The organism is Occallatibacter sp. (genome assembly GCF_049582745.1).
GTDB lineage: Bacteria > Acidobacteriota > Terriglobia > Terriglobales > Acidobacteriaceae > Telmatobacter.
The window spans coordinates 1-57,671 of record NZ_JBAUUO010000014.1; the positions used below are offsets into that span (position 1 = coordinate 1).

Here is a 57,671-nt window from a genome sequence, read left to right on the forward strand (position 1 = left end):
TGGTCCAAGCTGAAACAACTCCTGCGAGCTGTGAAGGCCCGCGCGCTCGATCAGCTGGAACCAGCCATCGCGCGGGCCATCGACGCCATCACTCCCCAAAACGCGCAGGCTTTCTTCCGGCACTGCGATTACGGAGTACAGTAATTATGAAAATGCTCTAATACAACGAGGCTTCGCCCGGAGGGCGGGTCTTCCAGCGGCGATGAATCCAAAGCCACTGCTCGGGGTAGCGGCGAATCCATGACTCGAGCACGTCGTTGCACTTCTGAGTCGCAGCAAGAACGTCGGCCTCGGAGAGCCCGCGTTCGGAGAAATGTATCTGTGGGCCAAAGTGGAGAACGTATTTCCTTTCGGCAGGCTCCCAAAGCATAAAGCCGGGCAGGACGGCGGCGCCGGTTTTGAGCGCGATCCGCGCGAGGCCCGAGGCAGTACACGCGGTGATCCCGAAGAATTCTACGAACTCCCCTTGCGGCGGCGTTATGTTGGTGTCCATGAGGATGCCGACCGCGCCGCCTTCGTGCATCGCAGTGAGCAGGCCTCGCGCGAAGTCGTCCTTGTGGAGAACCCGGTTGCCGTGCAGGCAACGGATGCCGTTCACGAATTCATCGAGACGGCGGTTATCGAGACGGCGAATGACCATGCCCATCGGTTGGCCCATCAGCGAGTGGTAAAAGCTGGAGAGTTCCCACGCACCCAGGTGCCCGGTCAGCACCAGCACTCCTCGCCCGAGTGCCTCCGCCGCAAGATAGTGCTCAAGGCCCTCAGTTCGAATCCAGTGCTGCGTATTCTCGCGTGTGTAGCGAGGCATGCGGCAGAATTCGACCAGTTGCCAACCGAGGTGACGGTAGACCGAGCGCAAAATTCTGCTCTGCTGATTCGTCGGCAGATTGGGCAACGCGAGAGAAAGGTTGCGTTCACCCACGCGTCGCAGGCGGCCCAGGGAGTGAAAGACGACCCAGGCCAGGCCCTCGGCAAGCCTACGCGCCAGCCAGCGCGGCATCGATCCGAGGACGCGCGCCACCGCGACTACCAGCCAATATTCGAGAATCTTCTGCATCGTTTGAGACAAACTCAAGTTTAGGACATTCGATCAGGGCCGTGCGAGCCGGAGAGACTTGAATGCGCCTGCAAAAGAAGAGGGCGGCCTGCGCTGAGGCCGCCCCATTCTTGTCATGTGTTGCGCTAATTAGTTGTGCTTCGCTTGTATGAAGTAGTGCGCCACTGCGCGAACAAACGAGACAGCTCCCGGCGGCACGCCCACGTTGCCCTTCAGCACGTTCTGAAAATCCTGCGGAGTGCCATAGTAGGTTTCGGTATCGTCCCTGTTTTGCGAGACGCTGGTACCGTCGAGGCTGATTCCCGCAAACAGTCCCTTGTTGCGCGAGTAGCTCAGCAATTCGGCATTCATCTTCCAGTCGGTAGCAGCCTGTCCGGCGCGTCCAACGGGACCTGCGGCGGCCGAGGCATCGGCGCCGATCTTGAATTTGCTCTTGAGCAGATCCTGAAATCCGCGATTGTTCACCGCCACGAGGATCAGGTCAGTGGACTGGCCGCCAATCTGCAAGCCCCATGAGCCTCCCGCCATGCGGATGAATACCGGCGCACTCCAGCCATGGCCCGTGCGGCAGGTAACCACGCCCTGACCGTATTGTGCGCCGAACACGAATGCGCCCTTGATCATGCCGGGTACCACACCCACGCAGGTTGCCTGCTCCAGGATGTTTAGCGGGATCGTGCTGTCCTGTGCCTGCATGATTTGATCGAGAACGGTTTTTGCAGCTTCGATGCGGTCATTCAAGTCGGATTTCGACGACGCCGCATTGGCTGCTCCTGTAGCCAGGAAACAAAGACAGAGGGAAGCAATCAGTTTCTTCATTCGGGGAGTCCTTTCAATTTTTCCGCACACATGGATAGCGCGGCTTGCTGGCTGCTGACCCTTAGGACAGCGCCGAGAGCCGGAAGTCGCGCCGCGCGCCGAAAATTTCGCATAGAGGGACATCGGCGAGCAACAACATCCGGCTTCAGCCTACAGCATCGCCACACTGACATAATGCACAGAGCGAAAGGAATTCGATGTTGCTGCATCAAGCGGATTACGCTCAGCTATTTAGACTCTGCCAGGGAAGAACCGGTGGAGGATGAGAGGGCTTGCGGGAGAGGTTTGCCGTTGGAATAGCGCGCACAACGAAATTCGCGGCAAAGAAAAAAGAGGAGTTCACAGGCCTCATGGTCACATGGAGCCTGGGAACTCCTTTCCCCAGATCTGCGTTGTTTCTGGAATGATTATTAGTAATGTATCGAAATAGCACAAGAGTACTTAGGTTTTACACTTTTAGTAATTATAGTGTGGGTATTTTTCTGTTTTATTAGCGAGATTCCGAGCGAGATTCCGATGAGTTGTCAGGCGGTGACAGCCTCGACAACATGCATCTGGTGCGGCGCCGGCTTGTACGACCCGTGGAGCGCACGCATCGAGAGCTCAATCCGGTTTTCCGCGCCGACTTTCCTCATGAGCTTGCCGACGTGCGCCTTGACCGTGCGTTCTTCAATGCCGAGTTCTTCCGCAATCTCGCGGTTCGAGCGGGCAAGCAGAAGAAGTTGCAGCACCTGCTCTTCGCGCGCGGTCAGATGCGGCCGCGGGCTTGTGACGCTTGCGTCGTCCCCGGAAAGAAGACGGTCGATGAGCTTGGAGAGCAGCTTGCGCGGAGCCCAGATGGAGCCGGAAATCACAACGTCGAGAGCTTCACGGACGAGACGAGGTCCGGCGCCCGTGTCAAGATAGGCGCGGGCGCCAGCGATAATCGTGTCCATCATGACCTGCTCGTTGCTGTCGGGACCGATGACGACCATGCGGAGGTTGGGACGCTTCCGGCGAATGCCTTCCAGCACGCCGAGCTTTTTGGAGGAACTGCTCCAGTCAATCAGCACATATTCAATCGATTCATTATCCAGATGCTCTTCGAGCGTACCTACGACGGGGAGCAGCGGTGTCTCTCCCGGCTTGGCGTGATTCTCAAAGATGCTGGTGAGGCCTTCGAGCCGCATCGGTTCGTTTGCGACGACGCCGATTCGGATTGGTTCTAAGCTGTACATCACGGACATCGAGCCTCTCTCCTTGCCTGGCTTCAACGAGCGACGGGAGCGATTGGCTCTCGCCGGATCTCTGAAGCTCTCCGCCTTCACCGCCGGAAGCTTCTTGGATATATCCCCTGTCTTTTGTTGCACTTCGCCAGACAGTTGTTACCGATGGCATCTTGGCACTGATTACCTTGAAACAACAGTATCCGGCAAAGTCACTCTTTCGTATAGACCTTAGCGCCAAGGAAAGCAGTTCGCCCTATCTCTAAAGTCACAAAGGTCTGTTTTTCCACCGGTCAATCGGGCCGAATCCGCTGCAAACTGTGAGCCAGAACACATGCAGTGCATGAGTCGTCCCCTGCCTTCCTCGTCACCCTGTGCAAAAATCCTCGGCGCTAGTGTTCCACAAATGAGGCAAAGGCTGTACCATCAGTCCGGTAGGGCGTGGTACAGTCGAGAACAGTCGCGCTAGAGAGGTGACCGCTTTGATTAAACAAGACATCGTGCACCATGTGATCGAGCGCACAGGCCTGCCCCGAACCAAGGCAGAAGCGGCGGTCGATACCGTCTTTGAAGGCTTGAAAGAAGCCCTTGCTGCGGGAGAGCGCATTGAGTTGCGCGGCTTCGGTGTGTTCAGTGTTCGCGCCCGCAAGACCGGGATCGGACGCAATCCCCGCACTGGGACTGAAGTTAGCATCACGCCCGGAAAGGCCGTGCGTTTCAAGCCCGGTAAAGAACTGCATACTTTGGAAACGGGAACGCCCACTCCGAGCGCCTGATCGTGCCATCGGCCGAGAATGACGCATGGCCGGCAAGCCCGACATGGAATCGAGAGATCCAAAGCAAGCGCCTTCAATTTGTTGACGCTTCTGCTTGCTTCATGCGTGACATTTGTGGCCGCAGCCGCTTAAGCCTTCGGACAGGAAGACGACAGATCGTGCTCACTGTAGCGTGGCTCGCGACCCGCACTTGAAGTCTGACTGTGACAGAAAAATTGAAATATCTGCTCAGTTGCCTAGCTTGATCGCGACAATTTTCCGTATTGCGGGCAGATCGGCAGCGCGGTGCACAATGAGACGCAGCCCATTTCCTTCAGGATAGTGCGGGGCCGCTGCCAGCGCTTCAACAACGGCTTGGGGCAGATGCGCCTCCTTCGCCGCTTGCAACGCCTTGTCGCTCAGTACAAACGAGACCATGAAGCAGCCCTCGCCGGGGCCGAGATAAGCGATGTTGCGGCTCTTTTGTTTGAGGCGCAGGCTCCAGCCGTATTTTTTGACAACAATTCCCTTCCATTCCTGACCGGCAACTCCCTCTTCATCCGCCATCCACTTGATAAATTCATTCCAGAGTTTCGCGCTGGGGCCAAGCGCGGTAATGAGTTCGGCTTCGCTGGGTTGGTTCGCTTTGCCACGAAAGGCGTTGCTGTATTCCATTTGTCCACCTCGACGCGCGGCGAAATTCTACCTCGGTCGAGCAAGAATGGCTGTGACAAGAGAATTGGGGAAGAATCCGCGAACGATCACGACAATTTCTTACTTGCGATGTCGCCAGAACAGCACTTCGATCTATATTGTTTTTTTCGATAGTTTTGCTCTCTTTTGTGGGTTGTTGGCGGCAGAGGAGGCACTCCGTTGAAGGTACGCCTGGTTCTGGCTCTCTTTTTCGCGTTGTTCGAATTGACTTGCTCGCCGGTGGTGGCGCTGCGCGGTCAGGACGTTGGCGATAACGCGACTTCCGGCCAATCCAGGCAGCTCACAGATCGCGAAAAGAATGACCTGCGCGGGCCGGTGCGATCCGTTATTGAAGAGAGAGCGTACCTGGCGTGGACCGACGCGGATGGCAAGGTGTTCCAGGAATTCAGGTCGTGGAACAAGACAGAGTACGACCGAGACGGCCGAATCGCTGAAACGCGTTTTCGCGGATCATCACGCGAACACGGCTTCGATGGAACAGAATCCGCAACCCGCTACATCTACAGTGAGAGTGGCCAGTTGTTGCGTAAGACGACTCAAAGCAGCAGCGGTGAGCCGCAGGAACAAGTCGTCTACCAGTACGACAATCAGGGCCGGCTGCAAAGCATCACTGATTCAAGAGATCCCAACAATCCCATCGCTTTCCGCTACGACGCGAACGGGAAAAAGACAAAGATTGCGATCGCTCACCCTTTCGATTTGCCGCAAGGGCCTGACGCAATTTCACGAAATGTAGAGGCTTCATTTGAGTCGGCCGGGAGCGCGGCAACTCTCCCTGAAGGTGGAAGCGCCGTAACCCTCTACGACGAACACGACCGGCCTACCGAAATTCAGACCTGCAACGCCAGCGGTAAAATTGTATCCCGCACGCTGCGCGTTTATGACGACCGGGGACGCATCGTGGAAGAGAAGCAGACCATGGACGACCCGCTGAAAATGATCCCGGCGGGAGACCAGAAGAAGATCTTCGCATCCGGCGGCATCGCGCCCCAGGAGCTGCGTGATCAACTCGCGCAGTTTCTTGGCGGTTCGGAGATGTGGTCAATGAAGTACTCATATGATGCGCAGGGCCGCAGGTCAAAGATGACTCGCACGGTGTTCAACCACATGGAGGAAGAGGTTGAGTCGGCCTACGACGAACACGGCGATGTTGCAAAGGAGTTTTCGCAAAACACGGTGAGTGGCACCGGCAAAGCGGAAGCCGATGGAACACGGTCGACCGAGAGGAATTATTCCTACGAGTACGACAGTTATGGAAACTGGACGGTGAAGAAGAGTTCATCGCGTTCGCTTCCAGATGGGACATTCATGGACGCAGGAGACGAAATGCGACGCACATTAGAGTATTTCTAGCGCTCCATGCGCTGTACGTCACATCAATCGCTGTGCATCAACATCGACGACGATGTTGCGACGTGGAATGCCGGCTTCCTCAGCATGCGCCAGCGCACCACGCAACGCTGCGTTCAGAGCCTTGCGCGACGACGCCTTCAAGATCAGGTGAAAGCGATACACATTCTTGATGCGCGCAATCGGCGCGGTGCAGGGGCCGAGGACACGAATCCCTTCGGGCGTAGTCTTCTGAAACCACTTACCGATCTCGGCGGACCATCCTGCCGCTTCTTCCAGCTTTTCCGATTGAATAAGTACATTCGCCAGCACGCCGAATGGCGGATAGTGCATCCAGCGGCGATACTTCAGTTCGCGCTCCGCAAAGCCAGCGTAATCATGCGTGCTCGCCGCGACGATGGCGTAGTGATCGGGATAGTAAGTCTGTACCACAACGCGGCCCGGCAATTCGCCCCGGCCGGCGCGGCCCGAAACCTGCGTCATCAACTGAAAGACTCGCTCGGCGGCGCGAAAATCCGGCATCGACAATGAAAGATCGCAGCCCACGACGCCTACCAGTGTGACGCCATGAATGTCGTGCCCTTTGGCGATCATCTGCGTGCCGATGAGCAGGTTAATCTCGCCGGAGTGGAGGCGTGCCAGCAGATGCTCCAAATCAAGCCGCCCCCGCACCGTGTCGCGATCCATCCGCCCAATTCGTGCGCCGGGAAAGATTTCGGTAAGACGCTCCTCCCCCTGTTGCGAGCCCGCGCCAAGATAGTACAAGTGCTCGCTCTCGCATTTTGGACACTTCGACGGCACCGTGCGCTTGAACCCGCAGTAATGACACTCGAGCCGCTGGCCGGCGCGTGCCAAGCCGTCATCGTCAGGAGATTTGTGGTGTGTGAGCGCGATGGCGCAATTCTGGCACTCGAGCTTTTGCCCGCATGCCCGGCAGATAACCGCAAAGGAATAGCCGCGGCGATTGAGCAGAATGATGACCTGCTCGCCGCGTTCGATCGCAAGCCTCGTCTGTTCGACCAGCGAGCGTGAGAAGAGCTGCTCCTGCCCAGTCTCCTGAAACTCCTGCCGCATGTCGATAAGCTCAACCTCGGGCAGCGGGCGGTTCTTGACACGGTCATTCATCTCGATGCGCGTGTACTTGCCCTGCACCGTGTTCTGCCAGCTTTCAAGCGAGGGCGTCGCCGATCCCAGAACCACGGCCGCATTGGCGAGCTTGGCGCGCATCACGGCGACATCGCGGGCGTTGTAGCGCGGAGTCTCCTCCTGCTTGTAGCTCTGATCGTGCTCTTCATCGACAAGAACCAGTCCGAGATTCGGCACGGGAGCGAATATTGCGGACCGGGTGCCGACAACTATGGGTGCGTCGCCGCGATGAATGCGGCGCCACTGCTCGGTGCGCTCTTCGGGCGTGAGTGCCGAGTGGAGCAGCGCTACGCGCTCGCCGAAGGCCGCGTCAAGCAGGCCAACCATCTGCGGAGTCAGCCCGATCTCCGGCACGAGCAGGATGGCGGACTGGCCGCGATCGAGCGTACGCTGCATGGCTTTGAGATACACCGCTGTCTTCCCCGACCCCGTCACTCCATGGAGCAAAAATGTATGGAATCCCCCGAGCTGCGAAACGATGCTCGCAAGAGCATCGAGCTGCGATTCGTTGAGAATGAGCGGGCCGGCTGGAGCCTCAATGCCACCGAGCCGGAAAGCAGCCGGCCGTTCCTCGATGCGCACGAGTTCGCGGCGGACCAGGGTCTGAAGCGTTGAGGACGGCAGTTCGCTGCGGCGCAGTGCTGCCAGCGGAAGTTCGCCCCCGTTTGCAGCAAGCTCGGCAAGAATAGCCTGCTGTAGTTTTGTGAGCGCAGGCAGGCGCGTGTCCGGGATGAGCACAGCGAAGCGCTCGGTGCGGCGCGCATCCCGCTCGCTGGCAGCAGTCTCGCGGGCGATCCACTTTTTGCGGAGCATTCCCGCCAGTACTGGCAGGCTGGCGGCCGTGGCCGTGCGCAGCGTCGACACTTTGAGCGATTCACCCGAAGCGAGACGCTCAAGCACTCGCCGCTCTAAATTCTGCTTGTCGACTCGCGCTTCTTTGTTCTTACTCCGCGAAGAATTGGCGTTGAGGATTTCTCCATCTCCGTCGAGACTGCCGGCCAGTACATCGCGGCCCAAATCCGTGATCCGGTAGTAGACCACCCGCCTCACTTCGGCCATTAGCGGCAGCATGCCTCGCAGCACCTCGCCGAGCGGCGCAAGATAGTAGCCGGCAATCCACTCGGCTAGCGTGAGCAGATGTTCGCTGAGCAGCGGCTCGTCGTCGAGCACGGCTTCCAGGTACTTGGCCTCGAACTCCGTAGGTGCGGCGACGTCGGTCGCTGTAATCACCCCGATAAGCTTTTCATTGCGAAAAGGCGCAATTACGCGCGCCCCGCGCGACGCCTGGTCGTCATCGCGCAAGGCGTACGTAAAAGTGCGATCGAGCGGCACCGGCAATGCGACTTCGCAGAACGCTGGCATCGGGAGCAACCTCAAGTGTAGCGGTCACCCCGACGCATCCTCTGTGCGTAACTGGAATCACGGAGTTTGTACCTGCCGGCGCCTTTTTGCTCCCTATTCTCTGTTCCCTGTTCCCTGCTTTTCAGTACAATTCCTGCTGATGACCACCAAGACCCTGAAAGCCGCTTCACCTGCGCGCAGCGCATCGACCAAAACCTCCAACCCCATCACCCTCTGCATCGATATTGGCGGCTCCGGCCTCAAAGCGATGCTGGTCGACGCCAAGGGCCATCCCGTGTGCGAGCGCCAGCGCGTGGCGACGCCCTCCATCCCCACGCCGAGAGCCGTGCTCAAGGGTCTGGACGCGCTGCACGCCGTGATACCCGCCGATTTCGATCGCGTCTCGGTTGGATTTCCCGGCGTAGTCAAGAAAGGCGTCACCTACACCGCGGCAAATCTTCACCCCCTGTGGTACGGGTTTCCGTTGGAAAAAGAACTCGCAAAGCGCTGGAAGAAGCCGGTCCGTCTGGCCAACGACGCAGCCGTGCAGGGCTACGGCGCCATCAAGGGAGACGGCGTGGAGTTGGCGATCACGCTCGGCACCGGCCTCGGCTCTTCGCTGTTTACCGACGGACTCTTGTGCCCTGGTTTGGAACTCGGCCATCACCCCTGGAAGAAAGACCGCGAGTACGAGGACTATCTCGGCCGGCGTGGCCTCGACAAGTACGGCAAAAAGCACTGGAACAAGCTGCTGCAGGAAGCGATCGAACAGACCGCCAAGCTCTTCAACTGGGATCACCTGTACCTGGGTGGCGGCAACACTAAGAAAATCGACTTCAAGCCCGGGAAGAACATTGAAATCGTCTCAAACGAGGCCGGCCTCCTCGGCGGAGTAGCGCTTTGGCGTGAGTGGAAGTAGAGCCGTCGTGCGCTAATCAATCCGATTTCTGAGCTGGCTCAACCGTTGCTGGGCATCGCTTGAGGAAGCAGGACCCACGGCTCATCACCGTGGGTCTCTAGTTGCCGCCGATCGTTATCGCCTTATTCGTGGCGGATGTTCCATCGGATTCCACCCGCGTAGGTCGGATGGTAATACTCGCGCTGCACCACGTATTGCGGGCTCCCATTGAAGAACCCGAAGACCTCGTTATTCAGATTCAAACCGTACGCATATACCTGCAACCCTCCGGGCAGGTTGTAGCTGGCTTGCGTGTCAAGCTGGTAATGCGCGTATAGGTAGTTGTCTCCCGAAGGTCCCTTTACGCCGACCGAGTCCGCGCCATCCTGCCACTGGTATTGGTAGATCATCGCGTCGTCGTAGGTCATGCCGATCCGCATCGAGAACCGCTTCGTGTCATACGTCGGGCTGAGGTTCCAGGTGTTGGGAGCATCGCGCAGCAGCGCAGGCTCATCGCTGCGACCCGGCAAGTCGCGCGCCGTCGAAGACGTGTGGCTATAATTCGCCGAGATGCCCAACCCGCCAATCACGCTCGGCAGATATGCCATGCGCTGCTCGAACCCGATCTCGAAACCCTGCACGTAGGCGCTGCCCGCGTTGATGGGTTGCGTCACTAGCACGCTGGTTCCGGCGGGAACGTGCGGAAATGTCGCCGTGGAGTAGAACTGCTCATAGGCAATCGGATTGGTGAGGTCCTTGTAGAAGTAACCAGCCTGCAGCAGGCCCGTATGGCTGAAGGTCCGCTCGTAAAGCAGATCGTAGTTGTTGGCCTGCTCTGCTTTCAGGCTGGGATTCCCGATGCTGATCGTGACTGGAGTCTGATCTAATGTTGGCTGGCTGACCGCTGCAGAGATGTCCTGCGGATCGGGTCGTGACACTCCGCGCCCGTATACCAGCCGAAGATCCGAATCCTTGTCGAGCGCAAAGCGCAGCGACGCGCTGGGCAGGATGTTGGTGTAGTCCCCACCTGCTTTATACGTGAGCGTATTGGCAGTCTCGTCAAAACTAGTCGTATCTACGTGAGTGGCCTCAATGCGCAGTCCCGCAACCAAGCGCACGCGGCTCGCCAGTTCAATTGTGTTCATCACGTAACCAGCGGGAATCCGCTCGATCAGGTCGTAGTTGTTTGAATTCGGCAACGAGTCTTCGTTGAAATCGAGCTGGCTCTTATTCGATTCCACCCAACCCTTCAGCTTGCCCCAATCTGTTACGGCCGGATATTTTCCGCCGTACGTTCCGTCGTAATACACGGGATCGCTGAACGTGCTGTTCCACTCTAGATGCGCTGCGTTTGGTACAGGAATGGGGTTGCCGCTGTCGTCATTCGGCACGGTATACCAGATGTTGTATGAGTTATCGAACTTGTGCGCGTTGCGAATCTTTGCGCCGAACTCGATAGTGCCGTAGCGCGATCCGAGATGATATTGCCGCCCATAGGAGCCCGACGCCTCCAGGTTCAGCTGCGCGCTCAATCCATAGGTGGGGTAATCAAATTCAACAAAGCCGTAGTTATTCGTATCGAAGGCATTGTCGGCAGCGGCAACTCCACTCCCGATACACCCCGTCCACCCTGGCCGATTTACGCTCACTCCAGGCACGTTCACGCACTGTGCATCGGGGTCGCCCATCCACTGATAGCTAGCTCCACCACCGCCGCCCAATGAGCGCGAGCGCGCAACCGACGCATTCCAGACAATCGTGTTGGAGCCGAAAAGATGCTTGCCTTCAAGATTCAGACTGCCGATGGCCATGTTAGGGCGGCGCCAGTCTTGGCTATATTGAGGAGCCGCCCCATCGTTCATCGTGAATGCCCACTTGTTGCCCCAATTGCGGAAGTTGGAGTAGAGACCGCGTAAAGAGATGCTGGAACCCTCGGCAAGCTTATAGTCGATGCTGCCCGTGCCTCCCCAGCGGGTGCGGTTGTAAAGGTAGTCGCGGAAGTCCATGCTGTCATAGTGAGGCGACGCGGCTCCAGGCGTTGGCACAGGCTCGATATCGTTAATGCCGCGCCCGTTGTAATCGTACGTGCCTCCCACCAGCACGCCGAGCTTCTTGCTTGCCCCGAAACGCTTTCCCATTGTCCCGCCAAATTGATCGACCGTGCGGCCTCCGATGATGTGGGTGTATCCCCCCACCCCGTAGAGAACAATAGTCGGCGTGTCGCTCGCCGTCTTGGTCACCAGGTTCACTGATCCGCCGATGCCGTCCGCATCCATGTTCGCTTGCAGAGTTTTGTTGATTTCGACGGAGTCCACGAGGTCAGAGGCGATGGTGTCGAGCTTGATCTGGCGCACGCCTGATTCCGGCGACGGAATCGACACGCCATCGACCATCGTGTTGCTCAGGCGTGGTTCGGTTCCGCGAATCTGCACGTATTTGCCTTCGCCTTCGTCGCGCTCGATCGAGACGGATGGCATACGGCCCAGAGCGTCCGCAATATTCGCGTTCGGCAGCGAAGTAATGACATCGGCAGGCAGCACTTGCAGAATGTTTTCCGCGGCAAGCGTGCGGTTAATGGCCTCCGCCTCGCCTCGCGGACGGTCTGCCGTTACCTCGACTTGATCGGCTGCAGACGCAACCTGGAGTTTCGCGTCAAAACGAGCCGCCTGTCCCGGAGCAACCGTAAGAGTGCCCGTGTAAGGAGCAAACCCAACATATGTAACCGTCACGGCATACGTGCCCGCGGGAACATCGGTTACCGTGAACTCTCCCTGGCCGTTGGTCGTGATCGGCCTGAGTTGTGGCTTCATTTCGATCTTGGCGCCCTGCAGAACTGCGCCCGCTGGATCCTTGACCACACCCTCTATTACTCCCTTTCCGGACTGACTGAAAGCTGCTGTCGCGGTCAGAAAGCAGAACAAAAAGACAGAACTCAAACAAAGTTTACGCATGGCTCTCCTTGCCCTGTAAACACCCTTGTATGTACGGGCCTCCAAGCAGACTAATTTCGAGATTGTGAACAGGAGTTAAAGTGTGGGGCGTATTTACCTTCGTTTCATCAACCATTGACCTCGGATTCACAACCGGCACCCTCGGCAAGAACCCGTCCGTTTTCGGACACTTCCCTTCGTTTTGGAACGGTCGGAGAAGCCCGTGCGTATCCATGTGTTCGCAAAGTCCAGTAATTGCCCGCATCGACTTGGCGGCAATTTGGCAGCGTACGTGCTTCCCTTGCTATTGGATGGACCCCGGATCTCGAGGATTTTTATGCAGAAACTTGTCATGGATCTTAAGTTTGCCCTGCGTCAACTGCGCAAGTCGCTAGGCTTCACCATCACCGCCATCCTCATGCTCGCGTTCGCCATCGGCGCCACCACCGCGATCTTCTCCATCGTCGAAGGCGTCCTGCTGCGGCCACTGCCGTTCCCCGATTCCAATCGCCTGATGGTGCTGTCCGATCACTTGCAAGGGGTCGACGTTGGCGGTGGCGACGAGGTCGGCGTCACCGTACCCGATATCAAGGCCTACACCCGCGACACGCACGCCTTCACCGCGCTTGGCGGATATCAGGGCGCATCCTACGAGCTTTCCGGCACTGGCGATCCAGCGCAGGTGAACGCCTCGCGACTTACCGCGGGCGTATTCAGCGCGCTCGAGGTCGCTCCGGAACTTGGCCGCGTCTTTACAACGGACGAAGACGAGCATCATCAGCAGGTGGTTGTCCTCAGCGATGCGACATGGCGCAACCGTTTCCATGCCGACGCGAAGATCATCGGAAGCAAAATTCTGCTCGATCGCAAGCCCTATATCGTCATCGGCGTCATGCCCCGCGGTTTTGAGTTCCCACTTATACCCGGACAACTGAATCGTTCTGAACTTTGGACGCCCATGAGCTTCAGAACTGATGAGCTGGTGCCGGCCGCAGCAGCGAACTGGAGCTATCAGATGATTGGACGGCTCAAGCCAGGCATCACTCCCACGCAGGCGCAAAGCGATGCCGAGCGCGTGGCGCAGGAAATCATGCGCGGATATCCCGCCATGATGGCTAATCTCCACATCAATGCCTTGGTACGCCCGCTGCAAAACGACACCGTGCAGCAATCGCGTTCCCTGCTGCGCACGTTGTTTCTTGCCGTTGCAGTCGTGCTCTTGATCGCCTGCTTCAACCTTGCCGGATTAATGCTGGTCCGCGCCATTCGCCGTCAGCGCGAAGTTGCAGTTCGTCTCGCGCTGGGAGCGCGTGCATCCACCCTGGTCCGCCAGGCTGTACTTGAGAGCCTTTTACTCAGCGTCGGCGGCGGTGTCCTCGGATTGATCCTCGCCGCCGTCGCACTTCGCATGGGCAAAAGCATGCTGCCCGAATCCCTGCCGCGCGTAAATGAGATTTCGCTGAGCTGGCAGGTGATCGCCTTTGCGCTTGGGCTGGCGGTCGTCACGGGAATCGTCTGCGCCCTCGCGCCTGCCTTCGCCGCGATTCGCACCAATGTCAACAGCAACCTGAAGGAAGGAGGTCGCACCGGCAGCGCCGGCGGTGGCCATGCTCGCCTGCGCTCCACTCTTGTCGTAGCCGAAATCGCCATCGCCCTTGTGTTGCTCACCGCTTCCGGCCTTTTGCTGCGCAGCTTCGACAAGATGCGTGCCGTCGACCTCGGCTTCACTCCCCAGCATGTCACCACCGCCGCCTACTCCCTGCCCCAGTTGCAATATTCCAAACAGCCGCAGATCGACGCCTTCAATCGCGAACTGCTGCTGAAACTCAGCCAGCTTCCCGGCGTTCAGTCCGTCGGCCTCACAAGCATGTTGCCATCCCAGGGTGTACATAATAACCAGACGTTCGTCGTCGATGGATACGTGCCCCCGCCAGGAGCGAACATGAATCTCGCGACGGTGACCCAGGTCATCGGCAATTTCTTCTCGGCCATGGGCATCCGCCTTGAGCGAGGGAGATTCTTTACCGAAGCCGACCACGCCGGCACCCAGCTGGTGCTGATCGTGAACCACAAATTTGTGCAGCACTACTGGCCCAACCAGGATCCCATCGGCAAGCGCATCCGCATTGGCACACAGCAAATGCAGACGCCGTGGCTTACGGTCGTGGGCGAAGTCTCTGACACCCAACTCCTCTCGCCAGACAATCCGGCAACCGAACAGTACTACATGCCCGTCGACCAGGCGGAAGACGCCGTCGGCGCGCTGGCCCAGCCGGGAGACCTCAACGGCAACGGCGGCTACATAGCGCTGCGTTCGGCCGTTCCGCCCGAACAGATGGAGAATGCCCTCCGCGCCTCCGTTCGCTCCATCGATCCTCTGCTGCCCCTCACGCAGGTACAGACGATGGAGCAGGTGGTGTCCGAGTCGGAAGCGTCCCGCCGCTTCAACACCGTGCTGATCTCGAGCTTTGCTTTCGCCGCCGTGCTCCTCGCCGTGCTCGGCATCTACAGCGTAATCGCCTTCTCCGTCGCTTCGCGCGTACAGGAAATGGCGATTCGCATGACACTGGGCTCGCAGCGCTCGGCAATCGTGCGCCTGGTGATCGAGTCCGGGGCGAAGCTTGCCGCTATCGGATGCTTGATTGGACTGGCCGGCGCCGTCGCAGCTTCGGGACTGCTGCGATCGATGCTGTTTGGCGTCAGCCCGTTTGACCCGCTGGTCATGACCACTGCCGCCATCGGCGTTTTGCTGCTGGCCGTTGCGGCTTCAACGTTGCCAGCTTTGCGCGCTGCATCCATCGACCCCATGCAGGCGCTGCGCGGCGAATAACATTCTTCGGGTGCCGCTCGGAACCAGGTGCACCGGGGCCGGGGTTCCTGCGGAGGGAACCAGGTTCGCGGGGTGGAGAGCCCGCCTGAGCGCAATTGAAGGTTCTCGATTCTCAGACCTTGCAAAACGGACTACATCGGGAGAAGCACATCCCCTACTCGGCCCGCAGTGCGCGCACCGGATTAATGCTGGCTGCGCGACGCGCGGGCACCAGGCTCGCCACAAGCGCGCACAGTGCCAGCGCTGCCACCGATCCGCACAGTGCCACCGCATCCCATCCCTTTACTTCATAGAGTTGCGAGGCGATCAGACGCGCGCAACCGATCGACGCCGGAATACCGATCACCAGTCCGATCAGGATCTGCGTGAAGGCGCCGCGCAGAACCATGGCCACTACCTGCTTGCGATCCGCACCCAGCGCAATCCGCAGGCCAATCTCGCCCGTGCGACGCTCCACGCCGTAAGCGGTCACGCCATACAATCCGACTGCTGCCAGGACCAATGCAAGAATGCCGAATAGGCCTGTCAATTGCGAAACCGAGCGCTTCTGATCCATCCGGTCGGCCACCTGTTGCTCCATGGTGCGTATACTCACCAGAGTCAAATTCGAATCCACCTCGGCAAACGCCCTCCGCACCTGCGGTTCCAGCCCCTGCATGCTGCCGTGCATTTCCAGCACCACGCTTTCAATAAGGTGCGAGCGCTCTTCAATCATTTGCGCCATCGTCGTGTTGAAATGCGCGCGCTGCGCCAACGGCACAAAGAGCAGCGGCATCCTCCAGTGTCCGCTTGGATCGGTATAGTTCGCCGTTCGCACTACACCCACAATCTCGTACATTCCGCTGTACACCGCATCGTTCATGCCGAAATGCGTGCCAATCGGCTCTTCGCCCGGCTTGAAGAATTTCTTTACAAACGCTTCATCTACAACTGCAATGTTTGGTGTCGAGGCCGTGTCCTGCTCTGAAATGCTGCGTCCACGCACAATGCGCTGCCCCATCATCTCCAGGTATCCGGCGCTCACCCGATCCCACGATGACCCGTTATCCGCATTCACATCGATCGGGCCCTGCCCTTGTCGCGCGACCATAGCATCCCAGTTATTTGTGAACGGCGTATACATGGCCAGCGCCGCACCCTGCACGCCAGGAATCCGTTTCAGCCGCTCCTGCAGCGCGCGATACGTAGCATTCAGCTTCTCGGGCGAATAGGACGAGAATGGCGCATTCACGCGAAGGCTCACGCGGTGGTCGGTCTCAAATCCGAAGTTCTGGTGCTCCATCTTCACCAGGCTGCGCGTCAACAGACCCGCGACCGTCAACAACACCACCGACAGGCTAGCTTGTACGACCACCAGCGTCTTCTGTGGGAGTGCCCTGCTGTCCCGTGTGCTGCGCCCTGCACCGTGCAAAACAACTGCCGGATTGGTCCGAGCCGCGAACCACGCCGGCGCCGTGCCAAAAAGCAACCCGGTTACAAGCGCCACGGCGAAAGCAAATCCCAGCACCGCCAGAGACGGGGTCGCATCAAGGGGTACATAGTGCGCAGAGTGAAACGCCAGCGCCACAATCACCTTCACACCCGCAAACGCAATAAAGATCCCTGCGATGCCCCCCAGCACTGCCAGCACCACGCTCTCTGTCAGCGACTGCCTCACCAGCCGCCTCTTCGTCGCACCCATCGCCAGCCGTACCGCGGCCTGCGTTCCGCGTGCCGAACCTCGTGCCAGTAACAGGTTCGCCAGGTTCGCGCATGCAATCAGCAACACCAATCCGCACACCACCATGAGAATCCGCAGGCTGCTCTCGTAACCCGCCTTCATCTCGGCCACGCCGCCGCCCGCCGGAATTACATTTACCACTTCCGTGGGCAGTACCTTCTTGAGTTGATCCAGATATTGCGGATACTCTGCACCGAGTTCGCTCACCAGCCAATCGCGCGTCATGGTCGTAAACCGCGCGGCCATTCCATCTGTCTTTGCGCCCTGCCGCAGCCGGCCAATCACACGTAGCCACGCGAGCGGCGCCTTCAGCACCGTGTTCTGCCCCGCAAGGACTGGCTCTTGTTGCAACGGCACAAAGAGTTCCGGAGGATCGCTGCGAAGCGTTTCACCGTAGAACCCCGGCGGTGTTACGCCGACGATTGTGAAAGGATGGCCGTCAAGCAGGAAGGTCGCGCCCACCATCTTCGGATCTGATCCGTATTCCTGCTGCCACACGCGATGACTCATCATCGCGGCCGGCGCCGCTGCCGGCTGATCGTCTGCCGGCGCAAGGTTGCGCCCGACATAGGCTTTCAAGCCGAGAGTCGCAAAATAATTGCCGGAAACATACTCGCTGCGCAATGGCTTGGCAGGATCGTTGTTTTCGGCGCGGCGCACGCTGAAATCCGAGTGCCATGCCTCGAACGCTGCCGACTGCTCAAATTCAGGCGCATTCGCAGCGATGCGCTGGTACAACGTGTACGGAAAGATTCCCCACTCCTTCTGAGGTCCAATCTGGCCGCAACAGTTCATTCCCGAGCCAACCCGATAGAGGCGCGATGGATCTGCCACCGGCAGCGACTTCAGCATGACACTGTCAATCAAAGAGAAGATCGCCGTCGTCGCCCCGATCCCCAAGGCCAGGGTCAGCATCGCCGTCAACGTGAATACAGGCGACAAACGCATCAGCCGCAACGCATAGAGAACATCCTGACGCAACGTACGCATCGCAACCCTCTCACGACCTCTGCGCGGGGAATTGCAATGAATATACGCTCACGGAAACGAGGAAGTTCGCAGTCATGAAATGATCGGAATTGTCACAATCTTTAGTGACTCACGATCCTTCAGCGAACAAAGCAGGCCGCCGTTTTTCATCCGATCAACTTCCTTTCGTTTATCGAAAGCGGAATCGTCTCCGGGGATGGCTTCTGGCGGCCCGACGATCACTATCAGGCCGGCTCCTTGCTCTCTCCCGATCCTGCCGAAAAACCGCCGCACCGCGCGGCCCAGCCTTGGCGCAGCCTTTCACGCTCCTCGGGACTCATCTTTTCCCACTTTTCCCTGCGACGCCGCGATCCGCGATTACCTCCGCCGGAGCCCCAGTTTCCGAAGAGGATACGGCACAGAAGCATCAGGCCAAGCGCCTGCCAGAAGCTAATGAAATGCCAGCCGAAGAGCGGCGGCAGCAGCCAGTTCCACAGATGCATCACCAGTTCGCCAAACAACCACACAAACAGCACAATCGCCGGCGGAGCGATCAGCGCGATCCATATCTTCTTCATAACGTTCCTCATTTCTGCAGAAACTCATCGTGAACGGTCTGCAATCGCTTGCGCAGGTGCAGCACAGCGTAACGTTTGCGCGAGAGCAGCGTGTTCACGCTCACGCCGCTCTCCGCTGACAAATCCTTGAAAGTTCGCCCTTCGAGTTCATGGGAAACAAAGACTTCGCGCTGTTTGGCCGGCAATTCCTCGAGCGCACGTTGCAACTCGTCCAGCACAAACCTGCGTATGTACTGCGCTTCGGGCCCCGCATCGGGCGAGGGCAGAAGGTCTTCGACGTCAAGCATCGTTCCGTCTTCGTCCTCGTGGAGTACATCGCTGAAAGCCTCCGGCCGCTTCTTCCGAAAGAAGTCGGTGATGCGATTGCGCGCTACGCGGAACAACCAGCCGGTCACAAAGTCAATCGGCATCAGCAGGCGATACGCTTCGACCAGCTCCGCAAAAACATCCTGTAGCAGGTCCTCGGCATCCGCGTCGTTCGCAACCCGGCGGCGAATGAAGCTGCGCAGCCGGGGCCGTTCCTCGGCAACGACCTTCGCGATTTGTCGGTCTTGCTCGATCATCGCGATCATGCTCGACGGCCCCCCATCTACTCAACCAGACGAATGAGAGCTGCAAATATTGTAGTGACGGGCCCTGAGGAGTCTAAGCCAGTGAATGACCAGGGGGTACAACAAGGGCACAAGCGTGATTTAGATTGGCCATTCCATCTCAATGATGCAACCTTTCGGGCATTACCTCGTGCAAACGGGTGATGGCAATCGTCCTTGCGTGGCGCCATCCTTGTCCTGTTCCGCGCTGAATGCGAAGAAAGTGAGACGAATCATGTTCGGTTTGGTAATGGTGTTCGTCCTCGTGCTCATAACGGTCGCACCACCGTTTGCGGTTATTGCCACGGAGAAAGCTAAATCCCGCCGCAGATAGCTTTACGGACCGAGGATTCACTTTGGTACCGGGCGCAGCGATCGGGCCTAATCGGTTGAACAAAATCCGGATTTTGGCCGATCAGTAGAGTGACCGCGAACCGCCGGAGGTTTCACGTGAAAAGGTCCACGATAGCCGGAATTGCCAGCGCCGTTCTGCTTGCATGCGTCTTTGTCCCGCCCTATCGCGAATGGCGCGCGCCCATCAGCTTCGCCTGCGCCGTGCTGTCCTTCGTTCTGGGCGCACTGGCCGCCACCAGCGGAAGGAAATGGTGGCTCGTCATCCCGGCATCCATCATCGCCGGATTTGCACTCGATCTCTACGTGGTCATCTACGTACTGTAGCCAGCATCATCGCGGTACCCAGCAACTAAGAACTCTGAACTCAGAACCGTGAACTCAACCCTGCGGGTTACGCGCCTTCAGTCCAAGTTCGCGCATGGCGATTTGCAGGTCGGCCCATGCTTCCTTCTTCTGACGCGGATCTCGGAGAAGGAATGCTGGATGGTAAGTCACGATGAGTTTGCTCCCGCGGAACGAGTGAATCCGCCCGCGAAGCCCGGCTAGAGGCTGCCGTTGGCCCAGAAGATAGGTAGCCGCCGTGGCTCCGAGCGCAACAATCACCTCGGGCCGCACCACATCGATCTGGCGGAAAAGGAACGGCGAGCATGTATTGGCCTCATCGGGTTCAGGCGTGCGATTTTGCGGCGGCCGGCACTTGACCACGTTGGCGATATAGATTTCCTCCCGCTTGAGCCCCATCGCCGCAATCATGTTGTTCAGCAACTGCCCGGCGCGGCCCACGAAAGGTAGCCCTTGGGCATCTTCATCCGCGCCCGGTCCCTCACCCACAAACATCAGGCGCGCGTTGGGGTCGCCGTCGGCAAAGACAATTTTGTTACGGCCCTTGTGAAGCGCACATCGGGTGCAGTCACCGATATCTTCGCGAACAAGTTGAAGTGCGGACGCCCTGTCTGAGCGCGCGACCTCCGGTGCGACCGCTGGCAGGGCTTGCATAGGCTTGCGGGGCGAAATGAGCGTTTCCTCCTGGGAATTCTGTTCGTTGGCCTGATGCGCTTCCTGCCTCTCATTGAACAAACGCCTCAGGGGAGAGTCAGTCTCAATGTGGGCGCTAACGGCGGGTTCAGATGCCGCGATGATCGTATGCGATGGGTCCACGATACGGCGATAGAAATCGGTCAGCCCGAGCTCGCGGTAGAATCGCAGGCGCGCTTCGAGCGCATCACGGATTGCGGGGTCGAGTGAGTCCAATGCGGCTACTCCACGATGATCCGGCGGCGTGTGGTGGTCGGCGCAACAGACTCAATGAGGACTTTTTCCTGCGGCGTTCCCTCGTCGACCTCAAACACCAGTGGCGGCGGGCGGCGCAGCGCGGATATCTCATCGAGGATGCGGTCTGCGAGCTTGCGTTTGGTCATCTCGGGCATTTCGATCGACGTCGACGCAGTCAGAAAAGTGGCGGCGTTGCGGTCGGAATCAATGCCGACTCCTTCGCGCGAGACATCGTTGACGACCATTGCGTCAGCGCCTTTGCGCAGCAGTTTGGCGCGGCCGTTCTCCATCGAGTTCTGGGTTTCGGCGGCGAATCCGATGATGAGCTGGCCTGGCCGGCGCTGTTTGGTCACCTCGACCAGAATGTCTTCCGTCGGTGCAAGTTCAAGCGTCATCGGCCCTGAGCGCTTGAGTTTCTGCTCAGAGACGCTGACCGGCCGATAATCGGCAACGGCAGCTGACTTGATGACGAGGGTGGCTTCGACCATGCGGCTGAGCACTGCTTGACGCATCTCCTCGGCGGTCGTGACATGAACCACTTCGCACCGCGCCGGCGGATGCAAAGCGGTCGGCCCGCTCACCAGGATCACCTTCGCCCCTCGGCTCTGCGCAGCATCCGCCAGCGCATATCCCATCTTGCCGCTCGAGCGGTTACCAATGTAGCGAACGGGATCAAGCGCCTCGCGCGTTCCCCCGGCCGTCACCAGCACCGTTTCGCCGGCAAGGTCATTGCGACGTCCCATCGACTGGAACACAATATCTGCAATCGCTTCTGGCTCGGCCATGCGTCCCGCGCCAATCATCCCGCAGGCCAGGTCTCCTGTGCCGGGTTCGATGACGCGAACGCCGCGCTGGCGAAGGATGTCTACATTCGCCTGCACCGCAAGATGCTGCCACATGTTTACGTTCATTGCCGGAGCAACTAGAACAGTGGCCCGCGTGGCGAGGTACATGGTGGTCAGAAAATCGTTGGCGATCCCATGCGCAAACTTGGCAAGAATATCGGCAGTGGCGGGTGCAACCACCAATGCTTCGGTCCACTGCGCCTCCCCAATGTGCTCTATCGATGACTCATACGTGGCCTCGTGGCTGTCGGAGTCGTCCCACAGGTCACTGACCACCTTGTGGCCTGTGAGCGCAGAGAAGGTGAGTGGTTGCACAAAGCGCGTTGCCGCCTCGGTCATCACCACGTGCACTTCCATGCCACGTCGCTGCAGCGCGCGTACCAGTTCCGCTGCCTTGTATGCCGCAATGCCGCCAGAGACGCCGACCGTTACCCGCATACTCTCGATTGTAGTCCGATTCGTTTTAGCATGGTGGTAGACGCCCTCATGCAACCGTAAGACGCACCTTTGCCGAGAGATGGCACGAAGGCGCGAACCTGATGCGCAGCCGAACGAATTGCTCCGTGACTAAAGGATCGGAATCCCGTTCTCCGCAACGAGCGGCTTCACAACAGGCTGTTCCTTCTTGACGTAAGAGATCTTGCCCGCGTCGATTTCATCCTGCGCGATGCGGCATGCCTTGGTCGAACGGCTCGCAACCAGTGCTGCGGAACCGTTTTGGATCTGACGTGCGCGACGGGCCGCCACAAGTACCTTGCGGTAATTTGAGTCGAAGCTGGTTTCAATCGTCATCGGTATCCTCTCCAAAGGGAAGTTGTTGCTGGCTGGAACCACCTTCGATGCCGAAGGCTTCCAGCACAGGTTTAAGCCGCTCCCGCGAGTTTGACTGTCGACAGGCCGCGGCGACCTCCAGCACCCTGCTCGAACGATAAGCGATAGGCTCGGCATTGCGATAGTATCGCTCCGCCAGAACAATGGCCTCAAGTTGCGCAACCGCCCGGTCAAGGATGTCGTTGATGAGAATATAGCTGTAATCGCGATAATTCTCAATTTCCTTGCTGGCCTCGCTCAACCGTCGGTACAGTTCCGCTTCATTTACAACGCCTTCGGCCCGGCTGCGATTGCGCAATCGCGTGCGAAGCACTTTGGGTGCGGGAGGCAGCACAAAGATACTTACGGCCTCCGGCATCGCGCCTCGCACCTGTGCCGCGCCCTGCACATCGATGTCCAACAGCAGATCATGGCCCTGGCGGCGTGCTTCGTCCAGCGAGCCGCGCGCGGTGCCATAGTAGTTGCCAAACACCTCGGCATGCTCCAGAAACTTGCCCTCGGCGATCATGCGCTCGAACTCATCGCGGCTGGTGAAGTAATATTCGCGCCCGTGCTCCTCCGATCCGCGCGGAGGCCGCGTTGTCCACGAGATGGAAAAATCAACACCGCTGACCTGCTTGCGGAGTTCGCTTACGAGGGTGCTCTTGCCCGAGCCCGATGGCGCGGAGATGATGAAGAGAATTCCTGCCACGTGCGATGGTCCCTTTCGTCCTTCTGTCAACTGCGTTTTCTTGAACGGCTACTCCGCGTTCTGAACCTGCTCGCGGGCTTTCTCGATATCGGCTTTCATCGCCAGGCCGAGTTCTGTAATGCGCGTGCCCTGGCCGCCGACCCCCCCTGTCTTCGAGAGCAGCGTGTTGGCCTCGCGATTCATCTCCTGCAGCAAAAAGTCCAGCTTCTTTCCTACGTCGCCTCCCGCGGTCAGCAGTTCGCGGAAGTGGCCGATATGCGTAACCATGCGCTCCAGTTCTTCCGAGATGTCGCTGTGGTCCACCAGCACCGCCACCTCTTCCAGCAGTCGCTGCCGGTTGAACTCGTTTCCCGTCGCCGCGATCAGCCGTTGCGTCAATCGTTCCTGGTACCGCTGCTCCACCTCGGGGCGCAACGCGGCCACGCCTCCCACTGCTTCGGCCAGTCGAGCTAGGCATGTGCGCAGAATTCCCTCGAGCGATTCGCCCTCGCGGGATCGCATCACCTTCAATTCTTCAAGCAGAGGTCCGATCTCGCGCACGACGCTTTCGGTCAAAGCCGCAACGTCTTCTTCCGAGTTATTGCGGGTCTCGGATTGCAGGGCCCCCGGCATGCGCAGGGCCACGTTCAAATCCGGCTCGCCCTTGATGCGGAATTCCGTTCGTGCCTGCTTGAACGCTTCGATATACCCGGCGACCATTTCGCGGTTATAACCCGCCTTCTGCTGTACCGATCGATCGACCGAGAGGGTCAATTCCACGTGTCCGCGAATCAGATTTTCCTTGAGCACGCGGCGCAGTTCCATCTCCAGCGCATCAAACCCGGCGGGCAGCCGCAACTGAATATCGAGAAAGCGATGATTTACGCTCTTTACGCTTAGTGTGTAGGCAAGCTGGTCAAGTACGCGCACCTGGGTGCGGGCAAATCCGGTCATCGAGTAAATAGGCATCTCTACTTTTCCTCTACCTCGGCCCATAGCGTCGGCTGCAGAAGCCGATCGAGGGCCCGTGATTCCGCATCAGGTGTATCTTCTTGCTCCGGAATATCCATGAATTGCAATTGATAAAGTCTCTGGTACGTCGGGGATGTGGTCAGCAACTCTTCATGCGAGCCGATCGCGGTAATGCGGCCCCGCTCCAGCACCGCGATGCGATTGGCGCGGCGAATGGTGCCGAGCCGATGCGCGATGACCAGAACAGTACGGTTCTGCATCAGGTTTGACAGCGCGGCTTGCACCAGTGATTCGCTCTCCGCATCGAGCGCCGAAGTCGCCTCGTCAAGAATCAGAATCGGCGCATTCTTCAGGATGGCGCGCGCAATGGCCAGGCGCTGCTTTTCGCCGCCCGAGAGTCGGAAGCCCTTCTCCCCGATCACGGTCGCGTAGCCCTGCGGCATGCGCATGATGAAGTCGTGTGCCAGCGCATTACGCGCAGCCTGCTCCACCAGTTCGTTCTTCACATCGGGCTGGCCGTATGCGATGTTGTTGCGCACCGTGTCGTTAAAGAGAATTGTTTCCTGCGAAACCTGCGCCACCTGCCGGCGCAGCGAACTCAAGGTCATCTCGCGAATGTCGCGACCGTCAATGAGAATTCGTCCCGACGTCACATCGAAGAATCGCGGAATCAGATTAACAAGCGTCGACTTCCCGGCTCCGCTGGGACCTACAAGCGCCAGCAGTTCCCCGGAGCAGACCTTCAGGTCGACGTTATGCAGGATTTGCTCTTCGCCTTTCTCGGTGGAGTAGGAGAAGCCAACATTGTCAAACCGGATCGAGTTCGAAAACTGCGGCATCGCCGCCGCATGCGGCCGCTCCTTCACGTCGTCCTTGGTATCAAAGAAACCAAAGATCGAAGACGAGGCTCCCATCGCTTGCTGGAAGCTGTTGTAGAACGAGGCAAATTTGCGGACCGGATCGTAAAGTTTAAATAGAGCAATGATGAATGTAATGAAAACTTCCGCTGTCATTCGGCCATGCAGAATCTCGTTGCGGCCGATCCAAAGCAAAAAAGCAATTGCAACTGAGCCAATCGTATCCATCAGCGGCGAACTGATGGATTGAATACGCACGCTACGCAGATTTGCGCGAAAGAGGCGCTTCGCGGCACGCTTGAACCGCAGAACTTCCCAAAGTTCCGTGTTGAAAGCCTTCACGATACGATTGCCTGTGATGGTCTCGTGAAGGATGTTCTGAATTTCAGCCAGCTTATCCTGCCCGCTGCGAGTACGGGTACGAACCGAGCGGCCAATTCGGCGCGATGAGGTGATCACCACAGGCACGAACAGAAGCAGCGCCCAGCTCAGCCGGCCTCCGAGAACAATTACCAGCGCAACAGTGGCAATAAAGGTGAAAAACTGCTGGAGGAATTCGCCGAGAACCTGGCTGACCGCGGTCTGCACACGGTCCACATCATTGATGAGCGTGGAAAGAATCGTACCCGTGGGGTGTCGATGATAGAAGCTCGAAGATCGACGGATGATGACTTCGTAAAGACGATTGCGTAGGTCCGTCACCATGCCGAACCCGGCATAGTTCACCAGGTAAGTACCGAGGTAGTCGCAGATGCCTTTGATGATCGTGGAGCCAACCAGTGCCAGAGCGACAATATTCAAAACGTTGTGAATATGTACGCCGGGCGGGATGATGCGGTGCATATCGAACTGCCAATGCAGCGGCGCAGTCGGAAAAAGAACCAGTGAGTTGTCGGAAGACTGTGGCCTGAGTACTACACCGAGGATGGGAACAAAGAGAGCCATCCTGAGAGCGTCGAGCAGGCCCACGGCGGCCAGCAAAATCACTCCCGGTACCCATTGCACCGTGTAGGGTAATCCGAAGCGAAGAAGGCGGAAATACTTCTTCATTCCGGCTCGCCCGCCGGCCGGCGATAGCGGCGCCGGCAATCATCTGAATGGGTGCCCATCCAAGTATTGTATCTGGGCGAAGCTGGAGCCTGCCTGCCTCACCGGTGGCAGGAAATCAATACGAATGCAGTTCCTGAATGGCCTTGAGAACCGTCTCCGGCTGGGGCAGAATCGCGTCTTCAAGCACCGGCTGGTACGCCACAAAGGTGTCCATCGCACCAATGCGCTTCACCGGGGCATCCAGGTCGTCAAAGAGTTCATCGGCGATGCGAGCGGCAATCTCGGCGCCGTACCCCCAGCTCAACATATCCTCGTGGGCTACGATCACGCGGCTCGTCTTGCGGATCGAAGTCGCTATGGCCTCCCAGTCATACGGGCTCAACGTGCGCAAGTCAATCACCTCAACTTCAATGCCCTTCTCGCGACTGGCTGTCTGCGCAGCTTGCAGAGCGCGGGGAACCAGCGCCCCGTAGGTGATCAAGGTCATGTGCTGCCCGGGACGGACGACCTTTGCCTTCCCGAACGGAATCGCAAACTCCGGCCCAGGATACGGCGCGCGTCCATACGATTCGCGATAGAGCCTCTTGTGCTCGAGGAAAAGCACCGGGTCATCGCAGCGAATGGCCGTGCGCAGCAACCCGTTTGCGTCGAGCGCATTCGACGGAAACACGACGCGCAATCCCGGAATGTGCGTGAAGAAGCTCTCACCTGACTGGGAGTGGTAGATGGCGCCGCCCGTCAAGTATCCACCGATCGGCACGCGAATCACCGCCGGCGCAGCCCACGTCCCATTCGACCGCCAGCGCATCAGCGCCAGTTCGTTATGAATCTGGTGGATCGCAGGCCAGATGTAGTCAAAGAACTGAATCTCGACGACCGGCTTCATCCCGCGCACCGCATATCCCACGGCACGCCCCACAATGTTGGCCTCGGCCAATGGTGAATTGAACACGCGCTCCGAGCCAAACTCCTTCTGCAGACCCGAAGTGAGCTTGAAAACCCCACCCTTGCCCTTCACTTCGCTGAGCGCATCCTCACGACTGGCGTCTGCCACATCTTCGCCGTAAACAATGATCCGCGGATCTCGGCTCATCTCATCGTGAAGACAATAATTGATCAGGTCGGCCATGGTGCGCGGTCCGCTCCCTTTGGCGCTCGCGGACTTGCCAGGTCGGGTGCCTCCCGCCTGAACCGTCTCCGTAGCAAACTCCGCGCGCCTCGGATCGAAGTCTTCCGAATACACGTGGCGCGGAATGCTAGATAGCTCCGGCAGTGGTGCCTGCAATGCCCGCTCCGCAGCTTCTTCCGCTTCGTGCTCCGCTTCCTTCTCCAGCGCGTTTATCTGCTCTGCCGTTAGAATCCCTTCGCGCAGCAGCCGCATCTGCATCTTCGCAATTGGATCGCGCATGGCGTCCGCTTCACGCTCGGCAGCCGATCGGTAAAGCTTGTCATCGTCCGACTGCGAATGCGAATAGACGCGGATACAGTGCCCGTGAACGAAAGCTGGTCCATGCCCCGCCCTGCAGTATTCCGCCGCCGCCTGAAATGCCCGCAGGCTCGCCTCGGCGTCGGTGCCGTCAATCTCCGCAAAATGGAAATTCGGAAAATTGGCCACGAGACGCGAGATATTACCGCCCGCCGTATTCACTTCGACTGGAACGCTGATCGCATAGCCGTTATCTTCCACCATGAAGATCACAGGCAGCTTGCGATTCGAAGCCGTGTTCAGTGCCTCCCAGAATTCGCCCTGCGACGTCGAACCCTCTCCAATGCACGCCAGTACAACCTCGTCTCCGTGGAACTTCACGTCGCGAAAAGCGCGATAGTCTCCCTCCACCCTGGCGGCGGCATCCGGGTGGCGCGTGAAGTAGCGGCCGGCCTCGGCGCATCCCACCGCGTGCAGAATCTGCGTCGCCGTCGACGAGGACGTGCTCACAATGTTCAGCGGCTCGCTGCTCCAGTGCGTCGGCATCTGCCGTCCGCCGCTCGCTGGATCGGTGCCCGCTCCCACGGCCTGCAGAAACATCTCTGTCGGCGTAACCCCTAACGCCAGGCACAGTGTGCGGTCGCGATAGTAGGGAAAGAACCAGTCGTACCCGGCCTTCAGGGCCAGCGCCGCTCCCACCTGCAACGCCTCATGCCCGGCGGCAGACACCTGAAAGAATGTCTTCTGCTGTTTTTTGAGAAAGATCTCGCGGTCGTCGACCCGGCGCGACAGGTACATAAGCCGATAAATCTGAATCAGCTCTTCCGAGCCCAGGCGGCCTGTTGCATCACCTTTCATCGGCGCTTGAGCGCTGGAAACCGCAAGTCCCATCTGTCTCACTCCAAGGTTCAGGATCTTTCGAGCTTTTCGCGTGCATATATTTCTACCGAAAGATTGTAGCAACCGTTACTGTCGACCCGGACCACCCACTGGAATCGGCGACGGACGAAACATCGGACCACCTCCAAACGATTGAGCCATCTTGACTTTCACGTTATGGGCAAGCTTCTCGATCTCCGCAACTTTGCGCAGTTCCTGGGGCGTCAGTTCGTCCGTGGAGTTAGATGCGATCTCCGCATCAAGCTGGCGAGCCAGTTTAAGCAGCTTGTCGGTATCAGAAACCATGGACTTGTGGCGTTCGACATTCAGCGCGTGCAGACGCTGTTCGCCCCAAATTGGATTCGTTTCGATCGTCGGGTCCAGGTCGCTCCCTGGGCGGGTGCCAGGAAGGTTCCCCAGCGGGTTACTGCCCGAAGGCGCGTATTGCGCCCATCCCAGCAGGGCCACGGCAAAAACCACCACGGCAACTGCTGCGAATGCCGCGTTGCGTCCCGGCCTGACCTTCATCCCCTCGGGCCCCCTAGCCCTCAATCTGCGCTTACGGTCAACTTCATCTTCTCTTTCACATCGTTGGCCAGAAACTCGATTACCTCGGCCTCCCGCACCATGGTCGGCGTAAGCTCGCCATCGCCAAGACTCTCCATCTTGGCCTTCAGGTCCCGCGCCAGGATCAACAACTTGCCGGTTTCGTCGTCGATGACGCGCTTGCGCGCCGCGTTGGCCGCATCCTGATTCCGCCGTCTCACGTTCCGCTGCGCCAGGTCGTTCAATTCGTGGGGATCGAGTGTGCGGTTGGGTATCACGATCGGACGCGGCGCAACCTGCGCCGATCCCTGTTGGGGCGAACCTGCGAACGCAGGACAAGATGCCAAAGCGATATACCCCGCAACGATCGGCGCCTTCCAGTTCCGAATTCCATACCAGGCGAAGCCATGGCCATGCTTCGATCTGTCTTGATGGCACAGCTGAGTCTGCACGTTCGCCTTGCTTTCTTCTACCAGGAACCGCTGCTTGGGCAACCGATACACCCGTTATTATTCTCTCGATCCATGATGTGCGATTCCCGCCAACATCCACCGCAGGAGCCGCCTTAACTTGGCCTCGAACTCTGCTTCATCTTCTCTTTGACAGTCTTCGCCAGCTTTTCAATCGCATCTGCCTTGCGTATCACATTGAGTGACAACGTGTCCTTATTCGTCTTGTCCACCTCGGCCTTCAGTTCAACCGCCATCGCCAGCAGCTGCGTACTTTCGGCCGAGATCTGCTTGCGCCGCTGGCTATCCGCTGGAGGGTCGGGCTGCGGACTCGACGCCTTCGCTTGCGGGTTGGCCACCTCAGAGTTGGCTGGAGGATCAGCCAGCGGCTTGGCGTTGGCTGGCGGAGCGGCGTGGACCTGGGGAGTCGCGTCTGGCTGTGCTGCCGGGGCGACCGCAGGGTGCCGCTCCTGCCCCGCACACGTGAATGCCGCGGCAAACACCAGGCCTGCGCAAGCGCGTCTCCATCGGGGTCCGCCCGAGGGTTGCGGTTCCCCGGCTTTGAAACCGGTACAGTCCGCGGCCGGAAAAACGTTGCGCGATAAAACTGATCGCATCTGAACCTCCTGATCGAGGCACTTCTCTATTATGTGCCGCACCCATCACATCGTCTGCAAGCAAAAAAAGCTTGGGTCTCTTTCGGCCGGCTGAAGCGGTCCAAGTTCGGGGCTCATTTGCATCTTTTCCTTTACATCCCGCGCGAGCTTTTCAATCAATCTCACCTTGCTCACGGCAGCCGGCGAGCCATCCTCGTCTGGATTTCGAACCAGTTCGATCTTGAGAGCGATAGCTAATGAAAGCTGCCTCCTGGTGTCCTTCGCAATCTCTACGTCCCGCTGCCTGTTGAATCCTTCAATATTGATCCTGGGAGTATGTCCCGACGCGAGAATTTGTGCATTTGTCACGGAACCGCTGGTCGCCAGAGTCCAGTTTGCGGGCCCAGCAGCCATTAAATTCAGCAATGTTTCATGTGAACGTCCGGAGTTTGCCGCTCCAACAAGCAATAAAATCGCCATAAGGCAGCGGATTTTCACGGTTGAACGTCTGAGACGCGTTATATGGGAACAATTCAAGCCAGACCTGGCGGAAAGCGAAGAGTGCCCGTCGAGTGATTCCATACAGTTTCTCAGCCCAATTTCGATTCAATGCCGGCGTCGATCACAGCTTCTTGAGGGGCCCGGCGGGCGGGGCCAGCGCCCGATTCTGCAAAATATAGATACGAAAAAGGGGAGTTTGTATGCTTGCGTTTTTTCTCGAGCGAATCTCGGAAATCGCTCTGGCAGTGCGGTCCGGATGGTTTGCGGATGGCCGATTTCTGGGCAAGGTTCTCGATGAATGGATCTCCGACACCCAGGAGTTTATTCGTCTCAAGCTGCCTCACCTGGTCATTGCCGCGGCGATCGGCTTTGCCCTTTACCGGGTATTGAGCGTTATCACGAGCCGGATGATCCGCATCGCCGAATCGCACGCGGTCGCGCATGGCCGTATCGCGCAGGTCAGGACAATGGCAGGCGTGATTCGCGCCACCGGTGTCACCATCATCGCCGCAATCGTAACCATGCAATTCCTCGCAGCTATCGGCGTCAATCTTGCCCCGCTGCTGGCTTCGGCCGGGGTTGCGGGCGTCGCCATCGGCTTGGCAGCGCAGAACATCGTGCGCGACATGCTCAACGGAATCATGATTCTCCTCGAAGACCAGTTCAACGTAGGCGACACCATCCGGATCGCCGGTGTCTCGGGAGTCGTTGAATCCATGACTCTGCGCAAGACCACCCTGCGCGACGGCGACGGCACGCTCTATGTCATCCCAAATTCGCAGATCACGACCGTGGCCAACATGAGCGCCGACTACTCAGTTGCCACCATCAACATCAGCGTCGATTTCTCTGCAAACCCCGACAAGGTAACAGAACTGCTGAAAAGCATCGCCATGGATGTCCGCAACAGCGAAGACTTCAAAGATGTATTCATCGCAGATCCGCAGGTGCTTGGAGTCGATGCGGTGAAAGGATCGGAGCTGATCTTTCCCGTCGTATTCAAGACGCGCGCCACCCAGCAGTACGCCCCGGTACGCGAGTTCAAGCGCCGTGTCCGGCTCGCGCTCGAAGAAAACCACATGCTGCCGGGCGATCCCTATCGCGTTTACACTGGCAGTGCGGAAACCGCGCAGCGGCGCTCCGGAGCGTCCGGCGCACCAGAGCCGCCAAAACCTGACCCGACAACGATAAAGCCGCAGGAGTCCAATCCCTTCAGCGGTGAATGATGTCGCCGCTCAACAAGCCCTGTTTGAGGTCGTCCAGTTTTGAAATGGCACGACTTCAGTTGTGCCCAGGTCGATGAAAAACCCGCAGCTTTGAAAGGGCACGGATCGGGGTACCCTCTGGGTCGCGTGCCACAAGTCCAGCAACATGAGGATGGCTTTAGCGCCTGAGGGATGTTTTCAAGCTTCGTCAGCAGTCAGGGCACGGCTTCAGCCGTGCCCTGACATCCCAGAAATTGGTGGGCTTTGGCCCCTGAGTTTTTGACTTCTATCTCAGGCTGTTAGCCGATCGCTTCAAGCAGATTCTCCGCATCGGTCACCGGCGGCATACACGTCCGCCCGCGGCAAACCAGCGCCCAGGCTGCGCTGCCCTCTGGGCGGGTAACCTGCAGCACTGTCTCCGCCAGCGCTTCAGGAAGTCGGTCGGCAACCACCTGCTCGGGCGCCAAGCGGATCACGACCTTGTTCACTGCAAAGCGCGCCACTGCGGTGGTTTCAAGCTCGCCCGCTTCCGGGCCGCTGCCCACGATCACTACCTGCACCGGATCGAGTATCAATCGCTCCAGAGCAAGCCCATAGCCACCCGCGTAGAGGCCGAAATGTTCCACGATCCCGGCAAACGATTCAAGCGTATCCTCCGCGATCTCCCGGTATTTCTTGCGCGCGCTCAACTCCTCAAGACGCAGCAACACGGCGGCTGCGGTAGGATTACCTGCCGGCGTCGGTGAATCCTGCAATGGCTTTCGCCGCGCCGTCAGTGCACCCAGCGGTGCCCCATCCGTTCCGGCAGCGGAATCGAAAAAGGCGCCCGCGGTCCGGTCGTAGAATTTCGCAATCATTGCATCGGCGAGCTTCACGGCTGCCCGGTAGTAGCGCATGTCGCCGCTTGCGATCCAGCCATCGATACACGCATGCACCGTCATGGCGTAGTCGTCGAGTGTGCCCGCGACTCGCTCTGCGGGCACGAAGCCGTCCGATTCGCCATAGGCAATCACGTGCTGAAGCAACTCCGCGCCGTCCCACGCCTCCGAAAGCAGCCGATCGAGCGTGAGCAGCGCAAACGTGCGGGAAGACTCGGCTCGCAACGCCCGGCCCGCCTCCAGATACGCCGTCACCGCCATCGCATTCCAGCCGGTATACAGCGTTCTATCGATAAACGGCGTTGGGCGCTTGGCCCGCGCTGCCAGCAGCTTTCCTTGCGCTGAAGCGATCAGCCCGCGTGCTTCTTCCGCTGACTGGCCGCATTGAGCCGCCACTTCGTCGATTGTGAAGGTGCGATGGAGCACGTTCTTCGCCGGATTGTGATGCATGTCGCCGAGTTCGCCGATATCCCAATAGCGCGAAGCCACCGCAAGCTCATGGTCGTCGAGCATGGCACGCGCCTCGTCCAGCGTCCACGTAAAGTAATCTCCGTCGTCTTCCAGATTGATGTCCGCGTCCTGCGACGCGTAGAAGCCGCCGCGCGCGCGGTCCGTCATCACCGCGTCGAGCCACGCAACAATCTCTTCGGCGGTCCGGCGAAAATCATCCCGCACAAAACTCTGGTAGCCATGTATGTAATTACGCAGCAGCTCAGTATTGTCGTAGAGCATCTTTTCGAAGTGCGGCACCACCCAGCGCTCGTCCACGCTGTAGCGATGGAATCCGCCGGCAAGCTGGTCGTACACGCCGCCGCGCGCCATCTGCTCCAGCGTGACTGTGAAAGCCTGCTGCGCCTGCGTATCGCCTCGGTTGAGCGCCACCTCAAGAAGCAGATCCAGAATCGACGGGTGAGGAAACTTGGGCTGCGATCCAAACCCTCCGTTGCGCGGATCGAACTGCGCCACCGCCGACGCCGCGATCTTGTCGACCAGCGCCAGGCTCAGGTCTCCGCCACGCGACGAAAAGCTCTCGTTATGCTCGATGGCTGCCATCACACTCGCAGCAGACTCCAGTGCTTCCTCGCGCCGCTCCTGCCACACCTGCGACATCGTCAACAAGACGCGTCCAAAACCCGGCCGGCCATAGCGATCTTCGCGCGGAAAATACGTTCCACCGAAATAGGGCCGTCCGTCAGGCGTAAGAAAACCCGTCAGCGGCCATCCGCCTTGCTGACTGATGGCTGAAACCGCCGCCTGATACCGCGCATCCACGTCGGGACGCTCATCGCGGTCCACCTTCACGGCGACAAAATGATCGTTGATGATCCGGGCGATCTCCGGATCCTCGTAGGATTCGCGATCCATGACGTGGCACCAGTGGCACCACACCGCGCCAATGTCCAGAAGAATTGGCTTGTTCTCAGACTGCGCCCGCGCAAAGGCCGTTTCACCCCACGGGTACCAGTGCACTGGCTGATGCCGCGCAGAACGAAGGTAAGAGGAGGGCGCCGCTTCCAGTTGATTGGCGGCCGATGACGTCGATTTGTGGTCCACGGACATGGGCCGAGAATACACGGACAGAACCTCGTCCTGCCACTCCCCGGACCAACCCGCATCGCAGCTCTGCAGGCTTGCGTGCCGTCCGGTCGTTTCGGTAAAACACACAAACAACAGAGGCGAAGGGAAAGGCATCTAAATGCGTCAATAGTTGGAACTGTGTTCGCACGTCCCGGAAACCAATCCGGAGCGGATTCAGGACTCCTGCCCTTTTCCCGAATATCCGATGCTGAAAGGATCTTGTGGGTTAATGAAAGCCGGAGAGAACCCGATGCACGAAGACTCATCTCAGCCAGGCGGAATTACAGGCACAATGACACCCGCCTTGATGAGCCAGCTCATCAGCTCATACGACTGGTCTACGACTCCGCTCGGTCACGTTGCCTGCTGGCCCGACAGTCTCAAGGCGGCGGTTCGCATCCTGGTCACTTCGCGCTTTCCGATGTGGATGGCCTGGGGACCCGAACTCACCGTGCTGTACAACGACGCCTATGCCAGCGTCACGCTGGGCGAAAAGCATCCTTGGGCGCTTGGCAAGCCGGCCCCGGAGGTATGGCACGAAATCTGGCCCCAAATCGGTCCGCGTATCGAGCGGGTGATGACCACGGCAGAAGCTACGTGGGATGAAACTCTCGGCCTGATTCTTGAGCGCAGCGGATACCCCGAAGAGACGTTCCACACTTTCTCCTACAGTCCGCTTGCCGGATCGAACGACAAGATCGATGGCATGCTTTGCGTGGTCATGGAAGATACGCAGCGCGTGCGCGGCGAACGCCAGCTGGCTTCGCTCAGCTCCCTTGCAGGCGCGCTCGTCAATGCCAATACCAGGAAAGACGTCTGTGAGGCAATCGAGCGCGGTCTGGCCGGCCAGAAGGACATTCCCTTCGCACTCGTCTACACCTTCGAAAATAGTGGTTCCATGCTCCGCCTCGTCGCACAAGCCGGCATCGAGCCCAGTCATCCCGCCGCGCCGCGCGAGATCGATGCCGAATCCTTCAGCAGCCCTTGGCCTGTCGATGTCCTTTTCAGCGCCAATCACCCCATGACTATCGATCGGCTCGGCGATCTCTTCCCGGATCTGCCCACAGGCCTCTGGAATAAGCCACCTAACCAGGCGAGGCTGGTCCCCATGTTCCGGCGCGGCCAGGAAAAGCCGACCGGTGTCTTTATCGCCGCGCTGAACCCCTTCCGCCAGTTTGACGCAAGCTACGAGGGATTCCTCGATCTCGCCGCAGGCCAGATTGCAGCCAGCATCACCAATGCCGAGGCCTATGAAACGGAGCGAAAACGTGCCCAGGAACTGACCGACCTCGACAGCGCCAAGACCGCGTTCTTCAGCAATGTAAGCCACGAACTGCGCACTCCTCTCACGCTGATCCTTGGCCCCATTGAGGACGCCCTGCTGAACCAGGTCCCTCCCTCGCCCGAGTCGCTGGAGATGCTGCACCGCAATGCCCTCCGCCTCCTCAAGATGGTTAACGGCCTCCTCGATTTTGTGCGCATCGAAGTTGGCCGCATGCGCGCGAATTACCAGCCCACCGATCTGTCGGCTCTCACCGGCCAGTTCGCTAGCGTCTTCCGTTCTGCAGTGGAACGTGCGGGGTTGAAGCTCATCGTCGAGTGCCCGCCGTTGCCCGAGCCCGTCTACGTCGATCGCGAGATGTGGGAGAAGATCGTACTCAACCTGCTGTCCAATGCGCTCAAGGCCACCTTCGACGGCGAACTGCAAGTCTCAATCGCGGCGGATGACACCGGAGCGCAACTCACGGTGCGCGATACCGGCACCGGTATCGCCGAGAACGAGATCCCACATCTCTTCCAGCGCTTCAACCGCATTGAAGGTGCGCGCCGGCGCAGCCACGAGGGCAGCGGAATCGGTCTCGCCCTGGTGCACGAACTCGTCGAAATGCACGGTGGCTCCATCACAGTCGAGAGCAAGCCGGACCAGGGCACCACCTTCCGTGTTCATCTGCCCTTCGGCCACGAGCATCTGACCCATGGAAAAGTCGAAAAGGGTGCCAGCAGCCCCCTCGTTATGCAGGGAACCGCCGTGGCGTATGTGCAGGAAGCCCTGGGCTGGATGCCGGGGCATGATCTGCTGAAAAGCCAGATCGCCGGTTCGGTCGCCGGCGACCAGGACGACGACTCCCCCCTCGCCCCTGCCACTCTCAAACCGGTCGTGCTTCTGGTCGACGACAACACCGATATGCGCGAGTATGTCCGCTCCCTGCTGGCCGGGAAATTTGAGGTTGTGGCTGTCACAAACGGGAAACTCGCACTCGAAGAAATCGGGCGCCGTCTCCCCTCACTTGTTCTCACCGACGTCATGATGCCCGAAATGGATGGCTTTGCGCTGCTCTCCGCTCTTCGTCATGATCCTTCCACCGCCGCCATTCCCATCATCATGCTCTCCGCCCGCGCCGGTGAGGAAGCTCGCATCGAGGGCGTCGAAGCCGGTGCGGACGACTATCTCACCAAGCCCTTCACCGCTCGCGAACTGGTCGCCCGCGTCGAAGCGCAACTAAAGATGGCACGGATGCGCCAGGAGGCGGCCGAACAAAAAGCCGCGTTGACCCAGGAAATCAATCGCGCGCGGCAGTTCGCCGGTGAAGCGCTGGAACACGTACCCGTCGCCTTCTGCACACTCGATCGCGACTACCGCATCACCTACATGAATGCCGCCGCGCTGCAGCTTGCCGCGCTTTCTGGCAAACCGCACATGGGCGCCCGTCTGTGGGATCTGTATCCCGACCTGATCGGAAGCGAACTCGAATCCAACGTCCGCCGCGCCATGGATGCGCGCGTTCCCGTTGAGTTCGAACACTTCTTCCCGAGTCCCGGAAATGAAACCTGGTTTCAGTTCTACGTTTATCCGCAGCCCGGCGAAGGCATCATCCTGTACTGCCGTAACACCACCGAAGCGCGCAAAGCCGAGCAGGCCCTCCGGCGTTCTGAGCAGTTGGCAGCCGCGGGCAGGCTTGCCGCCAGCATCGCGCACGAAATCAACAATCCCCTCGAGGCCGTCACCAACCTGCTCTTCCTGGCCAAAACCGATGCCGGTCTGTCCTCAAGTTCCAAAGACTTGCTCGAAATCGCCGACAAGGAACTACAGCGCCTTTCGCATATCACGGCGCGAAGCCTGAAGTTCTACCGCCAGCGAACCGCGCCTGCCTTCACAGCGCTCGATGAAGTTATCGATTCCGTCATTTACTTCCACGACCCGGCCATCCGGGTACGCAATATTGCGATTGAACGCCGCTATCACTCCGCACCCGCGGTCCTTTGCCACCCAGGAGAGATCCAGCAGGTCTTCACCAATCTTGTTTCGAATGCCCTCGATGCCCTGCCCGAAAAAGGACGCCTCGCCCTCGCGGTGCGACCCGCACTCGATCGCTCTGGACGCGAAGGCGTTGCGGTTACCGTCGCCGACAGCGGCTCCGGCATGGACAAGCACATGTTCGAGCGCCTGTTTCACCCATTCGTCACCACCAAGGGCGAAGCAGGGACAGGACTCGGGCTCTGGGTCTCCAAGGGTATCCTCGACAAACACAACGCCCATGTCGCCGTACGCTCAAAGTCAGGCTTCGGCACCGTCTTCCGGATATTCTTCCCCCTCGTCGCTCAGGCCGATCCATCGGCGTCGGTACGAACCGGACCTACAGCTATTCCTTCGCCAGTTCTTCCTTGATAGCTGCAATCAGTTCCGGGGCGTCCGGCAACGTATCCGGCGAGAAACGCTTCACCACTTCGCCGTTGCGGCTCACCAGGAATTTCTCGAAATTCCAAAGCACCTCGGGGTCGGCGTTGCTTTCAATTCCATATCCCTTCAGCTTCTCGCGAAACGGAACCTCCGAAACGCTGATCGCTTTCGGCTGCGCGGTCGTCAGCAGCTTGTACAGTGGATGCTTATCATCGCCGGCCACGCTGATCTTGCTGAACATGGGAAACTTCACGCCATAATTCGTCGTGCAGAATGACTGGATCTCTTCATTCGTGCCCGGCTCCTGGCTCTTGAAGTTGTTCGCCGGAAACCCCGCTACCACCAATCCCTGTCCACGGAATTGTTCATACAGATTCTCCAGGCCCTCGTACTGCGGCGTCAGGCCGCACTTCGAGGCAACGTTGACTAGCAGGAGAACCTTGCCTTTGAATTCCGCGAGCGAAGCATCTTCGCCGGTGATCTTGTGTACTGGAACGTCGTAAACAGCGGTACTCATGATGAAATCTCCTGACATATATATTGCCATTTTGCTCCCTTTTTGGATGCGGCTGTTCAGAAATGGATGCGCTCCATCACGACAGCAGCTGTCGGGCGACCCGAATATACATCTCAACAGCTTCAGCGAGTTCTTTCTTCGCCAGCTTCTCAAACGGCGTGTGCGCCACATGGATAGAACCCGGCCCCAGCAACAACGGCTCCCCCCAGTTCGAGAGCTGCGGAATGTCGGTGGTGAATTTCGCGATCATTGTCGGCAAACCCTCCACCGCGCGTAACCGGACGAACGGAATCTCCAGAGTGAACTCCACCTCCGCCAGATCCCCCGCAGCTTCGATCAGCGCCGCACGCACCGGCTCCGAGTCTCCCACCAGCCGCACCAGCACCTGCGCTTCTGCCTTGTCGGCGATCACGTTCGGTGCATGGCCTCCATGAATCTGTCCGATGTTGAGTGTGCTCGGCCCCACATCTTCGGTCACCGGCAGTTCCAGTTTCAGCAGCCGTCCCAGCACCTCCACCAGCTTGTGCACAGCACTGTCCCCGAGTTCAGGGTAAGCCGAGTGCGCCATCTTGCCTTGCGCCCTGAAAACGGCGCGCAATGAACCCTTCGAAGCCAGCGCAAGCCGATTGTCCGTGGGTTCCCCATTGATGAGAAAACGGCTTCCCTTCGGCGTTTCATTCGCCACCTTCGCACCGGCGGAATCCCTCTCTTCGCCGCTCACAAACAACACCCCCACACGATACCCCTCGCTCCGCAAGGCCTCGGCCGCCGCCACCTGTGCGGCAATGATGCCTTTGGCATCCGACACCCCGCGCCCATAGATGAACTCCCCATCCTCGCGAAATGGGATGTACGGAGGCACCGTGTCCATGTGCGTGGAAAAAACAAGGTCGGCCGTCTGCCCCGCGGTTCCGCCATAAACATTCCACCGCTCGCCCACGCCCGCGCTCTCGGCGGGTTGCGGAACCGGAGTCTTCTCCACGGCCCAGCCCCGTGCCAACAGAAAATCCGCAAGAAAGTCACCCACCCGGCCTTCGTTATAGGTAGTGGATTCAATCTCGCAAAGCTGTTCGGTGAAACGGATCGGATCGAGCCGCGGAATCTCGTGCATGGTTCTGCCAGAATATCGCAGCCAGCGACGATCAACTCGAAATGCGCCGTGCCGAATTCGGGCCGCCGCACTTCCGCGGATTCGGATTCGCAGCGGAAAGCGACAATGCAACAGCCGGCAATTTGCACCGCCTGCGCATACTGCCCGACGCGCAGTCGGCGTAAAATAGCCCTTGGAATGACCTCCCCAGCTACGACGTCGTTGTCCGAAACAAGTTCGGAAAGAAATTCTTTGCGCACCGTTGATTTGCCGGGTCCCGCTGGCCGGCTTGAGGCCTTGTTGAACGAAGGCGCACCCGATGCGCAGTTCGCCGGCCTCGTCTGCCACCCCCATCCCCTCGGCGGCGGCACCATGCACAACAAGGTCGTCCATCACGCCATGAAGGTCCTCAACGCGCCCGCATTTGACCTCCGCTGGCCCGTCCTCCGCTTCAACTTCCGCGGCACCGGCACGAGCGAAGGCCAATATGACGGACACGCCGAATCGGCCGACGTGGTCGCAGCGATCCATTGGCTCCACGCCGAATACAGGTTGCCGATCGTCCTCGTCGGCTTTAGCTTTGGCGCAGCCATGGCAATCGCCGCCTCCAACGCACTGTCCGCGTCATCCGCATCCACCCACCGCCCGAACCTTCGCGCGCTTGCCCTGCTGGGGCTTCCGACCCACGGCTTCAAACGTTCCTACGAATACCCGCTTCTCTCCACCTGCACTCTGCCCAAGCTCTTCCTCAGCGGCGATCAGGATCAGTTCGCCACAAAAGCGCAGTTGGAGCACGCGTTCGATTCTGCCGCCGATCCCAAGACCCTGGCGTTCATCCCCGGTGCCGATCACTTCTTTACCGGACATCTCGAACAGATGCAGAGAGCCCTCGCAGCCTGGCTGAAGGAGCAGATACGATGACGCCGGCCAGCGATACCGCTCTCGATTTTATCCATGCCCGCGCCACAGAATTCTTTACCGGCGCGCTCGAGGCAAGCAGCATCGAGTCCGCATTCGATCGCCGCATACGCTTCGAGGGCAATACGCTCAAGCGGTTGATTCTCGACGGCAGCGGTCCCGACATCGTCAATCTCTCGCAGTTCAAGCGCATCTTTGTCGTTGCGATTGGCAAGGCCGCAGGACCCATGCTCGAAATCCTCCTCGACCGCATGAGGCGCCGCAAGGGCCTGCGCGGCATCTGCTGCACCAAGTACCTCCCTAAAAAGCGCAACTGGCGTTTCCGCTACTTCGAAGGCGGCCACCCTTTGCCGAACGAGGATTCCTTCGCCGCCGCTCGCGCCGCGCTCGCCATGCTGAAGAAAGCGAAGAGGGACACTCTGGTTTTCTTCCTGATCTCCGGCGGCGGCTCCGCCATGTTCGACCTGCCTCTTGATCCTCAGATCGGCCTCGACGACACCGCGGCATTTCACGAGGCACTGCTCGGCTGCGGCGCGCCCATTAACGAGATCAATACTCTGCGCAAACACTTCAGCGCAGTCAAAGGCGGCCGCCTCGCCATCGCCGCTCCCGAGGCCCTGAAAATCTCCTTCCTGCTGCCCGATGTTCCCTTGCGAACCCTCGATGCCCTCTCCTCCGGACCAACTTCGCCCGATCATTCCACCGTCGACGAAGTCCACGAGATCATTGCCAAATACGATCTCGCCGAAAAATTCCCTTCGGCGGTGCGCGCCTTCTTCGAGCGCAACGACCTTCCCGAGTCCCCCGGCAACAAAAGCTGGCGTCCGCCTTTCCTTTCCCGGTTTCAAAAAGGCGCACCGGCGCCGGCACGCCGCTTCACCTCCGCCGTCAATCTCACCGGCGAAGACGAGGCCTTTCGCGATTCGGTCTTCGAACTCCTGCTGTCGAGTCACGATCTGGTTGAAAGTGCGCGCGTGCTCGCGCAAAAAGCCGGTTACTTCGTTGCCATCGACAATTCCTGCGACGACTGGGATTACGCCGACGCCGCCCGCTATCTCCTCGACCGCTTTCACGATCTGCGCGCGCTGCACCGCCGCTTCTGTCTCATCTCGGGCGGCGAGGTCACCGTCACACTGAATCGCACGCCCGGCGCCGGTGGCCGTAATCAGCAATTCGCCCTGGCCTGCGCCCTTGAGCTGGCCCATCATCCCGGCGAAATGCTCACCGTCTTCAGTGCCGGCTCCGACGGAATCGATGGCAACACTCCCAATGCCGGCGCCATCGTCGATCCCACCACCGTCGCGCGCGCCGTTGCATTCGGATTCGACCCCGAACAGTCCCTCCGAACGTTCAACGCTTGTCCCCTGTTTACGGCCCTGGGCGATACCGTGGTCACCGGGTCCACCGGCCACAACCTGCGCGATCTGCGGCTTCTGATCTCTGATAAATCCTGAAACCGGCCAGCCTGTATTCTCAGGTTCAACTTCCGCGGGCCCGTCAGCCGGCGCTATGATGGAAGTTCCATTCTCATTGATCTCCGACAGTACTCAGGATTCACACGTGGCTCGAAAAGCAAGTCGCAAGAGCGCCGACAAGACTCCCGATATTCGGGCTGTGGCCGCATTGGCCAAGGTTTCCATCGCCACGGTTTCGCGTACCATCAACGGCTCGCCCGTCGTCAGCGAGAAGCTCTCCAAGCGCGTCTGGCAGGCCATCGAACAGCTCAATTATTTTCCCAACACCCACGCCCGCACGCTTGTTTCAGGCCGCAGCCGCCTCTTCGGCATCATCGTTGAGAACATCACCAACCCATTCTTCCCTGAACTGATCCAGAGCTTCGAAGAGATTGCCGTCGCTCACGGCTACGAGATCCTTGTCAGTTCCTCAAACAGCGACCCCGCCGTCCTCACCACCTGCGTGCGCCGCATGCTCGAGCGCAAAGTCGAAGGCGTCGCGGTCATGACCTTCGGCGAAGAAGAACCCGTGCTCGATCAACTGTCTTTTCACGATGTGCCCATCGTTCTCGCCGAGTTCAAGCTCCGCGAGCCAAAGGCTAGCACGATCATTCTGGACTACAACACGGGCATTCGCGCCGCTGTCGATCACCTCGCAGCCCTCGGCCATCGCGAGATCGGCTTTCTTGCCGGTCCTCACAAGCTGCACTCCGCCATCACCCGCCAGAACGACTTTCAGGCCGCGATGCAGGGAAGCAAACTGACCATCCAGAAAAAATGGATTATCGAATGCGACCACACCCTCAAGGGCGGCGTAGCCGGCTTCGGAAGGCTTCAGGCACTGAACGCGCGGCCCACGGCAGTCATCTGTTCGAACGACATGACCGCCATCGGCGTTCTGCGCGCGGCCTACATGCAGGACCTGCGCGTACCCCAGGATCTGTCCGTCATCGGCCTCGACGATATCGACTTCGCTGAGTTCACGCTGCCTCCGCTCACCACCATCCGCCTTTCGCGCTCCGACCTGGCAAAGGCCGCATTCGATGCTCTCCGCCAGCATAGCGAAAGCCCCGGGAAGCCGGGCCTGCAGCGCGAGTTTCTTGTCTCGACCAGCCTCGTAGTCCGCGGGTCAACGGCGCCGCCCCCCGCTGGCGCATAAGCTGCAGAATTGATTTTTCTAACTACGCCGGCTCCAGCATCTCTGCTTCTTCGCGCATAGGCGCACCGTTCCGCACCGCGACAATCTCGTCGTGGGTCTGGTCGGCCGCTTCGCGGCGATCGTGGTAAACCTTCGGCTTGCCGAAGCGCACATCGGCATAGAAACCTGTAACGCCCAGCGCCTTCCACAGATGAGGCACAAGGAGCGTGTCCCCATACCAGCACAACTCCCGCTCCGGCGTGCCATCGTCGATTACGTACCGTATGGTGGCCGTTGTTACCGGCACACCAGCCTCAACCGCCGGTGTGAAAAGCCTTGAGTGAAATCGCAGCACCTCACTCCCATCGGTGCTGGTGCCCTCAGGGAAGAACAGCACCGGAAGCGGCCCTTTCAGCCGTTCCGCAACCTGCTCGGTAACTTCAAGTGCGCTCGATCGGCTCAACCGGTCGACAAAAAGCGCTCCGCATGCTCGTGCCATCATGCCGATCACAGGCCAGCCGTTGACTTCGGCCTTTGCCACCATGACGCTGGGTACAATGGCTGCATAAATGACGGCGTCAATGTGGCTGAGGTGGTTCGAAACAACCAGTCCGTGCACAGGCGGCAGCCCTGTGATCCGCACCCCGACTTGCAGGCTGGATATCACCCGTCGCGCTGTCGCTTGAAACCAGATCCCCCTGCGCTCCGGCGTGAACGGGCCGCTCAAGCGAAACCGCCCCAGGCGAAGAATACTGACCGAAAGTGCAAAAACCAGCGCCACAGCGCGCCGGAGTCTCCTCAAACTCATTGCGTCAGTGGCGCGAGAAATCGATTACGCGCAGCCGGGGAGAGCATCTTCAGATCGAGCAGAGTCAAAAAATCAATCGTGCCAAACTCGCGGTCCCACGCCGGCGGCGCGCAGATCCGCGCCCCGATAGTCAGGTAAGTCTTCAATAACTTCGGAACCTTGATTTGCGTCGAAAGATTCTGCGGGCTCAGCGATATCTGTGTATCCCTTCCCGCCTGTTCGGTTGGACATTCGTAAGGTGCCGTCGGCACCGTCTCAAATTCCGGAGAAACTCGGTACCGCTCGAGTTCGCGATACATCAGCCACCCTTCGGCCGGATCCTTGGAATTCAAGGAAGAGCAACCTATCAAATAACGAAGCCCCATGTCATGAGCATACTGCGCAATGCCCCGCCATAACAATGTAAGTACCTCGGGTGTCCGATGTTCGCGATCGATCGAGGCCCTTCCAAGTTCAAGTATGTCGCGGCGCAACGGCTCATACGGTCCAAATGCAAACTCCTGCGCTGAGTAATAACCCAGGTTCCGCGCGGCTGTACTTCCCGATTGCATCCGATAGGTGCCTACAACGCGCCCGTCGGTCTTGTCTTCGACCAGCAAATGCTCGCAGAAAACATCGAAGTGATCGCAATCGATCCCCGTCTCGTACGAGCGCTCCAGACCCTCGCCCAATTCAATGTTAAAGACCCTGAAGCGCAGTCTGCACGCGGCTTCCCGATCATCCGAGCCCTGAGCCAGCCGCAGCCGGTAGCGGCCAACTTCAGCGTAGATGCTCGGCTTTACCGGCAAGGCCGGAGCCGCTGCAAAGGGGAAAAAATGGGAGAGGTCCACCGCGGGGGTGGTAGGAGGTAAAAGTGCGAACGGAGCCTTCTGCCCTGCTTGCGCAATCACGGGAGTAGTATCCGGCAGCGATTGTAAGAGGAAGATGAAGAGAACGCAAAAGAAATGCGAAAAATCTCCGCGTCCCAAACACAACAATCAAATAAATCTGATATTTAGAAGATCGAGCCCTCCCAAACCATGTGATCTATCTCACCTTCACGACGAGTTAGCACTCGTCAGGCGCTCCTAAAATTCAGTTGTAAACGTAATTTACTTTGTGATACAAAGTAAAACCATGAAGACGATTCAACGTTCCCTCGCCGCCCTGGAACTGCTCCTCGTTTTCCCCGCAGTTCTGTTTATGACGTCGTTGCTCGCCCGCAGCCTCCAGCCCCAACAATACGAACCGGCGCACACCGCCCAGCGCATCGTCGACTGGTACGCATCCAGCCCACACGTCGGCCTGTGGATTCTGCTCATTGCGCTTCCCCTCGTCGTGCTCGCCATCGGCTCGATAACTCTGCGCCGCGAATGGCGCCACAATCAAGCCCTCCGCACCGCCGCGCGCGAAGCCGTCGGAATCCTCCGCTCTCATGTATCCGCGCTGCTGATTGCCGGTGCAACGGCAACGGCCGGAGGAATTCTCGTCATCGTCGCCCTTCACATGATGACCGATTGATGCGATTCATAACGTCAAGGGCAGAACATCTCTCGGGATCGATTTCGTGTCATCGAAGTTCCCGCGATAGACCAGGTATCGAGGCACCAAGTGAGCGCATCGTCGACAATCGGTTGGTCCCTTGTGTTCATCCTCGCCTATCTTGAAGCGCCCACAATCCTCGTTTGGGGATGGATTAGGTGGAGTTCACTGCACTCAAAACAATGGACTATTTCATCCACACTATCGCTCATTGGATTCGCACTCGCTTCCGCTTCCGCATTTCTTGGACTTTGGACAATTGGCTACGCATCCGCCGGCGGATTTGAATTGAAGTACGATTTCTTCTTCCGGATTGTGGCGAAAGGCTTCATCCTTTCGCTCGCAGCGATGCTGTTCGCTAGGCGGCATTTGGCGAAAATCCTCACTGCGATGGTTCGCTCCATCGAGTTCGCTCGGTGTGTTTGCCTTTTGGTTGGTCGCCACAACTTGGCCCTGAAGTACAGCCTCTGAGGGAAGCCCAAAAGCAAAACGTGGCCAAATCGGCCACGTCTCGCTGCACTACCCCAATCAAAAAACTCAGCAGCATCCCCCCGCAATCGAAGGAATCACCAGCACTTCATCCCCTTCCTGAAAGCTGTACTTGTCGTTGCCCAGGAACCGAATATCTTCCTCGTTCACGTAGAAGTTGATAAACCGCCGAATCTGTCCGTCTTCCCCGCGCAAATGCTGGCGCAGCGCCGGAAAGCGGCCCTCAATATCCGTCACCAGTTCCGGCAAATTCGATGCCGTGCTCGAAATCTCACGCACGTTGTTGGTGTGCTTTTGAAACGCGTTCGGCAACAAAACTCTAACGGCCATAGATCTCTCCTGCCAGGCTCAGGCCCTGGCTCGCTGCGGTGCGCTCTTCCACAAAGTTTTCAAAGTCTGTCAGCCGCGGACGAATCGCCGCGCTCTCTGCATACGCTCCGTTCAGGCAATCGGTCGTCTTCAATCCGTTGCCGGTAATGCACGCCACAGTCAACTCATCCGGCTGGATCCGCCCATGCGCATACAACCGCGCCGTCACTGCCGTGGTTACGCCGCCCGCCGTCTCAGTAAAGATGCCTTCCGTCTCCGCCAGTTCCTGGATCGCCGACACAATCTCGACATCCGAAACATCCTCCGCCCAGCCGCCCGTGCCGCGAATCACACGCGCCGCGTACATGCCGTCCGCCGGATTCCCGATCGCCAGCGACCGCGCGATCGTATTCGGCCGCTGCGGCTCGATTACATCCGTTCCGCCCTTCACAGCCTTCGCAATCGGCGAACATCCCGTCGCCTGCGCGCCAAAGAACCGTACCGGCTTCTCATCCACAAGCCCAAGCCCGATCAGCTCGCTGAATGCCTTTTTGATCTTCGTAATCAGCGAACCACCTGCCATCGGCACCACCACGTTGTCCGGCAGCCGCCAGCCCAGTTGCTCCGCAATCTCGAATCCAACCGTCTTCGATCCCTCCGCGTAATACGGCCGCAGATTCACATTCACAAATCCCCAGTTGTAGCGATCGGCAATCTGCGAGCACAGCCGGTTCACGTGGTCGTAGTTGCCTTCCACGCGCACCAGCGTCGCCCCGTACACCAGCGTGTTCAGAATCTTCGCGGGCTCCAGATCGGCCGGCACCAGGATGAATGTCTTCAGTCCCAGCCGCGCCGCATGTGCCGCCACCGCATTCGCCAGGTTCCCCGTCGAAGAACACCCGACCGTATCGAATCCGAAGTCCTGCGCATTCGCCAGCGCCACCGCCACCACGCGATCCTTGAAGCTCAGCGTCGGCATGCACACGGCATCGTTCTTGACGTAAAGATTCTTCGCGCCAAACTCCGCACCCAGCCGCGGAGCCTTCACCAGCGGCGTCAAACCCGACGGCGTCTGCGGAACGTAGCTATCCGCTACCGGCAGCAGCGTCCGATACCGCCACATATTCAGCGGCCCCTGGGAAATCGTCTCGCGGGTAAAGCGGTTCCGGGCATACTCGAAGTCGTATGTCACTTCGAGCGGAGAAAAGCACTCATCGCAGATCGAAAGCGGCTGATGACCATAGGTCTTGCCGCATTCCCGACATCGCAACCAATACGCAGTCGTCAAAGGTCCCTCGCTGTGTGCGAGTGACATGAGAAGCTCGAGCGCGTGACGTGCCCAAGAAAGAGTGAACGTGAATTGACTCGAAACTGCTTGCGAAGCTGCTAAAGCAAAGGGTGCTGAAGCAACCCCCGAATCTCATGTTCCCCGTCTCCGGGCAAGAGTTGACACCATACTCCCGTTTTGCGCGGGCAGGTTGTCGTGGCGTCACAGGGCTCGTCCCTCAGCCACTCTGCATGAAACTCAGGCTTGCCCTTGAGGGCAAACTTGAATATTTAGTTTGTACCACAGCCCGGTTAGCGCCGCAAGTAACCACACAGCGAACGGGCTTCAACCCCATTTGAATGGATGAATTTGGGCTTGAAATGGAAAAGTCAGGGTTGATTAGCTCTCGCCGGATGAGTCCAGATCGCGTTTCCCCCGCCGGAAACCATCTTCACCTCCAGCACCGAAGCCCGATCCACCGCCTGCTTCGTGAATTCGGTGTGCGTCGCGTGCTTTCCCGCATCTGCGGCGTCCGAATAGATCTCCGCCTCGTACTTCCCTTCACCGAGGAACTCGAGTGGCACTTTCACCGTCCGCGCATCCCAGTTGGTAATCGACCCGACATACCAGTCCTTCCCGCTCCGTCGCGCGATCGTGATGTTTTCCATGGGCCACCCCGCGATTACGCGCACCTCATCCCACGTCGTCGGAACCTGCCGGATGAACTCAAAATCGTGCTGCCCCTCATAGTGTTCGGGATAGTCCGACACCATCTGCAGTGGACTCTCCATGACAACATAGAGCGCCAGCTCGTGTGCGCGGGTTCCCAACCCCATCGGCATTTCATTTCGGGCCACAAAATTCTCGCGGTTGCTGTTGCCGAAGGCGCCCGGCGTGTAATCCATTGGCCCTGCAAGCATGCGCGTGAAAGGAAGGGTCGTGTTGTGCACCGGCGAAGTCCGTGCACTCCACTTCAAATACTCCTTGCCCATCACACCTTCTCGCGTGATCACGTTGGGCCAAGTCCGCCGCAGACCATCGGGCTTGAACGCACCATGGAAGTCGAGCATCAGGTGATGCTCCGCCGCCTGCTCCGCAACGTGCCGGTACCACGCCACCATCTGCTGATCGTCGCGATCCATGAAGTCGATCTTTACGCCTGCTACTCCCCATTTCTCGAATAGCGAAAATGCTTGCCCCATGTATTTGTCCACCGAAGTCCAGTGCGACCAGAGCCAGATGGCGACATGCTTTTCCTTCGCATAGCGCAGCAACTCCGGCATATCCACGTTCGGATCCACCTTGGTGATGTCAGCCACGGCGGCGTAATCGTCCGGGCCCTTGCGGTTTGCTTGCGCCCACCCCGCATCGATCAGCATGTACCGAAATCCCGACTGCGAAGCAAAGTCGATGTAATGCTTCATGGTCGCCGTGTTCATCCCAGGCATCGTACTCATGCTGGGAGCGGCCTCGCCTGACCACCAGTCCCACGCCGACTTCCCCGCACGAATCCACGAAGGGTCGGCGATTTTCGAGGGTGGATTCAGGTTCAACACCATGTTCGACTCAATCAGCCGCCCTGGCTCGTCGCCGATCATCAGCACACGCCACGGAGTCGTGACTGGAGCATCAGCTTCCACCGCAATACCCGGCACATCGATTCGCGGCGAAAGCTCCGCCCGCAACCCAAAACGAGTATTTGCTTTGCGCAGGTACATTCCTGCGTAATGCTCAATATCAGCTTCCGTCACCGCAACCCAGCCCGTTCCCGGAATCTCCGCCAGTAGCGGCAATGCGATCAGCCAGTCCTGATGTATCCCGCTCACGTGGCGCATCTGGTATTCATCTTCATACGACGATTGGAAGCCATCCACGATAAGAGGATAAAGAGACGCGTCTTTGGCGAAAGTAAACTCGGTCAGCTCCCGTTCAATCCGCACGTCCTTCAGATTCGGCTGCGCGGGCACGATATACCGGAACGCAACGCCATCGTCATACGCTCGAATCTCAAGGGAAAGTTTTCTCCCCGACGCATCTTCGAAGTCCGCGAGAGTCGAGTTGTAGTGATCCCGCACCTCACTCGTCTTGCCAACGGGGATGGTGTACGTCTCATCATGCTGGCTCGTTCGCTCGTTCACCCTGTGCATGCCGGGCCCAAGGGCCGGCTGCCCCTGCAGCTTTAACCCAAGCACGCTTTCGTTCATCAGTTGTTTGCCGCGGAACTGCACGGAGTAGTGAATGTCGGCGGTCGCTGCTTTCGCGGCTCCGCCTGTCGGCCCGTCAGAAAGCAGAAAGACAATCTGCCCGTCCGGCGATTTCACTTCAATCCCCGCCGCATCCGGATTCTGCGCCAGCGCGAAACTTCCGCTCAAAAATGCAGATAAGAGAGGGTATACCAGTATGCGTCGCATCTCGTCCGGATCATATCACTGCCTCACGAAGATGGAAGTGCGTGCCCCGTTCATCGCGGATATGTCGCGATGAGTGGGCATCGAACCCATGCCCAGAGCGGCTTTGCCGAAAAAACCCCTGAAGAGAGTGAGGCATTGCGCAGAGTTGCCGCTTGTCGTGCAGCAGCGCCCGGCTTCTTGTGCAGCCGAAACTTCCGCATCGGGGGTCATGCATTCGAATCGGCGCAGTTTTGTGGCAGGGCACGACTTTAGTCGTGCCGCAAAGCGGCAGAACATTTTTTGGGCTTTAGCCCCTGAGGGATGTACTTTCCGCATCGGCGGTTACTCACCCGCTTCGAATTTCTCGAGCGCTGTCATCCTGACGCGCAGCGGAAGGATCCGCGGTTGCCTTTCACTCCTTCCCCATGGGCGTGATTTGCCCGCGTCATCGGTCTTGTGTCAGGGCATGACTTCAGTCGTGCCGCAAAGATTCGCTCGGTCCCATATCACAGCACCAAGTTCATCATTTACTGGCGATCGATCTGACGAGTAGCATGTGTCCTCAAGATGCACTGGACTCGTTTTGTTCTCGCGGTTATCGGCGCGGGGATTGTAAGTTCGATGACGGATTGGTTCTTCGCTGGCGACTGGATTCACAAGCGGTTCACATATCCAGAGATTTGGCGCAAGGGCCCCGAAACCAGAGCGATCATCGTTTCGAGCGCGTTGCCGTTCGTGACGTGCGCTACGTTCATGGTTCTAGCTCTTTGGCTGGACGTCCACTCGCTGGCCACATTGCTCAAACTTTCCCTATTAATGTGGCTCATTGGGCCGCTCCCACTCATACTTACCAATGCAGCATTTATCAAGCTTCATCGGGTATTTGTGGCCCTCTATTCAGTGGGGTGGCTCGTGAAGCTAGTGATTGCTGGCCTCGTAGCACATTGGCTGCTTGTTCCCGGCAGATAGTGGATATTGCGGAGGTTTTCGGCAAGTTGCCCCCATAACGCGGTGCACTCGGGCAGACGGCTGTCTACCTTCGAGAACCACCCAATCTCGTCAAGCCCCATTCTGCGAAGATTTCTCCCAACCCCTTCATTCCACTGCGCAAAATCTTTCCCCGCTTTTGCAGATAATTTCCCCCTCCCGGCGCACAATGAACTCAATGCAAATCCTCCCACAGCACGAGTTCTACAAATGCGCCCACAAAACGGCTTACTCCCTGCTCCCTGTCCCCTAACCCCTGTCTTTAGAAATCTCTACAGCTAACCTCAACCCACACAGATCTTTAGCGCCACCCCCCTCTGTAACCCGATGAATGTAGGTTCTTTACCTGGAGAGACCGGGTAATAGGGGTCAAGGAGTCTCATGTCCATGTTCAACCAATGCTGGCCGGGGACACCATGGGATAGATACCACCGATCTGACCGGCAGACTGTCCCATCGAGCGGGATCGAATCAGTTCGTATAGATCCTCACGTAATCCACCTGCATGTCGCCCGGAAACACCGTTGTCCCATCCACGTTCCCCGGCCAGCTGCCACCCACCGCCAGGTTCAGAATGATGAACTGCGGTCTATCGTCGAAGGGCCACGTTCCCGGAAAATTCGCCGGTGTGAACGTCGCATACACGTTGCTCGGATCATCGACGTAATATTGCACCTGTCCCTTGCTCCAGATCATGCCGTAGGTGTGCCACACCGCAGCCGAGAAGCCTGCAGGATGATACTGCTGAGTGCCATCGGCATGGGCGGCGGTAGTCCCGCCATGCACCGAGCCCGCAATCCAGTCGTAGCCCGGCGGTGTCCCGCCCACATACGGTGGAGGATTGCTTCCGTCGATGTGCTCCATCACATCGAGTTCGCCGCAGGCCGGCCAACTGAGGGTGGTGATGTTATTGCCGAGCAGCCAGATGGCCGGCCACATGCCCTGGCTTTCGGGTATCTTGATTTTTGCTTCGAGCCGCCCGTACATGTAACTGAACTGCCCCTGGGTCTTCAGTCTCGCCGATGTGTATGTTGTGCCGGATGGATTGCGCGCCGTAATGTGCAGAACTCCGGTGGTGTCGATATACGCATTCGGATTATTCGGATCGCAGGGCGCCGTCCCCGATCCCGCCGCGCAATACGTCTCCTGCTCATTGTTGCCGCAGCATTGGAAGCCCGTGTCGTACGTCCAAACCTTCGAGTCCGGCAGAATATTGCCCGATCCCGAATTCGCGAAATCGTCGCTCCACACCAGCGCGCCCGAAGCGATATTCGGCGTATAGCTTTGCGACGCCGCCGCACTCGTCGTATAGCCCGAAGCCGTCGCAATCGCTTTCACCGTCACGTTCGACGACACCAGAACCGGCGCTTGATACACCTGCGACGTCGTCGTCGGGGTCGAACCATCAAGGGTGTAGTAGATCGTGGCTCCCGCCGTCGAGTCCGACAGGCTCACAATTTGCGCGCCATTCTGCGCCGCCGCCGCAGTCACCGCTGGCGTCCCCGCCGGAGTCGCCGTATTACCCCCTCCCGGCGGCCCCGCCTTGCCGCCACCACCGCCACAGCCACACATCAATGCACCCGCTAAAACCAAAGCCGTCAACATATCAGCCCTCATTTGCACGTGAACTCTCCCATCTGACGTCGCAAAGGCGTGCCTTATCACACCGCCCCATATCAAAGCATCCGGCGTCTGACAGGGTCAATCATTTAAAGCGATTCTTGATGTGACTTCGAGCACAATCCTTCAGGAAACTTCGTGCGCCGCGTTCACCCCACAATCACCGCGCCGGATCGTAATTCAAATTCGGCGCCAGCCAGCGCTCCGTCTCGGCTACGCTCATCCCCTTGCGCTCCGCATAATCGGCCACCTGCTCGCGATCGATCTTGCCCAGCGAGAAATAACGAGCTTCAGGGTGCGCAAAATAAAGCCCGCTCACGCTCGATCCCGGCCACATCGCAAACGACTCGGTAGTCCGAATCCCCGTCTTCGCTTCCACATCGAGCAAGCGCCAGATCGTTCCCTTCTCCGTGTGATCAGGGCACGCTGGATAACCAGGTGCCGGACGGATGCCGCGATACTTCTCCTGGATCAGTTCCGCCGGGCCGAAGGTCTCTGCCCGCCCGTAGCCCCACTCATCGCGCACCCGCTTGTGCAGGCACTCAGCAAACGCCTCCGCCAGCCTGTCTGCGATTGCCTCAGCCATGATCGCGTTATAGTCATCATGCTCGGCGCGATAGCGATCTGTCAGTGCCTTCAATCCGATACCGGTTGTTACGGCGAATGCCCCAATGTGATCGCGCAGACCCGTTGCCTTCGGCGCAATAAAATCCGCCAGCGACCGGCACGGCTCGCTGCCCTCGCGATTCGCCTGCTGCCGCAGAAAATGTAGACTCTCTAATTGACTGGTCCGCGTCTCATCGGTGAAAAGTTCTACATCGTCACACACCGCCGCCGCTGGAAATAGACCATACGCACCGCGCGCCGTCAGCAGTTCCTCTGCGATGATCTTGTCTAGCAGTGCATTCGCTTCCTTAAAGATCTGCCGCGCCTGATCTCCTTGCCTCTCATCGTCGAGGATGCGCGGATAAACTCCCTTCAGTTCCCAGGCATGAAAGAAGGGCGTCCAATCGATATAATCCCGCAGCGTCGCCAGCGGAAAATCCTCAAGCACGCGCACTCCCGTAAACTCGGGCACCGGAATATCTTCAGCGCGCCACTCGATCGGCGTTCGTCGCGCGCGCGCCTTGTCGAGCGCGATGGTCTTCTGTTGCGGAGCCGAGTGCGCCTTGCGCACTGCCTCGTACTCCGCCCGAAGATGCACCACAAACTCCGCCTTGCCATCCTCGCTCAGCAGACTCGTCGTCGCGGGCACCGCGCGGCTCGCATCAATAATGTGGACCACTGGCTCGCTATAGTGCGGCGCAATCTTCACCGCCGTGTGCGCGCGGCTTGTCGTCGCTCCGCCAATCAGCAGCGGCACTTTGAACTGCAGCCGTTCCATCTCCCGCGCTACATGCACCATCTCTTCAAGCGACGGCGTAATCAGCCCGCTCAGCCCGATGATGTCGGCTTTCACTTCCTTCGCGCGTTCTAGAATCTTCTCCGCTGGAACCATCACTCCAAGATCGATCACTTCGAAGTTATTGCATGACAGCACCACGCCCACGATGTTTTTCCCGATATCGTGGACATCGCCCTTCACCGTAGCCAGCACGATCTTTCCCTGCGCCTTCACAACCTGGCCCGCAGCCTCCATGGCCGCCTTCTCGGCCTCCATGAACGGAAAAAGATACGCGACCGCCTTCTTCATCACACGCGCTGACTTCACAACTTGCGGCAGAAACATCTTGCCCGCGCCAAACAGATCGCCAACCACGCTCATCCCGTCCATCAGCGGGCCTTCGATCACCAGCAGCGGACGGCCCAGCTTCGCGCGCGCCTCTTCCGTATCCAACTCGATATAGCTGTCGATCCCCTTCACCAGCGCATGAGTCAGGCGATCTTCCACCGTTCCATTGCGCCACTCTTCCGTTTTCTTTTCGGCAACAACCGCGCCTTCGCCCTTCAGCGACTCGCCAAACTCCACCAGCCGCTCCGTCGCATCAGGCCTGCGATTCAGCAGCACATCCTCGATAAGTTCCTTCAGCTTCGGCTCAATCTCCTCGTACACTTCGAGCATCCCGGCATTCACGATGCCCATATCGAGACCCGCCGCAATCGCATGATACAAAAACGCCGCGTGCATCGCCTCGCGCACCCGATTGTTGCCGCGAAAACTGAACGAGATATTTGAGACGCCGCCGCTCACTTTTGCGTGCGGCAGGTTCGCCTTTATCCATCGCGTCGCATTGATGAAGTCGACCGCGTAATTGTTGTGCTCCTCCATGCCGGTCGCAACGGTCAGAATATTCGGATCGAAGATGATGTCCTCGGCCGGAAACCCAACCTTGTCCACGAGAATTCGATAAGCCCTCTCGCACACACGAATCTTGTCTTCGAACGTCGCCGCCTGTCCCGTCTCGTCAAACGCCATCACCACCGCGGCCGCACCATACTTCAACACCGTTGCCGCATGCTCGCAAAACTTCGCTTCCCCCTCTTTCAGTGAAATCGAATTCACAATGCCTTTGCCCTGCAGGCACTTCAGCCCTGCCTGCAGCACGGCCCAGTTCGACGAGTCGATCATGAACGGCACCTTGGCGACTTCGGGCTCACTCCCCAGCAGTTGCAGGAAGCGCGTCATCGCCGCGACGCCGTCAATCATCCCCTCGTCCATGCAGATATCAAGAACGTTTGCCCCATTCTCGACCTGTTGCCTGGCAACGCTCACGGCTTCTTCAAACTTGCCGTCCTTCACCAGCCGCGCAAACTTCGGCGAACCGGCCACATTGGTCCGCTCGCCGATCATGATGAAAACTCTGGCTTGCTGCGTAAACGGCTGCGATCCCGACAGGCGAAGAGGCTTCATGCTGCAACACCTTCGCCCGCGTCGGACTCTGGTTCCGATCTTTCACCCAACTTCCGTGGAGGCAAGCCCTCCAGCGCCTTGGCAATTGCCGCAATATGCTCCGGCGTATTCCCGCAGCATCCCCCGGCAATATTGATCAGCCCCGCCTTGGCAAACTCGCTCAGGTAGCGCGCCATATCCTCCGGCCCCAGGTCGAATCCCGTCGCCGACAGCGGGTTCGGCAGCCCCGCATTCGGATAGCACGAGATCGCCACGTTCGCCTTTTCCGAAAGCTCCGACAGAAATGGATACATCAGGTCCGGCCCCAGCGAGCAATTCAATCCCACCGATAGCGGCTTCACATGCTCCACCGCATTCCAGAAGGCCTCGGTGGTCTGCGCAGAAATCAGTGTCTCCCCGCCGCGTCCCACCGCCGCCGAAATCATTACCGGCAGTTCCACAGCATCCTCGTCAAACACCTCGCGAATCGCCACCAGCGCCGCCTTGGCATTCAGCGAATCGAAGATCGTCTCCACCAGCAGAAAATCGACCCCGCCCGCAATCAGCGCCCGCACCTGCTCCGCATACGCCGTCTTCACCTGGTCAAACGTCACCGACCGGAACCCCGGATCGTTCGCATCCGGCGAATTCGAAAGCGAAACCGTCAGCGGCCCAATCGATCCCGCCACAAACCGTGGCCGTCCCGTTTCCTTTCCGACCTTATCCGCCCATTCGCGGCAAATCTTTGCCGATACTTCGTTGATCTCCCACGCCAGAACCCGCAAAAACTTGTCGTCAATGATCTTCTGGTAGAACTCGGGATCCTTCCGACCCCCATGCTCCCGCGGATCGTCCACAAAAAACTCGCTCTGCGAAATGGTCGTCGCGCCAAAGGTGTTGGTCTCGATAATGTCGGCCCCTGCCTCCAGAAACCGCCGGTGAATATCGCCAATCATTGCGGGTTGCGTCAGCACAAACAGATCGCCGTTGTTCTTCAGGTCCTTCTTCGCGTCCTTGAAGCGCTCGCCGCGGATATCCGCCTCGGCCATACCATACGTACGGATGGTCGTGCCCATCGCGCCATCAATAATCGCGATGCGCTTCTTCAAAATCTCCACCAGGGGATGTTCGTGGGGTGTCGTCATATCTCTTTGATGATTGTATGAGGCTTACGGACCAGACGCCGGTTCGAAGCACGGAATAGAAGCAATCGGGGACTGGACCGGGAGATTACAGGGCTGAAACGCCGTTCGAGCGATTGATGGGTCTTACTCCAAAAAGTGAACCGGCGGAGCCGCGCTACCGCGCCGCCGCTATCGCACTCACCGGCAACAGCATGTCTTCCTTGCGCATCACCAGGCTCGTTGCATTCAGGCTGGCCAGTTCAAACCCGTGTCCATGCGTAATCGCATCCGTCGGGCAGGCCTCCACGCAGTATCCGCAGAAGATGCACCGGTTGTAGTCGATGTTATAGACCTTGGCGTACCGCTCCGACGACGAGATCCGCTGCTCCTCGGTATTCTCTGCCGCTTCGATATAAATACAATTTGCCGGGCAAGCTGCCGCGCACAGAAAGCAGGCCACGCACTTTTCCAAACCATTCTCATCCCGCTGAAGCACGTGCCCGCCGCGGAAGCGCTGTTCGAACTTCGCCCCACGATTTGGGCCCTTGCCGTCCGGATAGTTCTCCACCGTCGTAGGTTGCAGCATTTCACCGAAGGTGATGCTCATCCCCTTGGCAATCGCGGCAATATTGCGCACAACCGACATAGCTCCAGTATACGATGGATGCCTGGAGGCGACCGCCCGTGCCCACAATGGGGTTGCACACACTTCTCCTGTCACTTTTTCTCGCGACACCTTTGGCCTACGCGCAATCGGGACCAATCACAGATCTCCCCATGGGTCATCCCCGGCCGCCCGATACTTCCCTCACGCGGCAGCTAGCCGACCAGGGCCGCGACGCAATGGTCACTCCTCTGAAGATCAGCTACGGCAAAAAGTCAGAGGAGTGGACCGCACCCAAGCTCGCCCAGCTTCCCCACGAAACCATCCAGGTCACCAACGAACGCACGCGGGCTCCCGAATCCTACTCCGGAGTTCCCCTGATGGCTCTGCTCGTCGAAGTTGGCGTTCCCCAGAAACTCAAGGGCAAAGACTTTCGCCTCTACGTCGTCGCCGAAGGACGCGACGGCTACAAGGTCGTCTACTCGCTCGGAGAAGTCTCCCCCGACGTTCACGATGGTTCAGTGCTGCTAGCCGACAGCGTCGATGGAAGACCACTCGCCGGCGACGGCCCCGTCGAACTGGTTATCTCCGGCGAACGTCGACCGGCGCGCTGGGTTCGCGGCGTCGTCTCCATCAAGGTGCAGGCCGCCGATTGATGCAACAGATTTGCTTCGCTTTGCCCGGCGCCCGGCAGATCGGTGTCTCGGCATCCAGCCTGTAGGCAAGCGGTCTTGCCCGAACCTCGGCAAGACCGCTCAATCCGCTCCGGCTCGTCTAGTCTAATGCGGTTGCTTATCTTTTTCGTCCGATTTGGGTTTCGGCTCCGGTTTGTGCTCCTGCTGCGGTTTCGGAGCTGCGTGCTGCTCACGCTGCTTCAGGACCGGTCTCGTCTCTTGTTGGTGCTGTGCAGGCCCCGGTTCTGCCGCATGCGGAGCCCGCGCAGGCTGCTGATGCTCCACTGGCGCGGGCCGCTGTTGCTCCGGACGCCGTGGTTCCGGCGGTGCCTGCCGTTCAGGTGCGGGCTGCGCATGTTGCAACGGCGCCTGGCGCTCCGGGGCGCGCTGCTGGCGCGCAGGATGTTGCACTGGGGCCGGAGGCCGCTGTTGCTCCGGACG

General features: G+C 58.9%; 46 protein-coding genes and 1 riboswitch (1 of these 47 running past the window's edge). Of the genes, 14 read left to right on the forward strand and 32 right to left on the reverse strand.

Annotation, left to right across the window (positions count from 1 at the left end):
- Positions 1-157 precede the first annotated feature (157 nt).
- The 3 genes from WCA10_RS01745 to WCA10_RS01755 form a co-directional block, all read right to left on the reverse strand.
- Positions 158-1,057, reverse strand: a complete 900-nt coding sequence (locus WCA10_RS01745; protein ID WP_472820757.1) for a lysophospholipid acyltransferase family protein — start codon at positions 1,055-1,057, stop codon at positions 158-160.
- A 129-nt stretch (positions 1,058-1,186) separates the two neighbouring features.
- Positions 1,187-1,876: a lipid-binding SYLF domain-containing protein gene (locus WCA10_RS01750; RefSeq protein ID WP_472820758.1), complete on the reverse strand. Its 690-nt coding sequence runs from the start codon at positions 1,874-1,876 to the stop codon at positions 1,187-1,189.
- A gap of 524 nt (positions 1,877-2,400) precedes the next feature.
- Positions 2,401-3,093, reverse strand: a complete 693-nt coding sequence (locus WCA10_RS01755) for a response regulator transcription factor (protein ID WP_472820759.1) — start codon at positions 3,091-3,093, stop codon at positions 2,401-2,403.
- Between the two features lie 497 nt (positions 3,094-3,590).
- Here WCA10_RS01755 and WCA10_RS01760 point away from each other — a divergent pair, with 497 nt between their 5' ends.
- Positions 3,591-3,857 (forward strand): HU family DNA-binding protein, encoded by a 267-nt coding sequence (locus WCA10_RS01760; RefSeq protein WP_472820802.1) that lies wholly within the window; start codon positions 3,591-3,593, stop codon positions 3,855-3,857.
- Between the two features lie 228 nt (positions 3,858-4,085).
- Here the strand turns inward: WCA10_RS01760 and WCA10_RS01765 are convergent, their stop codons facing one another.
- Positions 4,086-4,511 carry a DUF3788 family protein gene (locus WCA10_RS01765; RefSeq protein ID WP_472820760.1) on the reverse strand — a complete coding sequence of 142 codons (426 nt, stop codon included), beginning with the start codon at positions 4,509-4,511 and terminating at the stop codon, positions 4,086-4,088.
- Positions 4,512-4,709: 198 nt separating this feature from the next.
- Between WCA10_RS01765 and WCA10_RS01770 the strand changes: the two genes are divergently transcribed.
- Positions 4,710-5,903 (forward strand): hypothetical protein, encoded by a 1,194-nt coding sequence (locus WCA10_RS01770; protein WP_472820761.1) that lies wholly within the window; start codon positions 4,710-4,712, stop codon positions 5,901-5,903.
- Positions 5,904-5,921: 18 nt separating this feature from the next.
- Here WCA10_RS01770 and priA read toward each other — a convergent pair whose 3' ends face one another.
- Positions 5,922-8,408, reverse strand: a complete 2,487-nt coding sequence (priA, locus tag WCA10_RS01775) for a replication restart helicase PriA (protein WP_472820762.1) — start codon at positions 8,406-8,408, stop codon at positions 5,922-5,924.
- Between the two features lie 139 nt (positions 8,409-8,547).
- On the opposite strand from priA, the gene WCA10_RS01780 reads away from it, so the two are divergent.
- Positions 8,548-9,306 carry an ROK family protein gene (locus WCA10_RS01780; RefSeq protein ID WP_472820763.1) on the forward strand — a complete coding sequence of 253 codons (759 nt, stop codon included), beginning with the start codon at positions 8,548-8,550 and terminating at the stop codon, positions 9,304-9,306.
- A 122-nt stretch (positions 9,307-9,428) separates the two neighbouring features.
- On the opposite strand, the gene WCA10_RS01785 is transcribed toward WCA10_RS01780, so the two are convergent.
- Complete coding sequence (locus WCA10_RS01785) at positions 9,429-12,143, reverse strand: TonB-dependent receptor (RefSeq protein ID WP_472820764.1); 2,715 nt, start codon at positions 12,141-12,143, stop codon at positions 9,429-9,431.
- A gap of 409 nt (positions 12,144-12,552) precedes the next feature.
- On the opposite strand from WCA10_RS01785, the gene WCA10_RS01790 reads away from it, so the two are divergent.
- A complete protein-coding gene (locus tag WCA10_RS01790) occupies positions 12,553-15,045 on the forward strand; it encodes an ABC transporter permease (RefSeq protein ID WP_472820765.1) in 2,493 nt (830 codons plus the stop codon).
- Positions 15,046-15,199: 154 nt separating this feature from the next.
- Here WCA10_RS01790 and WCA10_RS01795 read toward each other — a convergent pair whose 3' ends face one another.
- The 3 genes from WCA10_RS01795 to WCA10_RS01805 form a co-directional block, all read right to left on the reverse strand.
- Entirely contained in the window at positions 15,200-17,755 is a 2,556-nt protein-coding gene (locus tag WCA10_RS01795; protein ID WP_472820766.1) for an ABC transporter permease, read from the reverse strand.
- Between the two features lie 224 nt (positions 17,756-17,979).
- Positions 17,980-18,312 (reverse strand): hypothetical protein, encoded by a 333-nt coding sequence (locus WCA10_RS01800; protein WP_472820767.1) that lies wholly within the window; start codon positions 18,310-18,312, stop codon positions 17,980-17,982.
- An 8-nt stretch (positions 18,313-18,320) separates the two neighbouring features.
- Positions 18,321-18,875, reverse strand: coding sequence for an RNA polymerase sigma factor (locus tag WCA10_RS01805; protein ID WP_472820768.1), 555 nt, complete (start codon positions 18,873-18,875; stop codon positions 18,321-18,323).
- 477 nt (positions 18,876-19,352) lie between these two features.
- Here WCA10_RS01805 and WCA10_RS01810 point away from each other — a divergent pair, with 477 nt between their 5' ends.
- A complete protein-coding gene (locus WCA10_RS01810; RefSeq protein WP_472820769.1) occupies positions 19,353-19,580 on the forward strand; it encodes a hypothetical protein in 228 nt (75 codons plus the stop codon).
- A 54-nt stretch (positions 19,581-19,634) separates the two neighbouring features.
- Here WCA10_RS01810 and WCA10_RS01815 read toward each other — a convergent pair whose 3' ends face one another.
- The 11 genes from WCA10_RS01815 to WCA10_RS01865 form a co-directional block, all read right to left on the reverse strand.
- On the reverse strand, positions 19,635-20,507 hold the full coding sequence (locus WCA10_RS01815) for a uracil-DNA glycosylase (RefSeq protein WP_472820770.1): 873 nt from the start codon (positions 20,505-20,507) through the stop codon (positions 19,635-19,637).
- A gap of 5 nt (positions 20,508-20,512) precedes the next feature.
- Positions 20,513-21,811, reverse strand: coding sequence for a bifunctional phosphopantothenoylcysteine decarboxylase/phosphopantothenate--cysteine ligase CoaBC (coaBC, locus tag WCA10_RS01820; RefSeq protein WP_472820771.1), 1,299 nt, complete (start codon positions 21,809-21,811; stop codon positions 20,513-20,515).
- A gap of 129 nt (positions 21,812-21,940) precedes the next feature.
- Positions 21,941-22,165, reverse strand: coding sequence for a DNA-directed RNA polymerase subunit omega (rpoZ, locus tag WCA10_RS01825; RefSeq protein ID WP_472820772.1), 225 nt, complete (start codon positions 22,163-22,165; stop codon positions 21,941-21,943).
- Complete coding sequence (gmk, locus tag WCA10_RS01830; protein ID WP_472820773.1) at positions 22,155-22,925, reverse strand: guanylate kinase; 771 nt, start codon at positions 22,923-22,925, stop codon at positions 22,155-22,157. Before gmk ends, rpoZ begins: the two co-directional genes overlap by 11 nt.
- A gap of 18 nt (positions 22,926-22,943) precedes the next feature.
- A complete protein-coding gene (locus WCA10_RS01835; protein ID WP_472820774.1) occupies positions 22,944-23,843 on the reverse strand; it encodes a YicC/YloC family endoribonuclease in 900 nt (299 codons plus the stop codon).
- Between the two features lie 2 nt (positions 23,844-23,845).
- Positions 23,846-25,753, reverse strand: a complete 1,908-nt coding sequence (locus WCA10_RS01840; RefSeq protein ID WP_472820775.1) for an ABC transporter ATP-binding protein — start codon at positions 25,751-25,753, stop codon at positions 23,846-23,848.
- Between the two features lie 115 nt (positions 25,754-25,868).
- Positions 25,869-28,070 carry an alpha-ketoacid dehydrogenase subunit alpha/beta gene (locus tag WCA10_RS01845; RefSeq protein ID WP_472820776.1) on the reverse strand — a complete coding sequence of 734 codons (2,202 nt, stop codon included), beginning with the start codon at positions 28,068-28,070 and terminating at the stop codon, positions 25,869-25,871.
- 75 nt (positions 28,071-28,145) lie between these two features.
- Positions 28,146-28,586, reverse strand: coding sequence for a hypothetical protein (locus WCA10_RS01850; protein WP_472820777.1), 441 nt, complete (start codon positions 28,584-28,586; stop codon positions 28,146-28,148).
- Positions 28,587-28,606: 20 nt separating this feature from the next.
- Positions 28,607-29,107, reverse strand: a complete 501-nt coding sequence (locus tag WCA10_RS01855) for a hypothetical protein (protein ID WP_472820778.1) — start codon at positions 29,105-29,107, stop codon at positions 28,607-28,609.
- A 62-nt stretch (positions 29,108-29,169) separates the two neighbouring features.
- Positions 29,170-29,670 carry a hypothetical protein gene (locus tag WCA10_RS01860; protein ID WP_472820779.1) on the reverse strand — a complete coding sequence of 167 codons (501 nt, stop codon included), beginning with the start codon at positions 29,668-29,670 and terminating at the stop codon, positions 29,170-29,172.
- Between the two features lie 45 nt (positions 29,671-29,715).
- Positions 29,716-30,231, reverse strand: coding sequence for a hypothetical protein (locus tag WCA10_RS01865; protein WP_472820780.1), 516 nt, complete (start codon positions 30,229-30,231; stop codon positions 29,716-29,718).
- 119 nt (positions 30,232-30,350) lie between these two features.
- Here WCA10_RS01865 and WCA10_RS01870 point away from each other — a divergent pair, with 119 nt between their 5' ends.
- Positions 30,351-31,376: a mechanosensitive ion channel family protein gene (locus WCA10_RS01870; RefSeq protein ID WP_472820781.1), complete on the forward strand. Its 1,026-nt coding sequence runs from the start codon at positions 30,351-30,353 to the stop codon at positions 31,374-31,376.
- A gap of 278 nt (positions 31,377-31,654) precedes the next feature.
- Here the strand turns inward: WCA10_RS01870 and WCA10_RS01875 are convergent, their stop codons facing one another.
- Entirely contained in the window at positions 31,655-33,808 is a 2,154-nt protein-coding gene (locus WCA10_RS01875; protein WP_472820782.1) for a thioredoxin domain-containing protein, read from the reverse strand.
- Between the two features lie 253 nt (positions 33,809-34,061).
- Between WCA10_RS01875 and WCA10_RS01880 the strand changes: the two genes are divergently transcribed.
- Positions 34,062-37,478: an ATP-binding protein gene (locus tag WCA10_RS01880; RefSeq protein ID WP_472820783.1), complete on the forward strand. Its 3,417-nt coding sequence runs from the start codon at positions 34,062-34,064 to the stop codon at positions 37,476-37,478.
- Here the strand turns inward: WCA10_RS01880 and WCA10_RS01885 are convergent.
- Positions 37,453-38,007: a glutathione peroxidase gene (locus WCA10_RS01885; protein WP_472820784.1), complete on the reverse strand. Its 555-nt coding sequence runs from the start codon at positions 38,005-38,007 to the stop codon at positions 37,453-37,455. The genes WCA10_RS01880 and WCA10_RS01885 overlap by 26 nt on opposite strands.
- A gap of 76 nt (positions 38,008-38,083) precedes the next feature.
- Positions 38,084-39,118 (reverse strand): M20/M25/M40 family metallo-hydrolase, encoded by a 1,035-nt coding sequence (locus tag WCA10_RS01890; RefSeq protein ID WP_472820785.1) that lies wholly within the window; start codon positions 39,116-39,118, stop codon positions 38,084-38,086.
- Between the two features lie 231 nt (positions 39,119-39,349).
- Here WCA10_RS01890 and WCA10_RS01895 point away from each other — a divergent pair, with 231 nt between their 5' ends.
- From WCA10_RS01895 to WCA10_RS01905, 3 genes are all read left to right on the forward strand, one after another.
- Positions 39,350-40,018: an alpha/beta hydrolase gene (locus WCA10_RS01895; protein WP_472820786.1), complete on the forward strand. Its 669-nt coding sequence runs from the start codon at positions 39,350-39,352 to the stop codon at positions 40,016-40,018.
- Positions 40,015-41,469: a glycerate kinase type-2 family protein gene (locus WCA10_RS01900; RefSeq protein ID WP_472820787.1), complete on the forward strand. Its 1,455-nt coding sequence runs from the start codon at positions 40,015-40,017 to the stop codon at positions 41,467-41,469. The genes WCA10_RS01895 and WCA10_RS01900 overlap by 4 nt, the downstream gene beginning before the upstream one ends.
- A gap of 106 nt (positions 41,470-41,575) precedes the next feature.
- Positions 41,576-42,628: a LacI family DNA-binding transcriptional regulator gene (locus WCA10_RS01905; RefSeq protein ID WP_472820788.1), complete on the forward strand. Its 1,053-nt coding sequence runs from the start codon at positions 41,576-41,578 to the stop codon at positions 42,626-42,628.
- Between the two features lie 22 nt (positions 42,629-42,650).
- On the opposite strand, the gene WCA10_RS01910 is transcribed toward WCA10_RS01905, so the two are convergent.
- Both WCA10_RS01910 and WCA10_RS01915 read right to left on the reverse strand, forming a co-directional pair.
- Positions 42,651-43,388: a lysophospholipid acyltransferase family protein gene (locus WCA10_RS01910; protein ID WP_472820789.1), complete on the reverse strand. Its 738-nt coding sequence runs from the start codon at positions 43,386-43,388 to the stop codon at positions 42,651-42,653.
- Positions 43,389-43,411: 23 nt separating this feature from the next.
- Positions 43,412-44,305, reverse strand: a complete 894-nt coding sequence (locus tag WCA10_RS01915; RefSeq protein WP_472820790.1) for a GNAT family N-acetyltransferase — start codon at positions 44,303-44,305, stop codon at positions 43,412-43,414.
- 226 nt (positions 44,306-44,531) lie between these two features.
- On the opposite strand from WCA10_RS01915, the gene WCA10_RS01920 reads away from it, so the two are divergent.
- Complete coding sequence (locus WCA10_RS01920; RefSeq protein ID WP_472820791.1) at positions 44,532-44,915, forward strand: hypothetical protein; 384 nt, start codon at positions 44,532-44,534, stop codon at positions 44,913-44,915.
- A 558-nt stretch (positions 44,916-45,473) separates the two neighbouring features.
- Here WCA10_RS01920 and WCA10_RS01925 read toward each other — a convergent pair.
- The 3 genes from WCA10_RS01925 to WCA10_RS01935 all read right to left on the reverse strand — a co-directional run bounded on the left by WCA10_RS01925 (position 45,474) and on the right by WCA10_RS01935 (position 49,412).
- Positions 45,474-45,755, reverse strand: coding sequence for a MoaD/ThiS family protein (locus WCA10_RS01925; RefSeq protein WP_472820792.1), 282 nt, complete (start codon positions 45,753-45,755; stop codon positions 45,474-45,476).
- The gene (gene thrC / locus WCA10_RS01930; protein WP_472820793.1) at positions 45,745-47,049 is read right to left on the reverse strand and encodes a threonine synthase; all 1,305 of its coding nucleotides are present in this window, start codon (positions 47,047-47,049) and stop codon (positions 45,745-45,747) included. Before thrC ends, WCA10_RS01925 begins: the two co-directional genes overlap by 11 nt.
- A gap of 102 nt (positions 47,050-47,151) precedes the next feature.
- Positions 47,152-47,259: riboswitch (SAM riboswitch) on the reverse strand.
- 131 nt (positions 47,260-47,390) lie between these two features.
- Positions 47,391-49,412, reverse strand: a complete 2,022-nt coding sequence (locus WCA10_RS01935; RefSeq protein WP_472820794.1) for a glycoside hydrolase family 97 protein — start codon at positions 49,410-49,412, stop codon at positions 47,391-47,393.
- Positions 49,413-49,958: 546 nt separating this feature from the next.
- On the opposite strand from WCA10_RS01935, the gene WCA10_RS01940 reads away from it, so the two are divergent.
- Positions 49,959-50,360 (forward strand): hypothetical protein, encoded by a 402-nt coding sequence (locus WCA10_RS01940; RefSeq protein ID WP_472820795.1) that lies wholly within the window; start codon positions 49,959-49,961, stop codon positions 50,358-50,360.
- Positions 50,361-50,849: 489 nt separating this feature from the next.
- Here WCA10_RS01940 and WCA10_RS01945 read toward each other — a convergent pair whose 3' ends face one another.
- From WCA10_RS01945 to nuoI, 4 genes are all read right to left on the reverse strand, one after another.
- A complete protein-coding gene (locus WCA10_RS01945; protein ID WP_472820796.1) occupies positions 50,850-51,995 on the reverse strand; it encodes a chitobiase/beta-hexosaminidase C-terminal domain-containing protein in 1,146 nt (381 codons plus the stop codon).
- 163 nt (positions 51,996-52,158) lie between these two features.
- The gene (metH, locus tag WCA10_RS01950) at positions 52,159-54,849 is read right to left on the reverse strand and encodes a methionine synthase (protein ID WP_472820797.1); all 2,691 of its coding nucleotides are present in this window, start codon (positions 54,847-54,849) and stop codon (positions 52,159-52,161) included.
- Positions 54,846-55,973: a homocysteine S-methyltransferase family protein gene (locus WCA10_RS01955; RefSeq protein WP_472820798.1), complete on the reverse strand. Its 1,128-nt coding sequence runs from the start codon at positions 55,971-55,973 to the stop codon at positions 54,846-54,848. Before WCA10_RS01955 ends, metH begins: the two co-directional genes overlap by 4 nt.
- 154 nt (positions 55,974-56,127) lie before the next feature.
- Positions 56,128-56,598, reverse strand: coding sequence for an NADH-quinone oxidoreductase subunit NuoI (nuoI, locus tag WCA10_RS01960; RefSeq protein WP_472820799.1), 471 nt, complete (start codon positions 56,596-56,598; stop codon positions 56,128-56,130).
- Between the two features lie 131 nt (positions 56,599-56,729).
- Here nuoI and WCA10_RS01965 point away from each other — a divergent pair, with 131 nt between their 5' ends.
- On the forward strand, positions 56,730-57,212 hold the full coding sequence (locus WCA10_RS01965) for a hypothetical protein (RefSeq protein WP_472820800.1): 483 nt from the start codon (positions 56,730-56,732) through the stop codon (positions 57,210-57,212).
- Between the two features lie 248 nt (positions 57,213-57,460).
- Positions 57,461-57,671, forward strand: part of the annotated coding region (locus WCA10_RS01970) for a hypothetical protein (protein ID WP_472820801.1) (this coding region is incomplete at its 3' end). 19 nt of the annotated region lie beyond the right edge of the window; 211 of its 230 annotated nt are in view.

Coding starts and splice junctions, on each gene's coding strand:
- WCA10_RS01745 (WP_472820757.1), bottom strand. CDS start 1,057: ATGCAGAAGATTCTCGAATATTGGCTGGTAGTCGCGGTGGCGCGCGTC.
- WCA10_RS01750 (WP_472820758.1), bottom strand. CDS start 1,876: ATGAAGAAACTGATTGCTTCCCTCTGTCTTTGTTTCCTGGCTACAGGA.
- WCA10_RS01755 (WP_472820759.1), bottom strand. CDS start 3,093: ATGTACAGCTTAGAACCAATCCGAATCGGCGTCGTCGCAAACGAACCG.
- WCA10_RS01765 (WP_472820760.1), bottom strand. CDS start 4,511: ATGGAATACAGCAACGCCTTTCGTGGCAAAGCGAACCAACCCAGCGAA.
- priA (WP_472820762.1), bottom strand. CDS start 8,408: ATGCCAGCGTTCTGCGAAGTCGCATTGCCGGTGCCGCTCGATCGCACT.
- WCA10_RS01780 (WP_472820763.1), top strand. CDS start 8,548: ATGACCACCAAGACCCTGAAAGCCGCTTCACCTGCGCGCAGCGCATCG.
- WCA10_RS01790 (WP_472820765.1), top strand. CDS start 12,553: ATGCAGAAACTTGTCATGGATCTTAAGTTTGCCCTGCGTCAACTGCGC.
- WCA10_RS01795 (WP_472820766.1), bottom strand. CDS start 17,755: ATGCGTACGTTGCGTCAGGATGTTCTCTATGCGTTGCGGCTGATGCGT.
- WCA10_RS01800 (WP_472820767.1), bottom strand. CDS start 18,312: ATGAAGAAGATATGGATCGCGCTGATCGCTCCGCCGGCGATTGTGCTG.
- WCA10_RS01805 (WP_472820768.1), bottom strand. CDS start 18,875: ATGATCGAGCAAGACCGACAAATCGCGAAGGTCGTTGCCGAGGAACGG.
- coaBC (WP_472820771.1), bottom strand. CDS start 21,811: ATGCGGGTAACGGTCGGCGTCTCTGGCGGCATTGCGGCATACAAGGCA.
- rpoZ (WP_472820772.1), bottom strand. CDS start 22,165: ATGACGATTGAAACCAGCTTCGACTCAAATTACCGCAAGGTACTTGTG.
- WCA10_RS01835 (WP_472820774.1), bottom strand. CDS start 23,843: ATGCCTATTTACTCGATGACCGGATTTGCCCGCACCCAGGTGCGCGTA.
- WCA10_RS01840 (WP_472820775.1), bottom strand. CDS start 25,753: ATGAAGAAGTATTTCCGCCTTCTTCGCTTCGGATTACCCTACACGGTG.
- WCA10_RS01845 (WP_472820776.1), bottom strand. CDS start 28,070: ATGGGACTTGCGGTTTCCAGCGCTCAAGCGCCGATGAAAGGTGATGCA.
- WCA10_RS01850 (WP_472820777.1), bottom strand. CDS start 28,586: ATGAAGGTCAGGCCGGGACGCAACGCGGCATTCGCAGCAGTTGCCGTG.
- WCA10_RS01860 (WP_472820779.1), bottom strand. CDS start 29,670: ATGCGATCAGTTTTATCGCGCAACGTTTTTCCGGCCGCGGACTGTACC.
- WCA10_RS01865 (WP_472820780.1), bottom strand. CDS start 30,231: ATGGAATCACTCGACGGGCACTCTTCGCTTTCCGCCAGGTCTGGCTTG.
- WCA10_RS01870 (WP_472820781.1), top strand. CDS start 30,351: ATGCTTGCGTTTTTTCTCGAGCGAATCTCGGAAATCGCTCTGGCAGTG.
- WCA10_RS01880 (WP_472820783.1), top strand. CDS start 34,062: ATGCACGAAGACTCATCTCAGCCAGGCGGAATTACAGGCACAATGACA.
- WCA10_RS01885 (WP_472820784.1), bottom strand. CDS start 38,007: ATGAGTACCGCTGTTTACGACGTTCCAGTACACAAGATCACCGGCGAA.
- WCA10_RS01890 (WP_472820785.1), bottom strand. CDS start 39,118: ATGCACGAGATTCCGCGGCTCGATCCGATCCGTTTCACCGAACAGCTT.
- WCA10_RS01900 (WP_472820787.1), top strand. CDS start 40,015: ATGACGCCGGCCAGCGATACCGCTCTCGATTTTATCCATGCCCGCGCC.
- WCA10_RS01920 (WP_472820791.1), top strand. CDS start 44,532: ATGAAGACGATTCAACGTTCCCTCGCCGCCCTGGAACTGCTCCTCGTT.
- WCA10_RS01925 (WP_472820792.1), bottom strand. CDS start 45,755: ATGGCCGTTAGAGTTTTGTTGCCGAACGCGTTTCAAAAGCACACCAAC.
- thrC (WP_472820793.1), bottom strand. CDS start 47,049: ATGTCACTCGCACACAGCGAGGGACCTTTGACGACTGCGTATTGGTTG.
- WCA10_RS01935 (WP_472820794.1), bottom strand. CDS start 49,412: ATGCGACGCATACTGGTATACCCTCTCTTATCTGCATTTTTGAGCGGA.
- WCA10_RS01940 (WP_472820795.1), top strand. CDS start 49,959: ATGCACTGGACTCGTTTTGTTCTCGCGGTTATCGGCGCGGGGATTGTA.
- WCA10_RS01945 (WP_472820796.1), bottom strand. CDS start 51,995: ATGAGGGCTGATATGTTGACGGCTTTGGTTTTAGCGGGTGCATTGATG.
- metH (WP_472820797.1), bottom strand. CDS start 54,849: ATGAAGCCTCTTCGCCTGTCGGGATCGCAGCCGTTTACGCAGCAAGCC.
- WCA10_RS01955 (WP_472820798.1), bottom strand. CDS start 55,973: ATGACGACACCCCACGAACATCCCCTGGTGGAGATTTTGAAGAAGCGC.
- nuoI (WP_472820799.1), bottom strand. CDS start 56,598: ATGTCGGTTGTGCGCAATATTGCCGCGATTGCCAAGGGGATGAGCATC.
- WCA10_RS01965 (WP_472820800.1), top strand. CDS start 56,730: ATGGGTCATCCCCGGCCGCCCGATACTTCCCTCACGCGGCAGCTAGCC.